We start from the raw sequence: 55,963 nt of genomic DNA, 5'->3' as shown, positions 1-55,963 counted from the left end.
GCCTCGGGTGCTATAATCGTCAGCGAGCGCACCCCTGTGCTCATCCCCCGCGCCCCGCGCCGTTCCCCCGGCCGGGGCGTTTCTTTTGGCGCCGCTCATTCCGAAGCTTCCGCTACGGGGGCCTGAACGTTGCGCGCGAGCCAGGCGTCCACGTCTGCGCGACGGTAGATCACCCGCCGGCCGGCTTTGACCCAGGGGGGACCCTTCCGCATGTTCCGCCAGCGGATCAGGGTTCTTGGGGATAGGTGCAGGTAGTCTGCTGCCTGTTCAGGCGTAAGGTTAGGGTTGTCCGTCATGGCTATGGCTCCAAGTGGCGACGGAGCCAGATTGCAGGCCGAACGCACCTGCATTAAGGGGACACAGTTCGGCCCTTCAGGTCGGGGTTGTGTCCCTCTGTCGTTGAGCCACCAAGTGGGAAATGACGGCCCGGCATCGCCGAATCGCCTTTTGTACCTGGGCATCGGACCGTATGAGGTTACCGTGGCCCGCGTCTTCTATCACCACGCGCAGCACCTGTGGAAACAAGGCGGTTTCGCTTGCGCTTGCAGGACGTCCAGTCGTGCACTCGAACGCGGCCCCGACCTCGGTAACCAGGCCAGTCAATGCGGCGCGCGGTCGCCGGGGGATCATTGCCGCCTGTGTTACCCGCTGCGCCGCGTCCGCGACCTGGTGGACCTGGTTTGCCATCCGAACAAGGTCCAGAACTTCGGCATCCATCAGATACCGTTCCTGCTGGACCAGGCTCGCGACCTCTACAGGAAGGTTATCCAGCAGGCGAGCGAATGCGCGGGCATCCTCTGCCAGCTTGCCGGCATCCTTGAGCACGGGAACCTCTGGGGCGGCGTCGGCAGCGCGCCAACTTTCGACGGCAGCTTCTGCGGCGTCTGCGAATCGGTTCACCACAGCTTCGGGTTCACGCATCATGATCGCGCGGAGTCGGTCACGCGTGCCTATCGGCAAACGACACGGCTCCACCCATACCCCGGCGGCGCTAGGCATACCGGGGGCCCCCGTGGATATGTACCACCTCGGCCGGGACCTCGGGCCCGACTATGCCCAGCATCCGACGCTCCCATGCCTCCATCGCCGCCCGCTTCTCATCGTCATAGCGGTGGAGGTCATAGACTGCGGCCATGCCTTTCCTGGTGTGGCCAATGGCGAGCTCGGCGATATGCTCCGGCACCCGTGCAGCGGCAAGGCCAGTCCGCATAGTCCGCCGCAAGTCGTGTGGCCGCCAACGGGTTTCGAGTTCCATGCCAAGTTCATCCGCACAGCGCAGCACGGCCTTTGCAATGGCGGCAGTCCCCGGAGCGCGGTCCCCTCGCGTAGCGAAGACGAACGCGCGGCTTTCGTTCGTCTGCGCTGCCTGGTCCAGTAGCGTTCGGGCGGTCCCGGTCAGCGGCACGGTGTGAGCGGTTTCGGTCTTTCCGCGCCGGTTCGCAGGGATGGTCCAGATATCACCATGGACTTCGGACCACTTCATGCCGGCCACCTCCCCCGGCCTTTGCCCCGTTATGAGGATCATGCGCAACACCAGTAGCGTCATTGGATGCATACCCTCTGGCGGCCCTTCCCGGGTCCAAAGCGCCCGCATTTCTCCGTCCGTGAGGATGCGATCCCTTCTCTTGGGAGCCAAGCTCGAGGCCACCTTGCGAGGTTTGATCCCAGCGGAAACGTCCACTTCCACCAGGCCCCGATCCTCCGCCCATCCGAACAGCTGCTTGGTGTACGTCAGGAGAAGTGCGGCGGTGCGGCCGTGCGTCGAGGCCACGTCCTCAACCACCTCGATCAGGTGATGCTTCCGAATGTCCCGGATCTTGCGGTCACCCAATGCGCTGGCGAGGTGGTTCTCCATAAGTCCCCGAACACTCGCCAGCGAGCGAATCCCGGCCTTAGATTTCAGGAAGCGTTCCAGGGCTTCGCGGACGGTGGCTTGCGCGCGTTCTTCGCGCCTTTGTTCAAGGATATCGGTCCCGCCGTCGATCTCCTGGCGGAACTCCCCTGCCCGTTTACGAGCAGCTGCCAAGGACCAGGTGCCGTAGTCGCCAATCGTCATCAGGCGATCCTTGCCTTGCTTCGACTGGTACCGCAGGACGAAGGCCTTCTTTCCTCCGCTGGTAACACGGATCCCGAAGCCCTTCGGGGCTTCTTTGTGGTCATCGAAGACCAGACGGCGCCCCTTCTCCGGTGGTTCCAGTTTCGCGAGTCGCGCCTCGGTCAACGTTGGCATGTGAACATTCCTCACTTGCTGTGACGGTCACAGTATGGTCACAGTATAGGAGGATATTTCTTGACACTCAATGTCACTTGGTGTCAGGATTAAAACGACTACCGAACAGGTAGTTGCGAACGGAACGCCCCTTGTGACAAGGGTTTCCGGAAAGGGCTTGGCGCTGACTGTTAATCACTAGGTCGGCGGTTCGAGCCCGTCCCGGGGAGCCAGATAAAGAAAAAGGGCCAGGTCATTGCGACCTGGCCCTTTTTCGTGGTGCGTACGGCGGTGCCGATTACTCGGGATCATGTTCGATGGGCTCCAGAGAACCGATATAAATCGCGATGGCGCGGCGATCGGCATCGGTCAGATGGGCAGTGCCGTGATCGATCACGTCGGCCATGCCGCCGCCGGCAAAATCACCGTCGCGGGTCAGGCCCATCTCCAGATAGCGCGCGATATGCCGCTCCCCCCAGCGTCCGATGCCGGTTTCGCGATCCGGGGTGATATTGGAGGCCACGTCCCCATCGGGCAGCCGGGCGCCGGCCCCAATGCGCTTGAGGTCCAGACCACCGGTCCGCGTGCGCGGAGTATGGCACTCCATGCAGTGCCCAAGGGCGTTGGCGAGGTAGGCCCCACGGTTCCATTCGTCCGACTGGTCGGGGTCGGCCTCGAAGGTGCCCGGTTCGAAATGCAGCCACTTCCAGCCCATCAGGGATGACCGGAACCGGGCATACCAGACCAGGTCATGCGGGGTGTTTTCCCGAGCGACGGGCTCCACCTCGGATTGCAGAAAGGCCCACAGGGCTTCCACGTCTCGCGGCTGCATCTTGGTGTACGACGTATACGGAAATGCCGGATAGTAGTGGCGTCCGTCCGGGCTGCGGCCTTCGAGCAGGGCGCGCTTGAAGTCCTCGTCCGACCAGCCCCCGATGCCGTGTTCCGCATCCGGGGTGATGTTGGGACCATAGAACGCACCAAACGGGCTCTCGATCGCACGCCCGCCGGCCAGGAATTCCCCGTCTTCGGCCGTGTGGCAGGTCACGCAGCCACCGGCTCGCAAGACGTACTCACCGTAGGCGATCTGCTCGTCGGTACCCGCGGACGGGTCGTGCTCGCCAATCTGCACCCCTGCCTGCACCGTGGCCGCCGATCCAACCAGAAAAAGGGCTGACAGACAGGCTGCCAGCCCCTTGTTACCTGCTAGCACTGCGAATTACTCGCGGCGGAAGTCGTCGTGGCAAGCCTGGCAGGACTGCCCGAGGTTGCGAAAACGAATGGCGTATTCGCCTTCGTCACCGGCTTCCACGGCTGCGTGCAGGGCTTCGGCAGCCTCCAGCGTGTCATTGGAGAGCTCCTCGAAGCGTTCCCAGTCATCCCAGATTTCTTCCTTGGCATCGGTATCCGGGAAATCGCTCCCCTCCGGAAAGAGGCCCGGGATGTCCTGGCTCAGCGCTACCAGCTGGCTGGTATGCATCTCGAGGTTGTCGCCGAACTCGGCGCCGTCCACCACCACGGCGGCAATGGCGCCCACGTTGCCACCAATGGCGCGCATCACACCCTGGCGGTAGTCGATCGTGGCCTCGTGCTCATCGAATGCGTGAACGGTACTTCCGGCACCCAACCCCAGGGTCAGTGCGGCGGCCACGGAGGTGGCGGTAATCAGGCGTGCGACGTTCTTCATGGTGCTTCCTCCCTGTAACAATCAAGACTTCGCGGATATCTGGCGAACCGGATATGCGAAGCCACTATAAACGGCGGGCCCGCCCCATTTCCATGAGCGAAATGGATTACCCATCACGATTGCGGGCTTTCCCGATTGACCACAACCCGTGCGCGGGGTTCCCGGACGAACCCGGTACAATCGCATTCCGCCCAAGCGCTTCCGAGAAGATGACCCTGAACTCCCCCAACACGACCGACGAGACCGCCCTTCGCCAAGCCATCATCAACACCGGCCTGGAGACCAATCGTCGGGGGCTCAACCAGGGCACCTCGGGCAACATCAGCGCGCGCTTCGGCGACGGCATGCTGATTACGCCTTCTGGCATCCCGTACGAGGCGTTACAGCCGGACGACCTGGTGTGTGTCGATGCAGATGGACAATGGGCGCCTGGCCGCAAGCCCTCGAGCGAATGGCACTTCCACCGCGCCATCCTGCAGGCGCGACCAGAGCTGGGAGCGGTCGTCCATGTCCATTCCGTCCATGCCAGTGTCGTGGCAATCCAGGGACGCGACATCCCCGCGCTGCACTACATGATCGCCGCCGCCGGCGGGAACTCCATCCGCTGCGCCCCGTACGCCACGTTTGGAACGGAGACCCTCTCGCGGCTCGCGGTGGCGGCCCTGCGGGACCGCACGGCCTGCCTGCTCGCGAATCACGGGATGATTGCCACCGGGAAGGACCTGGAGCGCGCCCTGTGGCTGACCGAGGAGGTTGAACTCCTGGCACGGCAATATGTGCTGAGCCTGCAGATCGGAGGGCCGCAATTGCTGGATGACGCGGAGATGGATCGCGTCCTGGAAAAGTTTCGCCACTACGGGCCGCAGCGCGACAGGAAATAGACACGCGTGGAGCGCGCCACCCTCAAAGACCGGGGGTGACACCTTCTCCATCGGCCAGCGGGGCCGAGCGCGGGGCGAAATCGACCCGGTCTCGGGTTTCCAGATAGTGCTGCAGGGCCCAGGTCACCGACGGGAAGGCGCGCTCCTCCGGCAGTTCATCGAATCGGAACAGGCCGACCTCTTCCGATTCGGGGCCCGGGGCAATCGCATCGCTCAGCAAGCGCGCCCGATAGATCATCTGCACATGCCCGATGTGCGGGACGCTATAGACGCCCAGCAACTGTTCGATTTCCAGATCGGCCCGCGCCTCCTCCCAGGCCTCGCGGCGTGCACCCTCGGCCGGGCTTTCCCCCTTTTCCATGAACCCCGCCGGCAGGGTCCAGAAACCACGACGCGGCTGAATGGCCCTTCGACAAAGCAATACGCGGTCTTCCCAGATGGCCACGCTGCCGACGATGATTCGCGGGTTTTCGTAGTCAACGAAGCCACAATGGTCGCAGACACGCCGTTCGCGATCATCGCCTTCGGGGATATGGTGATGGAAGCTGGCATCCAGCCTGTTTTGATTGCGACTCATGGCGGTACCGTTAGGGGCGTTATAGCTTTAAATACAAAGTCGTACAGTGCCATGCGGTGCACCCGAGAGCCGAGCTCGAAGACGCGCCGGTGGCCGCGGTCCACAATAGAGACTTGCGCACCGAGGCAGGACAGAGGCGAACATGACCACACGCACGCGCTTTACCGTTGGTGAGCTCATTCACCATACCAAGTTCGATTACCGGGGTGTGATCGTCGATGTGGATCCGGTGTACGCCGGGTCGGACGAATGGTACGAAACCGTGGCCAAGAGCCGCCCACCCAAGGACCAGCCGTGGTATCACGTGCTGGTGGACGGCTATTCGCACAGCACCTACGTGGCCGAACGCCACCTGGAGCCGGATACTCGCGGCGAACAGATCGAACACCCCGCCCTCGGGCAGTTCTTCGATCGTTTCATGAACGGCCGCTACTCGCGCCACGGCGAGCCCGGCGCCCACTAACCCACAACCGCAGGGAAGACCATGGCACAGGACAACCGCCGCAGCCGCGTCGTCACCGAAGGCCCCCGCCGCACGCCCAACCGCGCCATGCTGCGCGCAGTCGGCTTCGGCGACGACGACTTTCAGCGCCCGATCGTGGGCATTGCCAACGCCCACAGCACGATCACGCCCTGCAACATGGGCATTGGTGCCCTCGCCGCCCGCGCCGAACAGGCGGTGCGCCAGGCCGGGGGCATGCCACAGACCTTCGGTACCATCACCATCTCCGACGGCATCTCCATGGGGACGCCGGGGATGAAGTACTCGCTCGTCTCGCGTGAGGTCATCGCCGACGCCATCGAGACCGTAGTCAACGGCCAGAGCCTGGACGGCATTCTCGCCACCGGCGGCTGCGACAAGAACATGCCGGGGGCGATGATTGCCCTGGCCCGTCTCAACGTGCCGGGCATCTTCGTCTACGGCGGAACCATCAAGCCCGGGCACTACAAGGGTCAGGACCTGACGATCGTCAGCGCCTTCGAGGCCGTGGGCCAGCATGGTGCCGGCAATCTGTCCGACGAGGACCTTCAGGGCGTGGAACGCAACGCCTGCCCCGGCGCCGGCTCCTGCGGCGGCATGTTCACCGCCAATACTATGTCGAGTGCCTTCGAGGCCATGGGCATGAGCCTCCCCGGTTCGTCCACCCAGGCCGCCGAGGACCCGGAAAAGGGCGATTCGGCCGCCCGGTCGGCCGAGGTCCTGGTAGAGGCCATCCACGCGAACCGGCGCCCGCGCGACATCCTGACCCGCGAGGCCTTCGAGAACGCCCTCGCCGTGGTGATGGCCATCGGGGGCTCCACCAACGCAGTACTCCACCTGCTGGCGATTGCGCATGCCGCCGAGGTCCCCCTGGACATCGACGATGTCGAGCGCATCCGCCGCAAGGTCCCCGTGCTGTGCGACCTGAAGCCCTCCGGGCGCTACGTGACCACCCAGTTCCATGCGGTGGGCGGCACGCCCCAGGTGATGAAGATGCTCCTGAATGCCGGGCTGATGCACGGTGAGTGCCTGACGATTACCGGGGCCACCCTGGCCGAGACCCTGGCGGAGATCCCCGATGCGCCCTCCCCGGATCAGGAAATCATCCGCCCGCTGGAGCGGCCCCTGTACCCGCACGGGCACCTGGCCATCCTCAAGGGCAATCTCGCGACCGAGGGCGCGGTGGCCAAGATCACCGGACTCAAGCGGACCGCCATTGCCGGCCCCGCGCGCTGCTTCGACTCCGAGGAGGCCTGCCTGGATGCCATCCTCGACGGCCAGATCCAGGCCGGCGATATCCTCGTCATCCGCTACGAGGGGCCGCGTGGGGGTCCCGGCATGCGCGAGATGCTCGCGCCGACCGCCGCGATCATCGGTGCGGGCCTGGGCGATTCCGTTGGTCTGATTACCGACGGGCGCTTCTCCGGCGGGACGTACGGAATGGTGGTTGGACATGTTGCCCCCGAGGCCGCGACCGGCGGCACGATTGCGCTGGTCCGGGACGGGGATACGATCGAGATCGATGCTGGAGAAAACCGGCTCACGCTGCAGGTCGACGAAGCCGAGCTGGAACACCGCCGCGCGGCCTGGGAGCCGCCGGTGCCCCGCTTTGACCGCGGGGTCCTGGCGAAATACTCGCGTATCGTGGGCTCGGCCAGTCGCGGTGCCGTAACCGACGATTTCACCTGACGGCGGGGAGCAAAAGAGTCCGATGACGCACCCGGACCCCCGCCACCCCGACTTCAGCATGATGCCGCCGGTGATCGGCTTCCTGCTGATCGCCAACGTCGGCCTGTTCCTCACCATGCCGTGGCTGGGTGACTGGTTGATCACCCATTTCGGGCTCTGGCCCATCGGCACGCCGGCCACCGTCCATCAGGATGGCAGCTGGATGCGGGTGCCCGACTTCCAGCTCTGGCAGCTGGTCAGTTACGGCTTTCTGCACGGCGGTCCAGTCCATTTGTTCGTAAACCTGTTCGCCGTATGGATGCTGGGCGTGCAGATCGAGAACGCGTGGGGTTCACGCACCTTCGGCACCTACTTTCTGGTGTGCGTGATCGGCGCCGGGCTGGTGCAGCTGGTCATCACTGCCCACGGCAACGGTGACATGATCTACCCCACCATCGGCGCCTCGGGCGGGGTATTCGGCGTTCTGCTCGCGTTCGGGATGATGTTCCCCAACCAGCGCCTGTTCCTGATCTTCCTGCCCATCCCGATCAAGGCCAAGTATTTCGTGATCGGCTACGGTGCGCTGGAGCTGTACCTGGGGATCTCCGGCACGCTCGCCGGCATCGCCCATTTCGCTCATCTGGGCGGGATGGCCTTCGGCTTCCTGCTGATCCAGTACTGGCGCGGGCGCCTGCCGATCCGGCCGCGCCAGCGCCGTTTCTGGTGGTGACAGGACCCGCAGAGGCTCGGCGTCTCCCTAGCGGTTGCGAAGATACTCGGCGAAGTCGTCTTTCAGCTCCGGGTGGTTCAGAGCGAGCTCCACGGTCGCCTCCAGATAGCCCAGCTTGGAACCACAATCGAAGCGGCGCCCCTCGAAGTTGAAGGCCGTTACCCGCTCCAGCTCCAGCAACCGCGCGATGGCATCGGTCAGCTGGATCTCGCCGCCGGCCCCTGGCTTTTGTGTGGCCAGCATCTCGAATATTCTTGGGGTCAGGATGTAACGCCCCACCACCGCCACGTTCGACGGGGCCTGGTCCGGATCGGGCTTCTCGACGATCCCCTTCACATCCCAGCTGCGCGGGCCGGTCTTCACTGGATCGATGATCCCGTACTGATGTGTGCGGTCACCCGGCACTTCTTCCACCCCGAGCACGCTGCACCCGTGCTCGGCGTATTGCTCGACCATCTGCCGCGTCGCCCCGCCATTACTTGACTCGATCAGGTCGTCCGCCAGGATCACGGCAAAGGGTTCGTTACGCACAATCGGATGGGCGCAGGCCACCGCGTGGCCGAGACCCAGCGCATCGGACTGGCGCACATAGACGCAGGTCACGTTCGGCGGAACGATATTGCGCACCTGCTCCAGGAGCTCTGTCTTGCCGCGCTCCTCCAGCTCATGTTCCAGCTCGTAAGCCTTGTCGAAGTGGTCCGGAATGGAGCGCTTGTTGCGCCCGGTCACGAACACCAGGGTCTCGATCCCCGCTTCCACCGCCTCCTCCGCTGCGTACTGGATCAGCGGCTTGTCCACGATCGGCAGCATCTCCTTCGGATTCGCCTTGGTGGCCGGCAGAAAGCGCGTACCCATGCCGGCAACCGGGAACACGGCGGTACGGATCGGTGGGTGATTCTGGCTCATTCCATCTCCTGGGCGCTCAATAACGAACCCCTGGCCCACGCGTCCTGCCGGACCCATTGACCAGGGGCTGGAACCGGGTGGCAGCACGCGCTGCCACCCACTACGCTACAACGTTACTCGACGACGATGCGATCGAGATTCATCTCCACGGTGCGTTCACCAATTCCGGAGACCTCGGTCAGTGCCTGCACCGAAGCGAACTCACCGTGTGCCTCGCGGTGCTCCACGATCGCCTGGGCCTTCACCGGACCGACGTTGTCCAGCGCGGCCAGCTCTTCGGCGGATGCGCCATTCACGTTGAGCGGCTGGCCTCCCGAGGCCGTAACCATCACCAGCGGCAGGACGCAGAGGCCCGCCAGGGCCCAGCACTTCGCGCATTGAAAAAGCTTCTTCATGAAAACGCTCCTTATCTTCATTGAACGATCGGTGCATCCATGCACCAACGGCATCCTAGCGGGATTGATGCCCTGCGAAAACCCCTCCAATCCACGCCGTCATTCGCTCTTCTGCAATCGTGTGATGAAGGCCTCCATGGCCATGCTCGGGTCCGCGGCACGCGTGATCGGCCGGCCGACCACGATGGCGCTGGCCCCGGCCGAGATCGCCCGTTCGGGGGTCATCACCCGCTTCTGATCGTCCCCGCCCGCGTCCTCCAGCCGAATTCCGGGCGTTACCAGCAACGGTTCCTCGCCGAGCAGGCGGCGCAGCATGGCGGCCTCCTGCGCCGAACAGACCAGCCCTTCCAGGCCCGCCTTGCGCACCGCCAGTTCGCCCAGAAGACGCACCTGCTCGGCCGGTTCCCGATTCACGCCGATCTCACGCAAGGTACCGGCGTCACTGGAGGTCAGCACCGTTACGGCCAGAAGCGCCGTCGTGTCATTCGTCTCGCGCACCGCCGCGTGCGCGGCGCGCATCATCTCTTCACCGCCACTGGCATGCACGTTAATCAACCAGACACCGGTCCGCGCCGCGGCCCGACAAGCCGCCGCCACCGTATTCGGGATGTCGTGGAACTTCAGATCCAGAAAGACCCGAAAACCCAGGCCGTGCAGACGGTGCAACAGGTCGGGCCCGGCGACCACGAACAGCTCAAACCCGACCTTCAGCGCGCACCGGGCGGGATCGAGCTTTCGGGCGAACGCCAGTGCGGCTTCGGCTTCGGAAAAATCGAGCGCCACAATCAGGCGCGTTGCAGGTTCCGGAATCGGATTCATGAACGGGGACTCCCTTCGCGGATTAGCGCCTCCTCGGCGGCCTCCGTCGTCTGATCAATGTCGAAGTCGAGACCGCGCAGCGTATCCCAGCGACGACAGCTTGGGCACTGCCACACATGCGCGCGCCCTTGATAGCCACAGTTCACGCACTGGTACAGATGCTGGCTCCCGAGCTGGTCCGCCAGGGCCTTCTCGAATGCCGCAAACTCGGTGCTGTATTGCTGGACCGCCGGGAGAATCTTCATCCAGCGCACCGCCTCCAGCAATCCCGAGGTCGGCACCGGACGCTGTGCCAGGATCGAACCCAGCTCCATCAGCGCGGCATCCAGCCGGCCCGTACGTCGGTAAAGACGCATCAGGGCAATGCGCGCCATCGTGATCCCACGGTTGCGTGCGAGATCGTCGAGGAGCTCCTCCAGCTGACCCAGACGATTCTCCCCAGGCAGCTCCTGATGCAACCGCTCGATACGCGGTACCAGCAAGGGCGCCAGCTGCGGGGTACGCGCCACCGCATCGCGTCCGAATCCGATCGCCTCGCGGATCTCGCCCTTGCGTGCCGCGATTTCCGACTGGATCAGCAGTGCCCGCGACAGCCCCGGCACCAGGCCCTCGGCCTGTTCCGCGCGCGCTCTGGCGCTTTCCCAGTCACCCTTGTCCAGCGCGATCTGGGCCAGTTCGCAATGATAATGCGCGATCCTCTGATGCTCGTGCGCGACCCCATGTTCCTTCAACCGGTCGCCCACCTCGATCGCACGTTCCCATTCCCGCTGGGTCTCGTAGACCTGACGCAGGCCTTCCAGTGCGGCGACCGCCTGATGCGGCGAATCCGCCAATTCGCGAAACACCGCCTCCGCCCGATCCAATACGCCGGCCAGGAGAAAATCCTCACCCAGTTCGCACAGGGCCTGCGCCCGCTGCGCCGCGGGCAGCGTGGGCCGCGCGACCAGGTTCTGATGGATGCGGATGGCGCGATCGACCTCGCCCCGACGCCGGAACAGCCGGCCCAGGATTACATGGGTCTCGAAGGTTTCGTGATCGACTTCCACCATTTCGATGAAGGCCTGAAGGGCATCATCCGTGCGGTCGTCGAGGAGGTGGCGCACACCTTCCAGGTAGCGATCCAGTGACGGCTCCCGTTCCTCACGGTCTTCCGGCACGCCGTAACGCGCGAGCCACCAGCCACTCGCAGCCGCAATAGGGAGCAGCAACCAGAACCAGTCGTCGATCATGAGCGAGAATGGTTCCCGGATGAGAAGAGAAACGTGTGGGGCGTCAGTGGCCGCATGCGCGCCACGTGACTAGTAGAAATCCCGCATGGGTGCGGTACGCAACTGCTCGACCTCGACCTTGAGGGCATGGTTCTGTTCGCGCAGGTCTGCAATCTTTTGACGCAACCGGCGCAGCCGCAGCCAGAGTACGAGCGAAGCCAAAACGACCCCGAACAGGGCCGCAATCCCGAGGAACACCACGAGCGGCGCCTCGATCTGCACACCGGGTAACGCAAGGGTCACCAGGTCTTCGTTCAATACAACAAGAATGCCAACAGCGGACGAAATCACGATAAGCGCGGCAAAGGCCACGGCATTGCGAATCTGCTGTCGACGTCGGTCGTCCACGGACGGTCCCTAGTCGTTCCCGTCGATGGAGCCGTTTACCCGTTCGCGCAATTCCTTGCCGGGCTTGAAATGGGGGACATGCTTACCGGGCAAGGCAACGCTTTCACCGGTCTTGGGGTTACGTCCCAGCCTTGGGGGCCGGAAATGGAGGGAAAAACTGCCGAAGCCGCGAATCTCTACCCGCTGCCCATTGGCCAGCGCATGACTCATCCGTTCGAGTAATGCCTTGACCGACATCTCGACATCCCTGGCAGGCAAATGGGGCGATTTCCGGGCGAGGTTCTCGATCAATTCCGATTTGGTCATCAGGCACTCGTCACAGACAGGAAGGAAACCCGGTTTCCCGGAACAAAATGGCCCACGGCACCTTTCGGCACCGTGGGCCGCCGCAGAACGGACTTAGTCGTTCTTGTCCATCTGCTCCTTGAGCAGATCGCCCAGGGTGGTACCGCTACCGGCATTGCTGCCGTAATCGGACACCATCTCGGCTTCCTCGGCACGATCCTTGGCCTTGATCGACAGGCTGATGGCGCGGGTCTTCTTGTCCACGCCCATGAATCGGGCTTCGACGGTTTCGCCAACCTTCAGCACGGTGCTGGCATCCTCCACACGATCCTGGGAGATGTCGGCGGCACGCAGGATGCCGTCGATGCCGTCGGCCAGTTCGATCACCGCGGCCTTGGCGTCCACTTCCTTCACGGTACCGGACACGATGCTGCCCTTGCTGTGCTCGGCCACGAAGTTGGCGAACGGATCGCGGTCCAGCTGCTTCAGACCCAGGGAGATGCGCTCGCGCTCGGGATCCACGGACAGGACCACGGCCTCGACCTCGTCACCCTTCTTGAAGTTGCGGATCGCCTCTTCGCCGGCCTCGTGCCAGGACAGGTCGGACAGGTGAATCAGGCCGTCGATGCCGCCTTCCAGGCCAACAAACACACCGAAATCGGTGATCGACTTGATCTGGCCACTGACCTTCTCGCCCCGGTTGTGGTTGGCGGCGAAGTCGTCCCACGGGTTGGACTGGCACTGCTTCATACCCAGCGAGATGCGGCGGCGCTCTTCGTCCAGGTCCAGGATCATCACCTCGACCTCGTCACCGATGGCAACCATCTTGCCCGGGTTGACGTTCTTGTTGGTCCAGTCCATCTCGGACACGTGCACCAGGCCTTCCACGCCGTCTTCGATCTCCACGAAGCAGCCGTAGTCGGTGATGTTGGTGACCTTGCCGAAGATCCGGGTGCCGGTCGGGTAACGGCGGGTGATGTTTTCCCACGGATCCTCGCCCAGCTGCTTCAGGCCCAGCGATACGCGCATGCGTTCACGGTCGAACTTCAGGACCTTGACCTCGACTTCCTGGCCGATCTCGACCACGTCGGACGGATGCTTGACGCGCTTCCAGGCCATGTCGGTGATGTGCAGCAGGCCGTCGATGCCGCCCAGATCCAGGAACGCACCATAGTCGGTCAGATTCTTGACGATGCCCTTGACCTGCGCGCCTTCCTGCAGGTTCTTCAGCAGCTCTTCGCGCTCGGCGCTGTATTCCTGCTCGACCACGGCACGACGCGACACAACCACGTTGTTGCGACGGCGATCCAGCTTGATAAGCTTGAATTCCAGCTCTTTGCCTTCCAGATACGCGGTATCGCGCACCGGACGGACATCCACGAGTGAACCCGGCAGGAACGCCCGGATATCGCCCAGCTCGACGGTGTAGCCACCCTTGACCTTGCCGGAGATCTTGCCGGTGACGTACTGCTCTTCTTCCATCGCACCTTCGAGACGGTCCCAGGCCTTGGCTCGCTTGGCCTTCTCGCGCGACATGCGCGTCTCGCCGAAACCGTCTTCCGGGGTTTCGAGGGCCACTTCGACGACATCGCCGACCTTGACCTCGAGCTCACCCTCTTCGTTCATGAACTGCTCGGTGGGAATGACCCCCTCGGACTTCAGGCCGGCGTTCACCACGACGACTTCCGGGGTGACCTCAATGACGGTGGCACTGAGGATGGCACCCGGCTGCATCTGGGTGTAGGCCATGCTCTCTTCGAGCAGTTGCGCGAAACTTTCACTCATGGATTTGTGAACCTGTGGTTTAACAAATGCTTGCAGATACTTCCTGCAACCAGTTCTAGACGTTTATGATCCCGCTTCCGACGGCTTATTCCGCGGGGCGGGGGCTTTGTTCCGGGAGTACGTCCCGGAGGCGTTCCAGGATCATGTCGACCACGCCGACGATGTCCAGGTCCGTGGTATCCACTTCCCAGGCATCTTCGGCGGGCTTGAGGGGGGCCACGCTGCGTTCGCGATCACGCCGGTCGCGGGCCTCCATCTCGTCCTGAAGGGCGGAGAGATTAGCACTAAGTCCTTGTTCCTTCAACTGCATGTATCGCCGCCTGGCCCGCTCCTCGGCCGAGGCCGTCAGGAAGATCTTCAGGTCCGCTTCGGGGAACACGACCGTGCCCATGTCGCGCCCGTCGGCGACCAGCCCCGGGGCCTTCGCGAACCCGCGCTGACGCTCCAGCAGCGCCTCGCGCACCGCCGGAATCGCAGCCACCTGGGAGGCGTCACTGCCCGTCTGCTCCGTGCGCAGCAGTTGGTCCACGGGTGCGCCTTCCAGCAGCGTGGTCACGGCCGTGGCATCCCGATTGACCTCGAAATCCACATCCAGACCCGCGGCCAGCCGGGCCAGTGCCTCCTCGTCGGTTAGTTCCACGCCGTGCTGTCGCGCAGCCAGCCCCAACAGCCGATAGAGGGCTCCGCTATCCAGAAGATGCCAGCCCATCGCCGCCGCCACGCGCATGCAGACCGTGCCCTTCCCTGCACCGCCGGGGCCATCAATGGTCAGTACCGGAATGGCCGTACTCATGCCGCCTCCAGTTGCAGTCCGGCCTCACGCGCCAGCGCCACGAAGCCGGGGAAAGAGGTCCCCACGTTGGCGCAATCGCGGATGCGGATCGGCGCTCGGGCACGCAGCCCGGCCATCGCGAACGACATGGCGATGCGGTGATCGCCATGACTGTCGACCTCGCCCCCAGTGAAACCGTCACCGCCCTGGATGCGAATGCCATCCGGCTGCACTGCGCAGTCCACGCCCAGCGCGGCCAGACCATCGGCCATCACCTGGATACGATCACTTTCCTTGACCCGCAGCTCCTCCGCGCCGGTCAGGACCGTCTCGCCCTCGGCACAGGCCGCGGCAACGAAGATGGCCGGGAATTCATCGATTGCCAGTGGCACCAGGTGCTCGGGGATCTGGATCCCCTTCAGAGTGGCCGCCTCGACCTCGAGATCGGCCACGGGCTCGCCGCCGGCCTCGCGCTGATCGAGGACGCGGATCTCGGCGCCCATCAGACGCAGGATGTCGATCACGCCGGTGCGCGTCGGGTTGATCCCCACATGTTCCAGGCGCATGCGCGAGCCGGTGGCAATCGAGGCACCGACCAGAAAAAACGCCGCCGACGAGATGTCCGCGGGCACATCCACCGGGCTTGCGACCAGGCGCCCGCCGCCCTCGACACAGGTACGGGGGCCGTCGCGCTCCACGCGGTAACCGAATCCGGCCAGCATCCGCTCGGTGTGATCGCGGGTGGGCGCCGGCTCGGTCACGCAGGTCCTGCCGTCGGCCCAGAGACCGGCCAACAACAGGGCCGACTTCACCTGGGCACTGGCGACTTTCAATACATGGTCCGTACCCCGCAACGGGGCCCCGCCGTGTACCCGCAACGGTGGCGTCCCGGCCTCGCTGGTATCGATGTGCGCACCCATGTGCGCGAGCGGGTCGGTGACTCGGCGCATCGGCCGCCCGCTCAGGGAGCGATCACCGATCAGCTCGCTGTCGAACACCTGACCGGCCAGTACGCCGCACAGCAACCGCATCGCCGTCCCCGAGTTGCCCATGTCCAGCGCCGCCGCCGGGGCCTTGAGCCCGTGCACGCCGGCACCCTGAATGCGTACATCGCCTGGCCCAGTGCGTTCGATCGCCACGCCCATCGCACGAAACGCCTCCAGTGTCGCAATACAATCGGCCCCCTCGAGGAATCCGGTCACACGCGTCTCCCCCTCGGCCAGCGCACCCAGCATGATCGCCCGGTGGGAGATCGACTTGTCGCCCGGCACGCGGGCGCGGCCCGAAAGCTGCCCTCCGGGCTGTACGGTAAAGGTATTCATCGATTTTCAGGTATCCAGTTGTGCGTCCGCGGGGTCGCAAAGGCGATCGCGGGTTTCCTTGGCGTGTTCAAAGCTCTGTTCGATGGTCGCGGCATCGCCGTGTTCGATGGCGCTGCGCAAACCTTCCAGATCGGTCTGGTACTGCCCGATCACCTCGAGGATGGCGGTGCGATTGGCGAGGCAGATATCCCGCCAGACCACCGGATCGCTGGAGGCGATGCGCGTGAAATCGCGAAACCCCCCGGCGGCGTAATGAAAGATCTCGTCGCGCTCGCTCATGTTCGCAAGCGACGACACCAGCGTGAAGGCCAGCACATGGGGCAAATGACTGGTCGCGGCCAGCACCCGGTCGTGGTGCGCCGGGGTCATGTACTCGACCCGCGCCCCGACGGCCTGCCACATCGCGGCCACCCGGTCGGTCGCCAGCGCATTCGTGGCATCGACTGGTGTCAGGATTACCAGGCGCTCACGGAACAGGGTGGCAAAGGCCGCCCCCACCCCGCTCTTCTCGGTTCCCGCAATCGGATGGCCGGGGACAAACGCGCGCGGGACCTTGCCGAATCCGGCACCCACCGCATCGATTACGGCCTGTTTGCTGCTGCCCACATCGGTCAACGGGCTGTCTTCGGGCCACGCCGCTGCCAGGTCGCGCGCCAGTGGCTCCATCGCCCCCAACGGGACGGCGAGCACGCCCAGGTCCGCCCCCTCGGCGGCCTCGGCGACATCGGTGGTCCAGCGATCGATCACGCCCAGGCGTTGCGCCTCACGCAGGTTGTCTGCATTGCGCGAACAACCCACGATCTCGCGCACGGCCCCCGCCTCGCGCAGGGCCAGGGCCAGCGAACCGCCGATCAGCCCAACGCCGAAGATGACCAGCCGTTCGATCACGCCAGGGCCTTTTTCAGGGCCGCGAGAAAGCGGTCATTGTCCGCACGGGTCGAGACCGTGACGCGCAGATGCCCGGGGAGACCGTAATTCTCTACCGGGCGCGTAATCACGCCGTCGCGCAGCATGGCGTCATATACCGGGCCCGGATCCCGGCCGGTATCGAAGGTCACGAAATTACCCACCGACGGGATCACACGCAAGCCCAGCTCGCGCAGGGCGGCGCTCACCTGGCGAACCCCCTCCCGATTGATGGCCACCGACTTTTCCACATGCTCGTGGTCGTCCAGCGCGGCCAGGCCGGCCGCCTGGGCAATCGCATTCACATTGAACGGCTGGCGCACTCGATTCAGCAGGTCCGCGATGGCCGGCGAGCTGACCGCATAGCCGAGGCGCAGTCCGGCCAGGCCCTGGATCTTGGAGAAGGTCCGGGTGACGATCAGGTTCGGATAGCGATCCAGCCATTGCGTGGTGTCCGGATACTCGGCCTCCTCGACATATTCGAAATAGGCCTCGTCGATAACGACCACGGTCGTGACCGGCATCGCGGCCACGAAGGCTTCGAGCGCCGCCGCATCCAGCCAGGTGCCGGTCGGGTTGTTCGGGTTGGCCACGAACACGACCCGCACATCGCCATCCACCCGCGCCTGCATCGCGTCAAGATCGTGCCCGAAGGGCTGTTCCGGATGGTCGGCGGGCAGCGCCGCGGCCACTCGGGCCTCGGCATCCACCGCCTGAGTCACCAGCGGATAGACCGCAAACGCGTGGGCAGAAAACACGGCAGCACGCCCCGGCGCCAGCCAGGTCCGTGCAACCAACTCCAGCACCTCGTTGGAGCCATTGCCGAGGGTGATCTGCTCCGGGGTCACGCCATGGCGTTCGGCCAGACGTGCCTTCAGCTCGAAGCCATTGCCGTCGGGATAGACATGCGCATCGGCCAGCGCCGCGCGCCCGGCTTCCACCGCAAGGGGCGACGGGCCCAACGGATTCTCGTTGGAGGCCAGCTTGACTGCCTGGGTAATCCCCAGTTCGCGTTCCAGCGTGGCCACGGGCTTGCCCGGCTGGTAGGGGCTAAGCCCCTGGACGCCAGCAACCGCCAGAGTCACCGGATCAAACGCCGGGCCGGCCGTAGCGGATACGGAAGGATTGGATGCCATGCGGAAACCTCGGGGATTCAGGTGGCGGCCTGGGGATAGCTCCCCAGCACCTTGACGGTATCGGCGCTTGCGCGCAGCTGCTCCAGACATTCGCGGATCAGCGGATCCTGCTGGTGGCCGACCAGGTCGAGAAAGAAGACGTAGTTCCACGGCGTGCAGCGCGACGGGCGCGATTCGATACGGGTCAGGCTGATACCCGACTCGGCAATCGGCTTGAGCAGCGAATACAGCGATCCCGGACGATTGGCGGTCGTCAGCATCACCGAGGTGCGATCCGCGCCACTGGGTTCCGTGGTGCCGGAACCGATAATCAGGAAACGTGTGGTGTTGTCGGCGCGATCTTCCACGTGCGGCGCCCGCACCGGGATCTGGTAATGGTCGGCCGCGGCCTGGCTGGCGAGTGCCGCCACGGTCGGGTCCTGCGCCGCAATCTCGGCTGCGCGGGCGTTGCTGGAGACCGCCTCGCGTTCGGCGTTCGGCAGCTCCGCGTCCAGCCACTGGCGGCATTGCGCCAGCGCCTGGGCGTGGGCCAGCACGCGCCGCACCTGACCGAGATCCTCGGCGTGCGTCAGCAGATGGTGATGAATCGGAGTCACGACCTCACCGCAGATCTGCAGCGAAGAATCCATGAAACAGTCGACCGTGTGGGTTACCACCCCCTCGGAGCTGTTCTCGATGGGCACCACGCCGAACTGCGCGCGACCGGTCTCCACGGCGTCGAACACGGCATCTATGGAGGCCAGCGGCTGGGTCTCGACTGCATGCCCGAAATGCTTGCGCGCCGCCAGATGGGTGAACGTGCCCACCGGTCCCAGATAGGCCACATGGAGCGGATGCTCCAGCGCCAGGCATTCGGACATGATTTCGCGGAACAGCCGGGTAATCGCTTCGCCGGATAGCGGGCCGGGGTTCTGCTCACGCACCCGGCGCAGGATCTCGGCTTCGCGCTCCGGACGATAGAACACCGGATTGCTCTCCTGGCTGCGCTTCACCCGGGCCACGGCCTCGGCACAGCGGGCGCGCTCGCTCAGCCGCTCGAGCAGCTCGGCATCCAGCGCGTCGATGCGCGCCCGCAGGGCAGCCAGATCTTCCTGGCCGTCGGCGGGCTGCGACGAATGCGGGTCCCCGGCCACGATCTACAGCACCCGCGCCCGCAGCACGCCATCGATCTCATGCAGTGCGTCGAGGGTCGCCTGGTCCGGCTTACCGTCCACGTCCAGCAGGGTGTACGCAATGTCACCGCGGGAGTCGTTCATCAAGTGCAGGATGTTGATGTTGGACTCACCCAGGGTATGCGAGATGCGCCCGACCCGGTCCGGCAGGTTGCGATTGACGACGGCGATCCGGGTATCTCCCTTGCGATCCAGCACCAGGGTCGGGAGATTCACCGAATTGACCACGTTGCCGTTTTCCAGATAATCACGCAGCTGATCCGCGATCATCACCGCACAATTCTCCTCGGATTCGGTCGTCGAGGCCCCCAGATGCGGCAGGGTGATTACCCGCGGGTGCCCCATCATGCCCTGCACCGGGAAATCGGTGATGTAGGCGTGCAGGCGTTCGGCGTCCAGTCCCTCGCGCACCGCGGCGTCGTCCACGATGCCCTCGCGCGCCAGGTTCAGCACCATCGCCCCGGCATTCATCCCGCCCAGGTTCTTCGCATTGACCAGGTTCGCGGTGTTCTCGGTCAGTGGCACATGCACGGTGACCGCATCGGCCCCCTCCATCGCGGCCTCCACCGAGCGCGCGCGCTCGATGCCGGAGTCCAGACGCCATGCGTTCTCCACCGTGACCTTGGGGTCGAAGCCCACCACCTCCATACCGAGCGCCCGCGCGGCATTGGCCACACCCACACCGATCGCACCCAGGCCGAGCACGGCCAGGCGCCGGCCGGGCAGTTCGAAGCCGGTGAACTTCTTCTTGCCGTGCTCCACCGAGGACATGAAGTCCTCCTTGGTGGGGTCCAGCCCCTGCACGTAGCCTGCCGCCGGCAATAGATTGCGCGCTGCCAACAGCAGACCGGCAATCACCAATTCCTTCACGGCGTTGGCATTGGCGCCCGGGGCATTGAACACCGCCACCCCGCGCTCGGACAGCGCCTCCACCGGGATGTTGTTCACCCCGCTGCCGGCGCGCCCGACAGCCAGGACGGAATCCGGGATATCGACCGAATGCAGGTCGAACGACCGCAGCATCAATGCGTCTGGCTGGTTGATGTCCGACGCGACCTCGTAGTGGTCGCGCGGGAAGCGGTCCAGCCCACGCACGGCGATGTTGTTGTAGGTCTGAATTCGGTACATCACGACCTCCTGGCCCGGTAGTTACGCCCGGCGACCACGATTCGACAGGATCAGGCGTGGCGGTTCTCGAAGTCCGCCATGAAATCGATCAGGGCATCCACGGAGCTTTCCGGCACAGCGTTATAGATACTTGCGCGCATCCCGCCCACCGAGCGATGTCCCTTCAACGAGGACAGGCCGGCCGCATCCGCCTCGTTGAGGAACGTCCCGTCGAGGGAATCGTCCGCCAGGATAAACGGCACATTCATCCACGACCGGGCCGTGGGCTCGACCGGGTTGCGATAGAAGGCGGAGTTGTCGATGTACTGGTACAGCTTGGCGGCCTTGCGCTGGTTGGTCTTGCCCATGCTCTCCAGGCCGCCCTGCTCCAGCAACCATTCGAACACCAGGCCGGCCAGGTACCAGCCAAAGGTCGGCGGGGTGTTGTACATCGAATCGTTCTTGGCCTGCAGCGCCCAGTCCAGCACCGCCGGCACGTTGCCCTTGTCGCGCTCCAGCAGGTCATTGCGCACGATCACCACGGTCAGGCCGGCCGGACCGATGTTCTTCTGCGCCCCGGCATAGATCACGCCGAACTTCGAGACGTCGATCGGACGCGACAGGATGGTGGAGGACATGTCCGCCACCAGCGGTACGTCCCCCACATCCGGAATTTCCGGAAACTCGACCCCGCCGATGGTCTCGTTCGGGGTGTAGTGCACGTAGGCGGCGTTCGGATCCAGGTTCCACGAGGCGCGATCCGGGATCGAGTCGTACCCGCTCGCTTGCGAGCTGGCCACGATATTCACCGGCCCGTACTTCTGAGCCTCCTTGATTGCCTTGCCGGACCAGGCCCCGGTATCGATGTAGTCCATACCCCGGCCATTCGCCAGGTTCATCGGGATGGCGGCAAACTGCCCGGTCGCCCCGCCCTGCAGGAACAACACCGTGTAGTTGTCGGGGATGTCCATCAGCGTGCGCAGGTCCTGCTCGGCCTTCTCGGCCACGGCCATGAAGGGCTTTCCGCGGTGGCTCATCTCCATCACGGACATCCCGGACCCGCGGAAGTCCAGCAGCTCGTCACGCGCCCGTTCGAGCACCGCCTGAGGCAGGGCCGCCGGCCCCGCGCTGAAGTTCATCACTCGCGTCATGCCTGTTCTCCATCGTCACTGGATTCGGGACCCGTCTCCGGGTCCGTCCCGATTTCCGATTGACCGGGCTCTTCATCGTCTTCGACGCCGTCCTCGCCTTGCAACTGGGCGACCCGGGCGAGCTCGACCAGGTTTTCGTCTTCATCGAGACGGATCAGACGCACGCCCTGCGTGTTGCGACCGATCAATGGAATCTGGTCGATCGGTGTCCGCACCAGCGTCCCGCCATTGGTGATCAGCATGACCTCGTCGTCGTCCAGCACCCGTGCTGCCCCGACCAGCAGGCCATTGCGGCCCTCGGTCTGGATCGCGATCACGCCCTGGCCACCACGGCGATGCACCGGGAATTCGTCGAAACGGGTGCGCTTGCCGTAACCGTGTTCGGTCGCCAGCAGCGCCGATCCCTCGTCGACATTCAGCAGGGCGATCACCCGTTGATCATCCTCCATGCGCACGCCGCGCACGCCGCAGGCCGTCCGCCCCATGGCGCGCACGTCGCTCTCGTGGAAACGCACGGCCTTGCCGGCCGTGGTCACCAGCATCACGTCGAGGGTGCCGTCGGTCAGGGAGACATCGACCAGATGATCCCCCTCGCGCAGATCCACCGCGATGATGCCGGAGGCGCGACGGCGCGAGAAATCCGTCAGCGGGGTCTTCTTCACCGTTCCCTGCGCGGTCACCATGAATACATAGTGATCCGGGTCGTACTCGCGCACCGGAAGGATCGTGCTGATGCGTTCATCCGCTTCCAGCGGAAGCAGATTGACGATCGGCTTGCCGCGCGCGGCCCGCGACCCCTGCGGCAACTCGTAGACCTTCAGCCAGTACACCCGGCCGCGGCTGGAGAAGCACAGGATCGTGTCGTGCGTATTGGCCACCACCAGCCGGTCGATGAAATCCTCTTCCTTGAAGCTGGTCGCCGCCTTGCCGCGACCGCCCCGGCGCTGGGCGCGGTAGTCGGCCACGGGCTGGTACTTCACGTAGCCGGCGTGCGAAAGCGTGACGACCACGTCTTCCTCGCCAATCAGGTCCTCCAGCGTCAGGTTGGCCTGGCGCTCGCGGATCTCGCTACGGCGTTCGTCGCCGAACTGCTCGGCCACCCCCAGCAGTTCGTTGCGGATTTCCTGTTGCAGGCGGTCGCCCGACCCGAGGATATCCAGGAGGTCTTCGATCAGCTCCAGAAGGTCACGATATTCGTCGAGGATCTTGTCCTGTTCCAGCCCGGTGAGGCGGTGCAGACGCAGATCCAGGATCGCCTGGGCCTGGGCCTCCGACAGCCGATAACCATCCTCGCTCACGCCATATTCCGGCGCCATGTCCTCGGGACGCGAGGCACTGGCCCCGGCGCGATCGAGCATGTCGCTGACCACCCCCAGCGGCCAGGCGCGCGCCAGCAGCCCGGCCTTGGCCTCGGCCGGGTTCGGCGCGGCACGGATCAGTTCGATCACCGGATCGATATTGGCCAGCGCAATCGCCAGGCCTTCCAGGATGTGGGCGCGTTCACGGGCCTTGCGCAGATCAAAGATCGTGCGCCGGGTCACCACCTCGCGGCGATGACGCAGGAAGGCCCGCAGCACCTGGCGCAGATCCAGCACCTTCGGCTGGCCATCTACCAGCGCGACCATATTGATGCCGAAGACATTCTGCATCTGGGTGTGCATGTAGAGGTGATTCAGGACCACCTCGGCCATCTCGCCACGCTTGAGCTCGATGACCAGGCGCATGCCGTCCTTGTCCGACTCGTCGCGCAGCTCGGAGATGCCCTCCATGCGCTTTTCCTTCACCAGCTCGGCGATCTTCTCGGTCAGACGCGCCTTGTTCACCTGGTAGGGCAGCTCGGTGACGACAATCGCCTCGCGCTGGCCGCCTTCCAGCGGCTCCACGTGCGAGCGCGCCCGGATCAGGACCCGGCCGCGACCGGTCCGATAGGCCTCGCGCACGCCATCGATGCCGTTGATGATGCCGGCGGTGGGGAAATCCGGCGCCGGCACGTGTTCCATCAGGCCGTCGATGGAGATGTCGGGGTCATCGATCAGCGCCACGCAGGCGTTGACGACCTCGCGCAGGTTGTGCGGCGGGATATTGGTCGCCATCCCCACCGCGATGCCGGCGGAACCATTGACCAGCAGGTTGGGAAACTTGCTCGGCAACACGGCCGGCTCGCTCTCGGAGCCGTCGTAGTTGTCGGTAAAGTCGACCGTTTCCTTTTCGATATCGGCCAGCAGCTCGGCCGCGATGCGCGCCATGCGCACCTCGGTGTAGCGCATGGCCGCCGGCGAGTCGCCGTCGATGGAACCGAAGTTACCCTGCCCGTCTGCGAGCATGTAGCGCATCGAGAACGGCTGCGCCATGCGCACGATGGCGTCGTAGACGGCGGAGTCGCCATGCGGGTGGTATTTACCGATCACGTCACCGACCACACGCGCCGACTTCTTGTACGGCTTGTTGTAGTCATTGCCCAGCTCGCGCATTGCGTAGAGCACGCGGCGATGGACCGGCTTGAGGCCGTCACGGACATCGGGGAGGGCCCGGCCCACGATTACGCTCATCGCATAATCGAGGTAAGACTGCTGCATCTCGTCTTCGAGATTGACCGGAAAAACTTCCTTGGCAAATTCAGCCATCGAGGGTTACGCCGTCCGTCTGAACAAGCTCGCGATGATACCACAGGGGTAACCACTGGGGGCGCCCTTTTCTCCCCTCAAAACGGTTCTCCGAGGCTCTCAGGCCCGACACCGGCCTGTGCCGGGCCCATTTTCCCGGGTGTCAGGCCCCGGTCGTGGCGGATTCCGCGGCCGCGGGCTCGCGCAGTGTGGCCAGGCGCTCCCGCGTCGGGGCCTCGACCACACCGCGTTCGGTGACGATGGCATCGATCAGGTCCGCCGGGGTCACGTCAAAGGCCGGGTTGTATCCGCGCGCACCGTCGGCGGCCACGCGCTGGCCGGCCAGCGCCAGCACCTCGTCCTCGCCGCGCTGCTCGATGGGGATGCCCGATCCGTCTGCCATCTCGAAGTCGATGGTCGCCACGGGCGCCGCAACCATGAAACGCACCCCGTGGGCCCGCGCCAGCAACGCCAGGCCATAGGTGCCGATCTTGTTGGCGGTATCGCCGTTGGCGGCAATCCGGTCCGCCCCGACGATCACCCAGCCCACCCGGCCGGAGCGCAACAGGCTGGCCGCCGCACCCTCGCACAGCACCTGCACCGGAATACCGTCGTGCACCAGTTCCCAGGCGGTCAGTCGGCTGCCTTGCAGCCAGGGGCGGGTCTCGTCGGCAAACACCTCTTTGATACGCCCGGCATCCCAGGCGGCCCGGATCACACCGAGCGCGGTGCCATATCCCCCGGTTGCCAGCGAACCCGTATTGCAGTGGGTCAGCACGCCGCGACCCGGATCGATCAATTGCGCACCCAGGGCGCCCAATTGCCGATTGCCGGCAATGTCCGCCTCCAGCATCCGCTCGGCTACTGCCCGGGTCTCGCTCACGGCAGCATCCACCGACTCGCTGGCGGCCACGACCGCCTGCATACGATCCAGCGCCCAGAACAGATTCACCGCTGTGGGGCGCGAACCGCGCAGGGTCTCGATATCGACGGCCACCCGCGCACGCCAGTCGTGCTGACCTGCCGCGCGCTGGCAAGCCAGCACCACACCGAATGCCGCCGTGATGCCGATCGCCGGCGCCCCGCGCACGACCATGTCGCGGATCGCCACGGCGACGGCGGGCGCGTCCTGATAGGTTTGCCAGACGCTCTCCTGCGGGAGGCGGCGCTGGTCCAGCAACTGGAGCGCGCCCTCGCGGAAGCGGATGGGACGGATGTTGTCGGAATGTTCGCGATTCATCTGGTCATTCTACCAGCGTGTCTCGTCCGTCGGCGTGGGGGTGCAACCCTCCTGCCCGCGCAAGGGTGGCAAGGGCGCAGGCTGCCAGAGCCTCCGGTGGCGGGCCCGATGACCGGGCCCCACCTCCAGCTCCGAGTTCGCTTCCAGGCGCAAGGCGCCATGCAGCCCGGTCTCCTGCAGTGGCACACAGGCCGCCTTCAGACGTTCGCGGACAGCGGCCTCCAGACCGCGCCCGCGCCCATCGGTACTCGCCCAGGCGATGCGCGGCGGCGCATCCACCAGCCAGCCCCGGCTCAAGCTGCCCGTGCCAGCCCCGCGCGGCAGCACCAGAAGATCACTGGCACGCCCGTCCGGCACATCACGCATCAGCACTGCCTCGCCCAGTCCTCCGAGCCCGCCCGTCAGCAGCAGACGGACGCCACCGGCCGTCTCCACCGCCAGCACGCAGGAGGCCGAGGCGCTGCCATCCCATCCGGGCGGCGGGTGCAGCACTTCGAATCGCACCGCGTCCCATTCCCAGCGCTCTCCGACCTCGCACGCCCGCTCATCGGCCTCTGCCGGCACCCGTCGCAGGGTCTCGACCACGGGTATGGAATCCCGGACCCCGGCGCTGCCTCCGGCGTGCGCGGCGTGTTCGTGGCTGAGGATCATGCGATCCAGCCGGCGCACCCCCTCGGCCCGAAGGGTCGGGACCACAATCTGCTCACCCGCGCTGTAGCCACCCGCACGCCCGGGACCCGCATCGAACAACAGGTTGTGGTTACGCGTCTGCAGCAAGGCCGACTGCCCGTTCCCGACATCCATCAGGAGGACGTGCACGGCACCCGGCTCGATATCCGGTCGCATGGGCAAGGCCAGCGGCATGCCTGCGAGCACGACCCACAGGGCACCCAGACGCAGCCGCGGCTGCAAGGCCACGAGCACCGCGAGCCCGCCCAGCAGGCTCGCAGCCAGCGGGACCCGCCGCTCGTCCACCAGCACGGGCAATCCGGACAGGAGATCCAGCAACCCGACGAGCAGAGCCAGTACGCCGTCGCCCGCGTGCAGGAACGGCTGCCCCAAGGGGGCCCACAAGGCGACCAGCCCTGCCCCGACCAGCAACACCGGCAGCACCAGCAGGCTGATCACGGGCACTGCCACCAGGTTGGCCACCGGCGCGACCCACGAACCCAACTGGAACCAGGCGAGACTGAGCGGGAGCATCGCCAGTGCCAGCATCACCTGGATACTCCCCGCCTCGCGCCAGCCCGGACGCCCCGAGCGCCCCTGCAACAACAGAAGAATGACCGCGACCGCGCCAAACGAAAACCAGAAACCGGGGGCCAGTACACTCGTCGGCTGCCACAGCACGACCGCGATCGCGGCCAGCATCAGACCTCGCCAGGCGAACGCCTCGCGGCGCCACAACAGGGCCGCCATGAAGGCCGCGAGCATGATCAACGCCCGCTGGGTCGGGATGCTGAAGCCGGCCAACGCGGCATACACCGCAGCCCCCGCCAGACCGGCCAGCGCCATGAAGGCCGCCTTCCGCAGACCCCGTTGCAGCGGCAACAAACCGCTCCAGACCAACCCCGACAGCAACCCGACAAAACCGGCAACCAGCCCCACATGCAAGCCGGAGATCGCCATCAGGTGGTTGGTTCCGGTGCGCAGAAAGGCCTGCCATTCCGGCGCGGTCATCCCCTGACGGTCGCCAATCACCAGGGCCTGCACCAGCCCCGGATGGCGCAACTCCGGGGCCGCGACTTCCAGCCGCCCGCGCAGCCAGCCGCGGACGCGGTGCAAGTCGGCCCGCCAGGGCCGTGCCGGTGCGGCCGGCACTCCGTTCCCGGTTGACTCCAGATCAAGCAACGTCGCGGAGCCATGCAGGCCCTCGCGGTAAAACCACCCCGCGCGATCGAATCCGCCAGGATTCGCGGGCCCTTCGGCCGGGCGCAGGCGCAGGGTCATCTGGCCGCGTGTGCCTGCCTCGACCTCAGGCCGCGCCGGATACGCCGTCACCAGGAGCTCACGGGCAGCGAATGCCTCCGGCCCCGCGATGACCGCCTCCACCGTGACCCGGAACCGGCTGCGATGCCCGGCGTGTTCCGGCAAACTGGTGACCGTGGCAAGAACGGTGACCTCTTCTCCCGCAAGCGAAGGCGCCAAGGCCTCCTCCAGCCAGATGTTCGCGGTCATGGAGACGCTCCCCCAGGCGACCACCACACCCAGCGCCATCGCCCATGGCACAGTGGCCCGGTAGCCGTATCGTCGCAGGCCGGCGCTGACGCCTGCGGTGACCACGAGCAGCGCGAGCAGCAGACCCGGGGCCATCGGAAGCGGCTCCGGTACCCGGTGCAGCCACCACGCCGTGACCAGAAGTCCGAGGGTGAAAGCGGTCACGTTGAGGCCCTGAACGCCCGGCCCACTGCGTGGCCCAAGACGCAAGTGCCGGGCGACACGGGCATTCGCCGGCCCAAATCAGCGAGAATGGAACCCACATGCGCGGTCGCGAGCCCGCGCCAGGCGCACCATCGGCAACCCGGAACATGGCAAGACACATCATCAAGAAGATGTTTCCCGGCATGGAGCGAATGCGTGGGCACAAGGCGCTCGCCCCGCTGGGGCCGCGTCTGGGGTCGCCGGATCTGTGGCATCTGAACCGCCGCTCCGTGGCTGGTGCGTTTGCCGTGGGGCTCTTCGTGACCTTCCTGCCACTGCCCATGCAGATGCTGATCGCGGCGGCCGTGGCCATTATCGTCCGCGTCAATCTGCCGATTTCGGTGATCCTGGTCTGGATCTCCAACCCGATCACCATGCCGCCCATGTTGTATACGGCCTACACGATCGGGCGCAAGCTTCTGGACGAACCCCGTCGCGATATCCGCCTGGACTGGAGCTGGGAGTGGTTCAGCACAGAGTTACTGACCATCTGGCAGCCCCTGCTCCTGGGGAGCGTCCTGCTGGGCTCGGTCGCGAGCCTGTCGGGTTATTTGCTCGTGCGCTTCCTGTGGCGGCTGAACGTGGTCCAGCGCGTGCGCAGCCGCCGTTATCTGCGGCGGTTGCGCAAGGAACTGGCGGAACGCGAAGCCGCGGAACGCAGCGAAGAGGAAAAATCAAACAAGAAGCACCCGCCGTTGGGCTGATCAACCGAGCCCGCTCAGGGTCCGATGCTGCCAGGCGCGCGGATGCGCGCTGCACGGGGGCCTATTCGTGGACCGCCGCCAATTGGCCGTCGAAGACCTCCGGCTCGAGGTGTCCCTTGACCAGCTGCACCGAGCGGTCCAGCTCGCGCGCCAGGGTGATGTCGTGGGTAACCAGGGCCAGCGCGGTGCCGGTGGAGCGATTCATCGCGCGCAGCAGCTCGAACACCTGTGCTGCCCGCTCCTGGTCCAGGTTCCCGGTCGGCTCATCCGCCAGGATCGCCGAGGGTCGGGTGACCAACGCACGGGCGATCGCGACCCGCTGACGCTCGCCACCGGAGAGCTCCGAAGGCTTGTGCTCCAGGCGGTGGCCCAGATCCACCTGCTGCAGCCAGTGGCGGGCCTCCTCCCGCGCCTTGCGGTTGGACATCCGCCGGATCAGCAGTGGCAGGGCCACATTCTCGGCGGCCGTCAGTTCCGGCAACAGGTGGTGGAACTGATAAACGAACCCCAGATGCTGGTTGCGCAGATGCCCGCGCCGCGCCTCGCTCATGCGGGTCCAGTCCGTGCCCAGCAAGCGCACCTCGCCGGCCGTCGGGCGGTCCAGACCACCGAGCAGGTGCAGCAGGGTGCTCTTGCCACTGCCCGAGGCACCGATGATCGCGGTCTGGTCCCCCGGCTGCAGGGCGAAATCGACCCCGGTCAGCACGGCCACATCCAGCTTGCCGTCGCGGAAACGGCGTTCCACGCCCAAGGCCTCGAGGACCGGGGTCTCGCGGTCAGTCATAGCGCAGCGCCTCCGCCGGCTGGGTACGGGCCGCGCGCCAAGCCGGGAACAGGGTGGCCACGACCGTCAGCAGGAAGCCCAGAATGCCGACCCGGAGAACATCCGACAGTTTAAGTTCAGATGGCAAGTCACTGATGTAATAAACTTCGGCGGACAGGAATTCGACGCCCACCAGCCGCTCGATAAAGGGCACGACGACATCGATATTGGACGCCAGCGCGACCCCGGCCGCGGTACCCAGGAGGATGCCGATCGCCCCGATCACGACCCCCTGGACCATGAAGATCACCATGATGCCTGCGGGCGACAACCCGAGCGTTCGCAGGATCGCGATATCCCCCTGCTTGTCGGTCACCAGCATGATCAGGGTCGAGACGATATTGAAGGCGGCCACCGCCACAATCAGCGAGAGGATGATGAACATCACCATCTTCTCCATCTGGATGGCGCGGAACAGATTCGCATGCTGACGGGTCCAGTCGGACACCCGGAAAAGCCCGTCCAGCTGCGCCGCCACGTCGCGTGCAATCACCCCGGCCTGCATCATGTCGGTCAGCCGCAGCCGCAGCCCGGTCACCTGATCGCCCATCTGGAACACCGCCTGGGCATCCTCCAGATGGATGAAGGCAGTCCCCCGGTCGTATTCATACATGCCGACCTCGAACAGGCCGGACACCTCGAAGCGCCGCATGCGCGGCATCACCCCGGCCGGCGAGACCGAGGCCTGGGGAGCCATCAGGATGATCGAATCCCCGACCTGCACACGCAGTTCCGCCGCCAGTTCGCGCCCGAGCACGACGCGGTAGCGACCGCCCTCCAGGCTCCCCAGCTCGCCGCGGATCATGTGTTCACCGATGCGCGCCACCCGTTCTTCCGCCTCCGGCTCGACACCGCGGATCAGCGCCCCGGAGATGTTCCCGCGCGCACTCAGCATCGCTTCGCCCTGAACATAAGGGGCCGCGGCCACCACCCGGTCATCGATGTCCGGCGCCTCGCGCTGCAGGCGCTCCCAGTCACGCAGCCCTCCGTTGGCCTCACCGATGGTCGCATGCGAGGCCATCCCCAGGATGCGCTCGCGCAATTCGCGCTCGAACCCGTTCATCACCGACAACACGGTGATCAGCGCCATCACGCCGAGCACCAGCCCGATGATCGACACCACCGAGATGAACGAGATGAAGTGGTTACGCCGCTTGGCACGCGTATAGCGCAGGCCGATGGCAAGGGTCAGGGGGCGAAACATCGCGAAAGCATGCCAGAGATACCGGGTCGCGCCTATAGGGGAAGCGTCGGGGGAGGCATGGCGTCGCGGTTGACGCTACCATGGAGCCATCCAGCAAACGGAGAGTTGGCCATGCCAGGGAAATGCAACGCAGCGAACCCCACCTTGAAGTCCGGCGCACGCCGGGGCAGCACCGTGCGCACCGCGGCCAGCGCCCTTGTGCTGGCGCTTTTCGCCGGGGCCATGGCCACCGCCTCGGCCGACATCCTGCGCAGCCCCGAAGGGGGTTTCACGGTAAAGGAACGTGAAGGGGCCCCAACCCGTGGTCAGAGCCAGTCAGCGGTCATCCGCCAGCACGGCGAACCGGAACAACGCCACGCCACCGTGGGCGATCCGCCGATCACGCGCTGGGACTATGCCGACTTCTCCGTGTTCTTCGAGGGCGAGTACGTCCTGCACAGCGCAGTGCGCAACGGATCCCGCTCCGACCGTCCATGAGTACCGGGGACGCCACCCCGGTGCCGCCCAAACGCCGCCTCCCCGCCGAGTGGGAGCCCCAGGGTGCGATCCAGCTGACCTGGCCGCATGACGCCACGGACTGGGCACCCGTCCTGGATCAGGTGCACCCGGTATTTGCCACCATTGCCGCGAGCATCAGCCAGTACGAGCCGGTCATCATCGTCGCGCGCGATCCCGAGCACATCGAGGAGATCTCCGGCTTCCTGACCGAGACCGCCATCCGGCCCGACCGGCTGTGGTTTGCCCTGGCCTCGAGTAACGACACCTGGGCGCGCGACCATGGCGCCATCACGGTATTCGACGGCAATCAGCCACGCCTGCTGGACTTTACCTTCAACGGCTGGGGCGGCAAATACCCCGCCGATCTGGACGATGCGATCACTCGGGCCCTGGCCAGCCAGGGCGTATTCGGCAGCTGTGTACCGGAACCCACCGGGCTGATCCTCGAAGGCGGGTCGATCGAATCCGACGGCGCCGGCACACTGCTCACTACAACGCGCTGCCTGCTCTCCAGCACCCGCAACCCCGATCTGGATCGCACCGGGCTGGAACAGCGCCTCGGCGAATGGCTGGGTGCGGAGCGGATCCTCTGGCTGGAACACGGGCAGCTGGAGGGCGACGACACGGATGCCCATATCGACACGCTGGCCCGCTTCTGCGCCCGCGATACGATCGCCTACGTCCAGTGCGACGATCCGCAGGACCCCCATCACCCCGAACTGAAGGCGATGGAACAGGAACTCCGGGCCCTGCGCCAGGCCTCCGGAGAGCCCTACCGCCTGATTCCGCTCCCTTGGCCGGCCCCCATCGTCGAGGACGACCGACGGCTGGCCGCCACCTATGCGAACTTCCTGATTCTGAACGGTGCGGTGCTCCTGCCAGTCTACGATGACCCCGCCGATGCCGTCGCCCGCGACCGGCTCGCCGGGGCCTTCCCGGGACGCGAGATCGTGGAGATCGACTGCCGGGCGATCATTCGCCAGGGGGGCAGCCTGCACTGCCTGACCATGCAATACCCTGCGGCCGCCCTCGGCATCCCGCAGGAATAACCTTCTGCACCGAGCACCCGCCATGCCCAACGCCCCATTGTCCGTCGCCCTGATCCAGCACCGCGATGCCGGGAGCGTCGAGGCCAATCTCGACGCCACCGCGGCCGCGGTCGCCAAGGCCGCCGCGAATGGTGCCCGCCTGGTCGTATTGGCCGAGTTGCACACCGGCCCCTACTTCTGCCAGACCGAGGACCTCGCCACCTTCGATCGCGCCGAGGCGATCCCCGGCCCGAGCTGCGAGCGCCTGGGCGCAATGGCACGGGACAACGGCGTGGTCCTGGTCGGCTCCCTGTTCGAGCGTCGCGCCGCTGGGCTCTACCACAACACCGCGGTGGTCTTCGAGACCGACGGCCGCCCGGTCGGCACCTACCGCAAGATGCACATCCCGGACGATCCCGGCTATTACGAGAAGTACTATTTCACCCCGGGGGACACCGGCTTCGTCCCCATCGACACTTCGGTCGGTCGCCTCGGGGTCCTGGTCTGCTGGGACCAGTGGTACCCGGAGGCCGCCCGCATCATGGCGTTGTCCGGCGCCGAGCTACTGATCTATCCCACTGCCATTGGCTGGGACCCGCAGGACACGCCCGAGGAACAGGCCCGGCAGCAGGACGCATGGATGACCGTCCAGCGCGGCCACGCCGTTGCCAACAACCTGCCGGTGATCGCCTGCAACCGCACGGGGCACGAACCGGACCCCTCCGGACACGCGCCCGGGGCGAACTTCTGGGGCACAAGCTTCGTCGCGGGGCCCCAGGGCGAGATCCTGGCCCGCGCCGGCGAGGCGCAGCCGGAGATCCTCACCATCGAGCTGGATCGCGGCCGGACCGAGGCCGTACGCCGCCAGTGGCCTTTTCTCCGCGATCGCCGCATCGATGCCTACGGCCCGATCCTGCAACGCTACATCGATCCCACCTGAGGTGATCAACACCCACTAGCGCGATCCGCCCCAGGTAATCCCCGGCCTTCTCCTTGATCTCCACGCCCTCCGCCGCAAAAACGCCCTTCAGCCTCACACAGCACAAAATGATTCGTCAGGGCGTCTTCTGGCTCACGCGCACCCGTCAGGCGGAATCCGTATAATCGCGGCCCTTTCCGCCCCTCCCGACCGAACAACAGGCCCATGTCCGAACAACGGCGCAACCCGCTCCATCCCGGCCGCCTCCCCGGCTCCGGCTTCGAGGTGTGGTCGGGGCTCAATGCCTCGGCGGCGACGCTCGCACTTTCGCGGAACGCCGGCGAGTTCGCCCGGCCACTTCTGGTGATCACGGAATCCAACGAGGCGGCCGACCGCTGGCAGGAAGAGTGGGAGTTCTTCGCCGGCGACCACGACCTGCCGCTGCTGCGCCTGCCGGACTGGGAGACCCTGCCGTTCGATGTCTTCTCCCCGCACGAGGACATCATCTCCGAACGCCTGCGCACGCTGTACCACCTGCCGGGGCTGGAACGCGGCATCGTCTTGATGCCGGTCTCGACCCTGATGCAGCGCCTGCCGCCGCGCGACTGGCTGACCACCCAGGGCCTTTCGCTGCAAACCGGCCAGCGCCTGGACCGCATGACCCTGCGCGAGAACCTCACCGAGGCCGGGTACAGCGCCGTTCAGCAGGTCATCAGCCATGGCGAATTCGCCGCCCGCGGGGAGATTCTCGACCTGTTTCCGATGGGCGCGGACGAACCCGTGCGCATTGAGTTCCTGGATGACGAGATCGACTCCCTGCGCCGCTTCGACCCCGAGTCGCAGCGCTCCACCGAAAAGGTCGAGCGACTGGAGATCCTGCCCAGCCACGAATTCCCGCTGAACGATACCTCCATCAGCGAATTCCGCACCCGCTACCGGGCGCATTTCTCAGGCGATCCCGCCAAGCACCCGATCTACCGCGACATCAGCGAGGGCCTGGTCCCGCCGGGTATCGAGGCCTACCTGCCGCTGTTCTTCGAGGGCATGGACACGGTGTTCGACTACTGCCCCGAGGTCCAGATGGTGCAGGTCGGCAACATCGCCGGGGCGGCCGAGGAGTTCGCCCAGGAGATCCATGACCGCTTCGAACAGCTCAGCCATCAGTATGATCGACCGCTGCTGCCGCCCGAACGGCTCTACCTGGACGTCGACGGCCTGGCCGGCGCACTGCGCGAGCACTCCGGCATTGCCTTGGGCGACCCGGCCGCCCCGCTCCCCGCGGGACGCGGCGCGGACATCGCATTTGCCTGCGACGCGCTCCCGGAACTCGGCATGCAGCAGGGCCGCGACGATCCAGCCCAGCCCCTGAAGGCCTTTGTCGAGGGGCAACAGCGCGTGCTCCTGACCGCGGAATCCGCCGGTCGCCGCGAGGCCCTGCTGACGCTGTTGCGGGACCAGGCCGTACCCCATCATGCCGTGGACGACTGGGACGCCTTCCTCACCGCCGAACCCGGCCTGTACGTCACCGTGGCCGCGCTCGGCGAGGGCTTCGTGCTGCCCGAGGGTGTGGCCGTCGCCCCCGAGGCCGCCCTGCTCGGAGAACGCGCGCGCCAGACCCGCGGACGCAACCGCACCACGCGGGACGCAGACGCGGTCATCCAGAACCTCAGCGACCTGACCATCGGTGCACCGGTAGTCCACGAGGAACAGGGCGTCGGCCGTTATCTCGGGCTGCAGACCTTGGACTTCAACGGCCAGCCTTCGGAGTTCCTGACGCTCGAGTACGCCGACGAGGCCAAGCTCTATGTCCCCGTGTCCTCGCTGCACCTCATCAGCCGGTATACCGGCGCGGATGCCGAGCACGCCCCCCTGCACCGGCTCGGCAGCGAGCAATGGGGCAAGGCACGCAAGAAGGCGGCGGAAAAGGCGCGGGACGTGGCCGTCGAACTGCTCGATATTCATGCCCGGCGCGCGGCGAAACAGGGCACGGTCTTCGCTACCGACACCGCCGAGTATCACGCCTTCGCCGCCGGGTTCCCGTTCGAGGAGACCCTGGATCAGCAACAGGCCATCGACGCCGTGCTCGCGGACATGGCCGACACCCGACCCATGGATCGCGTGATCTGTGGCGACGTGGGCTTCGGCAAGACCGAGGTCGCGATGCGCGCCGCCTTCGTCGCGGTGCAGAATAACAAGCAAGTGGTGGTCCTGGTCCCGACCACCCTGCTCGCGCAGCAGCACCACCAGAACTTCACCGACCGCTTCGCCGACTGGCCGGTCCACATCGAGTCGCTGTCACGCTTTCGCAGCGCCAAGCAGCAGGCCGCCGTACTGGAGGGCCTGAAAGACGGCAAGGTCGACATCGTGATCGGCACCCACAAGCTGCTGCAGGCCAACCTGGACTTCTCCAACCTCGGGCTGGTGATCGTCGACGAGGAACAGCGCTTTGGCGTGCGCCACAAGGAGGCGCTGAAGAAGATGCGCGCCGAGGTCGACATGCTCACGCTGACCGCCACGCCGATCCCGCGCACCCTGAACATGGCCCTGGCCGGCCTGCGCGACCTGTCGGTGATTACGACCCCACCGCGCGACCGCCTGGCGATCAAGACCTTCGTCAACGAATGGAACGACGCCATCATCCAGGAGGCCTGCCTGCGCGAGATCCGGCGCGGGGGCCAGGTGTACTTCGTGCACAACGAGGTCAACACCATCGAACGCACTGCCCAGGGCCTGCAGGAGCTGTTGCCCGGGGCACGGGTCGGCATTGCCCACGGGCAGATGCGCGAGCGCGAACTGGAACAGGTGATGCTCGACTTCTATCACCGGCGCTACAACATCCTCGTGTGCACCACCATCATCGAGACCGGCATCGACGTCCCCACCGCGAACACCATCATAATGAACCGTGCGGACAAGCTGGGCCTGGCACAGATGCACCAGTTGCGTGGCCGCGTCGGGCGTTCCCACCACCGCGCCTACGCCTACCTCATCACGCCGCCTGAGAAGGCCATGTCCGCCGATGCCAAGAAACGGCTGGAGGCCATCGCATCGCTGGAGGACCTGGGCGTCGGCTTCACCCTGGCCAGCCACGACCTGGAGATTCGGGGTGCCGGCGAGCTGCTCGGCGACGAGCAGAGCGGGCAGATCCACGAGGTCGGATTCTCGATGTACAACGACCTGCTCAACCGCGCCGTGAATGCCCTGCGCTCCGGCAATATGCCGGAACTCGAAGGGCCCGCGGCCACCGGGACCGAGGTGGAACTGGGCCTGCCCGCCCTGCTCCCGGGCGACTACGTACCCGACGTGCACACCCGGCTGATCCTCTACAAGCGCATCAGCAGCGCACCGACCTCCGATGCCCTTCGCGAGCTTGAAGTCGAACTGGTGGACCGTTTCGGCCTGCTTCCGGACCCGGCCAAGGCCCTGTTCGAGGCCGCCCGTCTGCGGCTGAAGCTGACCCCGCTCGGGATTCGCAAGCTGGAACTGGGCCCTGCTGGCGGACGCCTGGTTTTTGGCCCGAGTCCCAATCTGGACATCGCGGCCCTGATCCAGCTGGTGCAATCCGATCCGCAAATGTACAAACTGGATGGCCAGAAGGCCTTCCGCTTCTTTGCGCCAATGGAGACACTGGAGGCTCGGGCGCAGGCCGTCCTGCGCCTCTTGAACACCATCAGCCCCGAACAACAGGCCGCCTGAATGCTCAACGACCCATCCGAATCCCACAACCCCCTTCGACGCCGCCTGCTGGGCGGGCTGGCCGCCCTGCCCCTGGCTGGCGCCACAGGACCGGCCCTGGCACAGGCCGGGCGCCAGTATCGCATCGAACTGGTGATCTTCGAGCATCGCACGGACGAGAGCCGTCGGCTGCAGATGGAGCTCGCCGCGCCGCGCGAGGCCATGCTCGGCGAATCCGAACTGGGCGGGCGGATCTATCGCGACTCACGCAAGGGCTTTGAACTGCAACGCGTGGTACGCCGGGTGGAGGACTCCGGCGCCGGGCGCATCCTGGCGAGCCTGGCCTGGGATCAGACCGGACGCGACCACGCCTCAGCCCCCTGGCTGCGAGTGCAGCAGGGACGGCGAATCGGTACGCGTGATCTTCTGCGCGACGAGGCCGACCGGATGCCGCGTCCGCTCATGGAGGAACAGGACGAACGCTTCGAGCTGGAGGGCCGACTGCGTATCTGGGTGGGGCGATTCCTGCACCTGGAGACCGACCTGATCTACCACGTCGAGGAACCGCAGGGGGACCAGCCGCCGCGCGCGATAACGGTACGCGGCAGCCAGCGCATGAACTCCGGCGACGAACTGTTCTACCTGGACCATCCGGTGATCGGCATGATCGCCCGCGTCACCCGCATCGATCGCAGCTGAACCGCAGACTGGGAGGCCGGGCAGCGCGCCTCAGCGCCACTGCGGCGTGGTCTCCCAGCTCATCCATTGCTGGAAGGCCGCCATGCCGAGGTCTTCGAACAGCAACTGCAGCGCACTGCGCCGCGGCTTGAACTCCACCATCTTCACCACACCGATCACGTCGCGCGCCACGCTGCGGTCCGTGCCGATGCCATCGATCAGGCCGAGCTCCACCGATCGATCGCCCGTCCAGATCAGGCCGTTGAACAGATCGTCGCGTTCGACCAGGCGATCGCCACGACCGGCACGCACCACCTCCACGAACTGCTCGTGCACGCCCTGCAGCACCCCGTCGAGGTGATTCACATGGTCATCGTCCAAGGGCAGGAAAGGGTCCAGGAACCCCTTGTTCTCGCCGGTGGTAAACAGCCGTCGTTCCACACCGATATTGTCGATCAGATCCACGAGCCCGAAGCTGTCCATGCGCACGCCGATCGAACCCACCATGCTGGCCTGGCTGGCATAGATCTCGTCCGCCGCTACCGCGATGTAATAGGCCGCCGAGGCGCCCACATCCCCAATGACCGCATACACGGGGATATCCGCGTGCTTCTCCTTTAGCCGCAGGATCTCGTCGTGCACGTTGGCGGCCTGCACCGGGCTTCCGCCCCCGCTGTTGATACGCAGCATTACCGCCTGGGTGCCATCCGCCTCGAAGGCCTCTTTCAGCACCTTGGAGATGTCCTCGGCATTGGCCGCCGCGCTGGAGGCAATCAACCCCTCGACTTCGACCACGGCCACGTGTTCGGCGGGCTCGCGTTCGCTCTCGAACATCCCCGAAAGCCCCAGATCGCCGCCGCGCACCAGGATCAGCAGCGCGACCAGGTAGAAGAAGAACAACAGCTTGAAGAAGATGCCCCAGCGTCGGGCCCGGCGTTGCTCGATCACCTGTGCCTGGACCAGGTTCTCCAGGGCCTCGCGTTCCCAGCCCGGTTTGTTCTCGTTCGCCCAGCCCATCGTCATTCCTTTTCTAAGTTGTACCTTCAGCCCGCCGGAACGCCTCAAGCAGCGATTCCAGATCCGGCTGCAAGGCCAGGGGGGATTCGTCACTCAGGCGTTCCGGCGAATGCACCCCGTGGGTGACAGCTACGGCCGGTACTCCTGCATGCCGCGCCATTTCGAGATCATAAACGCTATCACCGACCATGCGCGTGCGGGCCGGTTCCACCCCCGCGCGCCCCATCACGGACTGGAGCATGGACGGATTCGGCTTCGACGGGTATTCGTCGCCCGTGGCGGTTGCCACGAAGTACCTGCCCAGACCGGTCGCCTCCAGGGCCTGGTCCAGTCCCCGTCGCGATTTGCTGGTCGCCACGGCCAGCAGGATCTCGCGCGCATTCAGCCAGTCGAGCAGGTCGCTCACGCCGGCGAACAGCGGGGTCTCCGGGGCATCGTCAGCCGCCAGATAACACTCGCGATAGGTGTCGGAAAAGTGCTGCACGAAGGCATCATCGGCGTCCGGGTAGAGCTCGCGGACCGCTGCCTGAACCCCGAGCCCGATAATATTGCGCAGCGTCGCCTCGTCCCGCACCGGGGCACCGGTATCCTTCGCCGCACGCTGCAGGCAGTGCACGATCCGGCGAGGCGAGTCCATCAGCGTTCCATCCCAGTCAAACACAACCAGGCGCAGGTCGCCCTCCTCCGGTGGCAGCAACGGGGTCATCATGCGTCGTCCTCGCCTCCGGCATCCAGGCTCGCGAGCACCGCGGTCAGCTCGTCCGGCAACGGGGCGGAGAAGATATGTCGCTCGCCGTCCGCCGACTGGTATGCCAGTGCCTGTGCGTGCAGGAACAGCCGTTTCAGCCCATGGCGCCGCAGGCTGCGATTGGCATCCGGCAAGCCGTAGTCGTGATCGCCCCCCACCGGATGGCCGATCGACTGACCGTGGACGCGAATCTGGTGCGTGCGGCCGGTCCCGATCTTCACCTCCGCCAACTGGAAGGCACCGTGCGCCTCCAGCGGCACAAAGACGCTCCGGGCTTCCCGTGCCCGCGGTCCGTCGCTGTCGGTCTCGCCCGCACGCATCCGGCGGCGGCCGTCTTCCTGTCGGCCACTGGCGACCGGGGCATCGCATTCGATGGTCTGTCCGCCCGCGAACTGCCCCACCAGCAGCGCCAGGTAGCGCTTCTCGACCCGCCCTTCACGCAACGCGGCATGGAATTCTTGCAGCGCCGAGCGGCGCTTGGCCAGCAGCAGGCAGCCACTGGTCTCGCGATCCAGGCGGTGCCCCAGTTCCAGCTCGATATCCGGCCGTAACTGGCGCATCGCCTCGATAATGCCAAACGCCAGCCCGCTCCCGCCGTGCACCGCCAGGCCGGATGGCTTGTCCAGCACCAGCACATCGTCATCCTCGTGGATAATCGCCCGCCGCAACCGGTCCAGTACCTTCGGCGGGATCTCGCTGCTGGCTGCCTCCGGTCGATCCAGATCCGGCACCCGGACCTCGTTGCCGACCGCCAGGCGCTTGTGTGCCTTGGCCCGGCGCCCATCCACCCGCACGGCACCCTGACGGACCAGGCGGTAGATCAGGCCCTTGGGCACGCCCTTCAGTTCGCGGAGCAGGAAGTTGTCGAGCCGCTGACCGTCACCACGCTCGGTGACCTGGAAGGTACGTGGGCCGGAGGGTTCGCGCGTTGCTTTCATGGCGCGGGATGCTACCGGAGCCGCGCTCACCGGGCTACTGCACCCATCCCCCTTGCGGGCGGAAAAACTTGCCCGGACGGGGGGTTATGCCCTACATTGGCCCACGGTACGTTGCTGTGCTACGCCTGCAACGCGCCTCGAATCACCCGCCGCTTCGATCCACAGGCTGAAAGCAGCCTCCGGTCGAAGGGCCATCGCCACAAAGCGACACTGTGACGCTATTTCTTCTAACCCAGTCCTGTCTCCCCGGCTACGCCTCCCGCAGGCGACTGATCCCGTGGTTGCTGGTGAACACCTGGCTGGCGCGTTGGCTTGTGCTACGCGCCGCCGCTGCGAGCACGCGTGCGCAAGCGTTGCCGTGCCGCCGCTCGATCGCCGCACCCCGGACCCCGATCTTCCCCGCCGGACGCCAGGACGCCCTACCGAGTCCAATGCATGAAACGCATCCTGATCAATGCCACGCAGCCGGAAGAGTTGCGGGTCGCCATGGTCGACGGCCAGCGGCTGTACGACCTGGATATCGAACTGCCTTCGCGCGAACGCAAAAAAGCGAACATCTACAAGGCCAAGATCACCCGCGTCGAACCGAGCCTGGAGGCCGCGTTCGTCAACTTTGGTGCTGATCGCCACGGCTTCCTCCCGTTCAAGGAGATCGCTCATTCCGCGGTTGGCGCCCCTGCCGACAGCGACAAGCCAATCCGCGACTTCCTGAAGGAAGGCACGGAACTCCTCGTCCAGGTAGAAAAGGAAGAACGCGGCAACAAGGGTGCCGCGCTGACTACCTACATCAGCCTGGCCGGCCGCTATCTGGTCCTGATGCCCAACAACCCTAAAGCCGGCGGAGTCTCGCGCCGCATCGAGGGCGAAGACCGCGCCTCCCTGCGTGACGCACTCTCCGGACTGACGATGCCGGACGGCATGGGCGTAATCGCCCGGACCGCGGGCGTCGGGCGTACCACCGAAGAGCTCCAGTGGGATCTGGATTACATGACTGCCCTGTGGGCGGCGGTCACCGAAGCGGCGGAAAAGGCCAAGACCCCGGCGCTGATCCACCAGGAAAGCAACGTCATCATCCGCGCCCTGCGCGACCACATGCGCAACGACGTCGGCGAGGTCATCATCGATGACAACGACGTGTACCAGCAGGCCGAGGAATTCGTTCGTCTGGTCATGCCCAACAGCCTGCGCAAGCTCAAGCGCTACGATGACCCGGTCCCGCTGTTCAATCGTTACCAGATCGAGAGCCAGATCGAGAGCGCATTCGATCGCGACGTCACCCTGCCCTCCGGCGGTGCGCTGGTCATCGACCACACCGAAGCCCTGATCTCCATCGACGTCAACTCTGCGCGCTCGACCAAGGGTGGCGACATCGAGGAGACCGCCTTCCACACCAACCTGGAGGCGGCGGAAGAAGTCGCGCGCCAGTTGCGCATCCGCGACCTGGGCGGCCTGATCGTGATCGATTTCATCGACATGAACGCCAACAAGCACCAGCGGGAGGTCGAAAACCGCCTGCGCGAAGCGCTGGAGATGGATCGTGCCCGGGTCCAGGTCGGGCGCATCAGCCGCTTCGGCCTGCTGGAGATGTCGCGCCAGCGCCTGCGTTCGTCGCTGGGGGAATCCAGCCAGAACACCTGCCCGCGCTGCCAGGGTCACGGCCAGATCCGCAGCGTGGAATCCCTCGCCCTGTCGATCCTGCGATTGATCGAGGAAGAGGCGATGAAGGACCGCACGGGCCTGGTGATGGGTCAGGTCCCGGTCGACGTGGGCACCTTCCTGCTGAACGAGAAGCGCGAATCGATCAACGACATCGAGGATCGCCACAAGGTCGACATCAGCATCATCCCCAATCCGCAGTACCTCACCCCACGCTTCGAGGTCCGCCGCGTGCGCGGCGACGAACGCGAAGAGACGATCAGCGACCGCGGCTCGCACGAACTGGTGGAGACCACCGAGGACGAGAGCGATCCGCATCAGGAGCGCCGCAGCAAGGTCGAGAAGCCGCTGGTCCAGGGCGTCAAGATGACCGGGCCGGCCCCGGTCAGCGACAGCGCACCCTCCGCACCGGAGACGTCACAGCCGGTAGCGAAGCCAGGATTCTTCACGCGCATCTGGTCCTCCCTGTTCCCCAACGCGCGTCCGGCAGACGGGCCGGAAGATGAGCAAGAAGACAGCCGCAAGGGCGGAGGTCGCGGGCGCGCCGGCGAAAGCAACCGCGGCGGCAAGGGCAGCGGCCGCGGGGGCAGTCGGAAAAAGGCCGACAACGGCGGCCGCAATACCGGCGACAAGCGTGACGACACCGACAAGGGCAAGAAGGGCGCACCCGACAAGACGGATAACGCCAAGGGCAATGGCACCAAGCCCGATGGTGCCAAGGGCCGTTCCCGTCGTGGCGGCAAGAAAGATGCCGATGCCGCGAAGGGCACGAGCAACGAATCGCCGAAACAAGCCGCCGAAGGCCGGACGCCTGACAACAGGGGAGCCGAGAAGTCCGCAGACTCGAAACCGGCCGAAAAGCCGGCCGAGAAGCCAGCACGGGACAAGGACGAGGCCGCCACGAGCGTAGCCGCGGACACTCCTGCGGGTAACGGACCGGAAAAGTCGGACGAGGATGACGGCAGCAAGGGTCGCAGCACCCGTTCCCGCCGTTCCCGTCGCGGCGGCCGGCGTCGTGGCGGTCGTGGACGTTCTGGCGAGAACGCCGGCGAAAACGCCGGCGAAGCCGGCACCGACGGTGCGCAGAACACTGCAAACGAGGGTTCCGCTCCGGAATCCGGCAGTGATACGACCGCCCCGGATTCGGCCGCCGCGGCCGACACCGGAAAGGCGCACGCTGAGACGCCCAAAGAAGTTCAGAACGCCGAGTCCTCGGCCCCAACCAGGGACGGTGGCGAGAGCACCCCGCCACCGGAAAAGGCCAGCCCCGACGATGGCGCCCCCAAGGACGCCGGACCCGCCAAGGGGCGAAGCCGTGGTGGTCGCGGCCGCAAGCCGGCCCCGGCCTCCACAGATACCTCCACCGGCGAAGGGACTTCGGGCTCCAGCGAGCCGAACACCCCGACGGAAGGCCAGCCGGCCGTTTCCGATTCCCGGGAACCGGCCCCAAAAGCCGAGCCGGCTGCGAAGCAGGACGCGGCGGACACCACAGGCCAAAGCGACAAGGCCCCGGCCAAGCGCCCGGCCCGGGCCAAGAAGGCCGCAGCCGATGCCGGGGATGCCGCGAGCAAGACCGATGCGGCCTCGACGGACCAGCCGGACACCGCTCCCAAGCCAAGAACCCGGCGGCCAAAAGCGACCAAGGCGGAGACCACCCCCACCGATGAAGGGGCTGCTGCTTCAAGGCCGGACGAAGTGAAAGCAGAAAAGCCTGCGGAGACGAAAGACGACAAACCTGCCGCGCCCAAGCCCACTGCCGAGCCAGCGGAACCGGCCGCCGAAAGTCCGAACCGAAAAGGCGACGACTGACAGGACGAGGTCCCTCGTCCAACCAAAAAGGGCCCGCCTATTGGCGGGCCCTTTGTCGTTCTGGCCTCGGGATCCCGAATGGATGATCTTCCAGAAGGGTCAGACCGATGCCTTTGGCTCGGCTTGCACGCGACCCTGCGCCAGTCGACTCCGGCAGCGACTCCTGCGCCCGGTCCGCAACGCGTCCGGCAGTGCTGTCAGGAGGCCTTCAACGTGTGGCGATCGCGGATATGTTCCAGCAACCCATCCGCTGCCGCTTCCACCAGGTCCATGACGTGCACGAACCCTTCGTCCCCGCCGTAGTACGGATCCGGGACTTCGTGTTCGCCGAACTGTGGCGCAAAATCCAGAAACCGCAGCAACTCCGCCCGCGCATCTGCCGGACGGATGCGCTCGGCATTGCGGTAGTTCGCGTCGTCCATCGTCAGGATGTAATCGAACTCCAGGAAATCCTCGGGCTCCAGCCGGCGCGCGCGCAGATGTTCCAGATCGTAGCCGCGCGAGCGCGCCTCCTGGCGGGCCCGGCTATCCGCCTTCGCCCCCACGTGATACCCGGCGGTTCCGGCCGAATCGACCTCGATGGCCTCGCTCAGTCCGTGTTCGCGCACCCGCGCCTCGAACACCCCATGGGCCATCGGCGAGCGACAAATATTACCCAGGCAAACCATCAGTACACGTATCTTCGACATCGCTCCACAGTCCGAATCGCGAAAGGCATCAGGATAACAAACCGGGCATCCTGGGCGGGCCGTTTCATGCCGCGCCCTCCGGTATGCCATGCTGAGGCTTTGCATCACGAGATCCATTGATGGTCGACCTTGGCGGTCCGCGCATTCCCGGCTGGACACCCCCCGGCAATGTGGCCAGTGGGGCGGGCACCGGAACGCGACAATCCCTCCAGACCGGAACGCGCATCGAGGTTCGTGTCCTGGACGTACTTGCCGATCGCGGGGTGCGGCTGCGTCTCGAACCCTCCCCGGGGCGCAGCGGCGCATCGACCGCGACACGCCCCTCCCCCCCTGCCACGGTGGTCACCGCCCAGCTGACCGGCGCATTGCCCACGGCCTTGTTGAACCGACCCGGCTCGGGCGCTTCCGGCACCGCCATGCTGGCCGAGGTCACCCGCACCGAGCCACGCCTGGAGGTCCGCCTGCTCCCCCTGACCATGGATCGCGCCGCACCCCGCCCCGCCAGTAGCGGCTCAGCGCCCAACCCGGCCCAGCAGTGGCTGGGACAAGAACTGCGTCTGCAGCTCCCCGGGGCTCGCCCGCTGGGGCCGGCTCTGCATGGCCTGCTGAACCAGTCCTCCGGGACCGGGGCGCCAGCCACGAGCGCCATGCCCGGGGCCCAGGCCGCACCCGCACTGCACCGTATCCTGGAGCTCCTGCCCACGCCCGGCCAACTGGCACAGCCCGAGACCCTGCGCCAGCACATCCAGCAATCGGGACTCTGGATGGAGGCCATGCTGGGGCATGCCGGACGCGGTCAAGGCCCGATGCATCCATTCGCGGCAGATCTCAAGGCCCAGCTTCTGCGTGCCGCAGACCAGGTTCGCCAAGCGGCGGACGCACGCCCTGCAGCGCAAGCGCCCCCCGCCACCGCCTCGGCGGCTCCCCCAGCCCCGGCCGCGGCCCTGTCCGGCCTTCTGGAGGGGCTCCTGAAACGTGTCACGTCGCTCCAGCTCCAGTCGCTGCAGTCCTTCGCAAGTGACGAACCCGGCAACAGTCGCTGGTTATTCGAACTTCCGCTGCGCAGCGAGCAGGGTATCCACGGTGTTTACGGCGAGATCCAGCGCGAAGGCGGAAGCGACGACGAAGCCGGAGCGCCCTGGTCGATTGTGTTGACGCTGGATATCGGTGACCTCGGCCCGACGCGGATCGCCCTGGCATCGCGCAATGGGGGCGTCAGCGTGCACTTCACCGCACCCGAGGCCGATACTGTCACTCGACTGCGCAGCGAAATGGCTTATCTCCGCGATCGGCTGGGTGAGCGCGACCTGACGGTGACGGGGCTTTCGGTACGTCAGGGCGAGGTCGATACGGACCCGCGCCCCACGAATTCGCATCGCATGCTGGACGAACAGGCCTGAGCCGATGGCACGAAAGGATCATGGGGACCGAACGGCCGACCGCGGCCGATCACCGGCCAAGGCGGTCGCACTGGAATGGGATCGTCGGCAGGCGCCGCGGATCACAGCCAGCGGCTCGGGCCTGACGGCCGAGGCCATCCTGCGCATTGCCGAGGAACATGGCATCCCGCTGCATCAGGACCCGGCCCTGAGCGAGGCGCTGGCGCAGGTCCCCGTCGGCAGCGAGATCCCGGAAGAGCTTTACGTCGCAGTCGCGGAGATTCTGGCCTTTGTGTTCCTGCTGGCAGGCATCACACCCGACGACCGGGGCCGTGGGTATCAGGCCCCCTCGCGCCAGTCCAGACCGGACCGCGAAGGGCCGGACCGGGACTCATGAACGCCCGGCGAACCCGGAACCGCCGGCATTCCCGGAGCCGTGCAGGCTGAACAACAAGTCGAGTTCAGTAGAAGTAAGGCCGCAACGCCGACGGACCTCTTCACGACCCAGGCCCTGCTGAATCAGAAGAATCGCCTGCTCGTAGGCACCGCTGTCGCCTTCGCGGGCGCGTAGCTCGCTGTGCTGGTCATGCAGGCGTTCCAGGGCACGCTGTACCGAGGCCTGTGCCTGCCCGTGGGTCGCAACCCCTTCGGACAGGGCCTTCATGGCCCCTTGAAGGGCCATCACCGAGGTGGCCTGGCGCTGATAATCCTGGCGCAGGGCCGCCAACTGCCGACGCAACAGAATCACGAGCCCCACGGCAAACCCGGCGACAATGGTCGCCAGCAACGCAATCAACGCGGCGAGCCAGATCAGCATTCCCTCTCCCATTGCCTGCACACTCCTGAAACCCGAGGCCTGCCGATTGTCGCGTGATTCATGAGGGCGTGACCAGCCATGGCGAAAAAACCGGGCACGGAACCGCGCCCGGACCGAGTGGGTGCCGGTCGCCGGGGCGTTCAGGCGTAGTCGTCGATCAGGCCGCGCCGCTGGCGGCGTTCTTCCTTGCGCGGCGGACGCTGCTGGGTTGGACGCACTGCGGGACGAAACACCGGATCGCGGTCGTGGTCGTCGCTCAAACTGCGCCCGGGAACGGTGGTATGGACCGGTCGAACAGTCCGGTCCGGCTGGAGTTCGTCGACCATGGCTCACCTCCCGGCTTGCGCCTCATGGTCCTCGTCTGTTGACTGTAGACCCGATGTGCGCGGCTACAGTTCGCGCAACTGCGCCCACTCATCGTCCGATAGCAGCCTGTTGAGGTCCACCAGGATGGTGAGGCCCTCCTCGGTGCTGGTCACGCCCTGGATAAAGCGGCTGCTGTCATCGTTACCGACCTCGGGCGCCGGCTCGACCGAATCCGGGGAGATCCGCACGACCTCCGAGACGGAATCCACCAGAATCCCCACGTTCTGATTGTCCACATCGATGATCACGATGCGCGAGGCCTCATCCGATTCGCGATCATCCAGCCCCATACGCCGCCGGGCGTCAATCACCGTAACGACATTGCCGCGCAGGTTGATGATCCCGAGGATGTAGTCCGGCACGCCCGGTACCGGGGCGATCTCGGTAACCTTGAGCACCTCCTGAACCTGCAGAACGTCGATTGCATAGGTTTCCTCCGCGAGACTGAAAGTCACATACGGAGCGGTGTCGGCCTTGGTCATGGCTTCTACGTCTTGTGCGCTGCTCATGTCATCCTCGATATTCCGTGCCGGCGGGGGCCGCCCTGTAGTGTCATCTTGACCGGGTTATCGGCCGATTACCGCCATGCTTGAATGGCACCGGCCAGGATCAGTCCCAGCCACCCTCGTCGAGGGTGCGGTCCAGCGCCTCCAGGTCCAGCAACGTCGCCATCTTCTCGCGTTCCACGCCGGCCAGCCAGGGCAGGCGCCGGCGCTGGTTGCGCCAGCGCAACGACTCCGGATGGATCACCCGGGTGCCGTGAATCGCGCGGCAGGCCAGCGCGAACCGCGAACCCGCGAGGAACACCACCTGCCGGGCCGTATCCGGCTCGTAATCGCGATCTTCCGGTGTCACCACGGCGGCCAGGTCAATCAACTGCACCCGCCCCTGCTTGGTATCCGCCAATCCAAGGTACCAGACCGAATGATTCGGGGTGGGCCGCACTTCCAGGCTGTCCAGCGGCGCCACCCCGCCCAGCGCATGTAACGGCGCCAGCAGAGTCAGGTTGCCAGCCTCGATCACAAGGGCCGAAAACGGCTGCTCGGGCCGCGCATACTCGCGCTCCGCCGGATCGGCCGGTGGGGCTGGTGGGGTCGAGGCCACTACCGGCGCCGGGAGGTCCACCGCGTCTGCTTCACGGACCGGGGCTTCCAGCTCCACTATGGGCGCCGCTTCTTCTACCGGTGGCCGTGGCTCCAGGATATCCGGTCGCAGAAGCGGGCGAACGGGCTCCGGCTCGTCCAGCAGGCTGCCGAAGTAGTCATCCAGCGCCTCCGGCTCGGCCTTCAGGGCCAGGTTGTCGACTATGGAACGTTTCATCCGCGTCGCCTCCGTTCATGGGGTTCGGACAGCCGGCCACCAATGGCCTCCAGCAGATCCGAGTAGGCAAGCACACCCCGGGCGTCCGGGATCATGAAACACAGCGGCTGCCCGGCACTGGAGGCATCACGGAATTTCGTGTCCACCGGGATTACGCCCGGCCAGACGTCGTCGCCGTACAAACGGCGCAGTTCCGACAAGGCCTCGTGCGCCGCGCGCGTTCGACGGTCGAACAGGGTCGGAATAATTCGATACGCCAACTCGGACTTGCGCGATTTCTGTACCATTTTCAGCGTATTGATCATTCGTTCCAGCCCCTTCAGGGCGAGGAACTCGGTCTGCACCGGCACCAGCAGTTCGTCACAGGCGGCCAGGGCATTGACCATCAACACACCGAGCATCGGCGGGCAATCCAGCAGCACGTAGTCGTACTGCTCCGAGATCTTCTCCAGGGCGTGACGCAGCACCAGCCCCATGCCACTGCGGGTGCCCAGCTGGCGATCCAGCGTCGCCAGCGCGGTACTCGCGGTCAGTAGGTCCAGCCCCGGGAACCGGGTCTCGCGGATCAGACCATTCGGGTCTGGATCCGCACCCTCGGCACACTGGCTGAAAAGCTCGTACACCCCGCGCGTGGCGGTCTCCGGATCATGGCCGAAATACGCGGTCAGCGATCCGTGCGGGTCCACATCCACCAGCAGCACGCGTTGCTCCGGGCCCGACAGCAGGCCGCCCAGCGTCACCGTGGTGGTGGTCTTGCCCACACCGCCCTTTTGGTTCGCAACCGCCCAGACCTTCATGGTGTGTCTCCATCCGTCGGGAGCGGTGCGGGCGGAAGATCCTCGCGCAGGCGCTCCGGTTCCTGCGCGCCCTCGGCGCGCGGACGCGCCCCCGGCAGTACCACGATGGACACGCGCCGGTTCTCGGCCCGTCCCTCCGCGGTATCGTTGCTGGCCGTCGGCCGGTGCTCGCCATAGCCAAGGGCAACCAGATTCTCTGGATCGACCCCGACCTCCTCGAACACGCTGACCACCGCGGCCGCCCGTCCGGACGAAAGCTCCCAGTTCGACGGATAGATCGCGGTCTGGATGGGCACATTGTCTGTGTGTCCCTCCACATGAACGCGGGAGACACGTGGCGCCAGAATCCCGCCAACCTCTTGCAGAAGCCCCTCCGCCTGTGGGTTCAGGGTCGCCGCCCCGGACGCAAACAGCAGACGGCTGGTGATCTCGATCTCCAGCCAATAGGCCTCGCGCGTCACGCGCAGATCGCCATCCTCGATCCATTGCGCCATCGCCTGTTCGATCTCGCGCGCGGTATCCGCCAGTTCGTCCAGGAACGCCTGCATCCCAGCGTCGTCCGGGCCCTCGTCAAGCATCCCGCTCAAGGCCATGTCGATGGGCTGCGGCCCCTCTTCCACCAGACCCGGCTGGACCTCGATAGGCACCAGGGCCCGCAGATCCTGCGGTGTACGTTCCCGGGCCACGGTGGAGTCCCCGACCTGAATCGGGTCGGCCTGCATCGGTGCGCGGAAGGCGTCCACCAGCGACTCGGACAGCACCCGGTACTTGCCGTCGTCCACCGAGGATATGGCGTACATCACCACGAAGAACGCCAGCAGCAGTGTGACCAGATCCCCATAGGGGATGGCCCATGCCTCGTGATTCTGATGTTCTTCCGCCCGTTTGCGCCGCGCCATGGTGACCTCACTCGTGGATGAAGCCACTCAGCTTGCTTTCGATGTTCCGCGGGTTTTCCCCTTCCGCAATGGCGATCAAGCCTTCCATCAGCATTTGCTGGTGTTGCGAACGGTTCTGAATAATCGACTTCAACTTGTTGGCCACCGGCAGGAACAGCAGGTTGGCCGAGGCAATGCCGTAGATCGTGGCGACAAAGGCCGCCGCGATGCCCGCCCCCAGCTTGCTCGGGTCCGCGAGGTTCTGCATCACCGCCATCAGGCCCATCACCGCGCCGACGATCCCCAGGGTCGGGGCATAGATCCCCATGCTCTCGAAGATCTTCGCGCCCTGCAGGTCGAAGTGCTCGCGGTTGTCGAGGTCGGCCTCCATGATCTGGCGAATGGTCTGCGGTTCACTACCGTCCACCAGCAGTTGCAGCCCCTTGCGGGCAAAGCCATCGGTCTCCTCGTCGGCCAGCGTCTCCAGGCCTAGCAGGCCTTCCTTGCGCGCGACATGCGACCACTCGACGATCTGCTCGACCGTCGCGCGATTGTCGACCTTCGGCGGCTTGAAGGCCCACGGCAGGATGCGCATACCGTGCATGAACACCGACAGCCGTGCCTGCACCAGGGTCGCCCCCAGGGTTCCCAGCACCACGATCAGGAAGGCCGCGGCATTCCACAGCGCGCCCAGGCCACTGCCCTTGGCAATGCTGCCGCCGAGAACCGCCACCAGCCCCAGGGTAATCCCGATGAGGCTCAGGATATCCATGTCAGCAGAACCCCTTCACCAGTGCGGGCCCGATTTCGGGCAGCGGGTACACATGATCGGACAGGCCGGCCTCGGCTACTGCCGCCGGCATCCCGTACACCACGCAGGTCGCCGCATCCTGCGACCACACCTGCGCGCCGGCGCCCTTCAGTGCCCGCGTGCCTTCGCGGCCATCGGCACCCATGCCGGTGAGGATCACGGCAAGCACCTGCCCGCGCAGCGCCTCCACGGCGGAACCGAAGGCCGCATCCACGCTCGGCTTGTAGATGGTGCCCAGAGGGCTCTCCGCGATTCGCACATGCGTCTGGCTGCCGCGTTCCAGCGTCATCTGCATCCCGCCCGGCGCCAGCAGCGCCACGCCCGGTTTCAGCACGTCGCCGTCCTTCGCCTGACGGACTTCGATATTGCACATGGCGTTCAGGCGTTCGGCGAAGGCCGGGGTAAAACTGGCGGGCATGTGTTGCACCAGCAGGATCGGCAGCGGGAAATTCGCCGGGAGCGGCTTCAGCACCTCCTGCAGCGCCACCGGACCGCCGGTGGAGGTACCAATCAGCACCGCGCGCAACTGCCGTAACGGCGTCGGCGGCCGGGAACTGGCAACCGCGGGAGCCGGCTTGCGCGCATCGGCCGCTGCCTGACGGTCGGTCTCTTCGCGGCGCGCGGACGGACGGGCTTCCCGCGCAGGCGTGGTCGTGCCCGGGGCACTAACGGAGCGCGCCCGGCTGCGTGACAACGAGCGCACACGGCGCCGAAGCAGCATGCGTGCGCTGTCCTCGTCCCCGGCCATGTCGCTGAAGCGCTTGGGAAGGAAGTCCACCGCACCGGCCTCCAGCGCATCCAGGGTCGCTTGGGCTCCCTCGGTGGTGAGACTGGAGAACATCAGGATCGGAAGCGGGCGCTCGGCCATGATCTTGCGCACCGCGGTGATGCCGTCCATCACCGGCATCTCGATATCCATGGTCACGACATCGGGATCGAGCTCCCGGACCTTGGCGATCGCCTGCTCGCCATTCTCGGCCGAACCCACGACCTCGATGCCGGAATCGGAATCCAGGATCTCGGCGATACGCCGACGAAAGAACCCCGAGTCGTCAACCACCAGAACCCTGATCGGCATCCTCAGCCCTCGCTCGAGCGCGACGCGCGGCGCGGTCGACCGGACATTTGCAGTTGCCGCATCAGGATGGTCACCAGATCAGAGACGTCGAGGATCAGGGCGATGCCGCCATCTCCGGTGATCGTCGCTCCCGCCAGGCCCTTCACACCTTGCAGATTCTGGCCGAGCGGCTTGATGACCACCTCTTCCTGCCCCACGAGATCATCCACTACCAGCCCTACCTTGCGGTCGGCCGTATGGACCACCACTACGTGGGCATCCTTGCGCGGCTCGGGCTCGTGCCCCGGCTTCAACCAGCGCTTGAGGTAATGAACAGGCAGGGCGTGCTTGCGCACCATGATGACTTCCTGATCATCCACGTAATTCGTCTTGGTCAAATCCAGATCCAGGATCTCGGAGACCGAAGCCAGCGGGATCGCAAAACGCCGGCCGTCCAGAATCACCATCAGCGCGGGCAGGATCGCCAGGGTCAGGGGCAGCTTCACCCGCAGCGTGGTCCCTACGCCGATCTCGGAATCAATCTCGATGGTGCCGTTGAGCTGCGAGATCTTGGTCTTGACGACGTCCATGCCAACCCCGCGGCCGGAGACGTCCGAGATCTCGGTCTTGGTGGAGAATCCGGCCATAAAGATGACGTTGAAGGCCTCGCGATCGGTCATCCGTTCGGCCATCGCGGGCTCCATCAGCCCCTTCTCCACCACCTTGCGCCGCAGGGCCTGTGGGTCCATGCCACCGCCGTCGTCCTTGATCAGCAGTGCGATGTGATCGCCCTCCTGGGCCGCGCCGAGCACGACCGTACCCTTGCGCGGCTTGCCCGCCGCCTCGCGCACATCTGGCGTCTCGATGCCATGGTCCACAGCATTCCGCACCAGATGCACCAGCGGATCGGACAGGGCCTCGACCAGATTCTTGTCGAGGTCGGTTTCCTCGCCGAAGATCTCCAGTTCGATCTCCTTGCCCAGATTCCGCGACAGATCGCGGATCACTCGAGGGAAGCGATTGAAGACCTTCTTCACCGGCTGCATGCGGGTCTTCATCACCGAGGTCTGCAGGTCGGAGGTCACCAGTGCCAGCGAACTGATCGCCTTGCCCAGTTCGTCGTCGACATGCTGCGAACGCAGCATGCTCAGCCGGTTTCGCACCAGAACCAGCTCGCCCACCAGGTTCATGATCTCGTCCAGCCGCTCGGTATCCACACGCACGGAGGTCTCGCCCTGTGGAGCCGGGCGCCCCCCGGCCTCGGCCCCGCCGGCGCGGGCACCACCACCGCCCTGCCCACCGGCGGCAGCCGGCTCCGGCGCTACTGCTTTTTCCGGCTCGGGCGCCGCGGCCGCGGGCTCGGTCGGCAGTGGATCCGCAGCCGGTTCGGGCGATGCCTGACCCCCGCCCTTGGCCTGCAACTCGTCCAACAAATTCTCGAACTCGTCGTCGCTGATCAGATCACCGCCCGAGTCGTCGCTGGCCCCGGCGCCGCCCGACACGGCCGCGTCCACGGGTGCCGGGGCGCCGTCACCATGCAACGTATCCAGCAGGGCCTCGAACTCGTCGTCCGTGATCTCCTCCCCGCCGCCCACCATGGCGTCGCCGGGGGCCGAGGCCTGTGGCTCGGGGACGGGCTCGGGGACGGGCTCCGGTTCAGGCGCGGGCGGCGCCGTGGCGGTATCTCCGGCCACGTCTTCGTTTTTTGCCATGCGCCGCAGGTCCTCGACCACCGCGGCATCGGCGGGGGTCGGGTCCACGCCGGAGCGCAGATCCCCGAACATGACGTTCAGGGAGTCCAGCACGCGGAGCATGGTGTCCATCAGATGGCTATCGGCCCGGCGTTCGCCGTTGCGCAGCAGATTGAAGACGTCCTCGGCGTGATGACACACCGTCACCAGCGGATCCAGGCTCAAGAACCCGGCGCCCCCCTTGATGGTGTGGAAGCTTCGAAAGACCGCATTCAACAGATCCCGGTCGTCCGGATTCTGTTCCAGGTCGATGAGTTGCTCGTTGAGCCCCTCCAGCAGTTCCCCGGCCTCGATCAGGAAGTCCTGAAGGATTTCGTCATTGGGGTCGATGGCCATTCAGTCTCTCCGGTCCCGTGGCGCCAGTCGTATGGGGGGCACTGCTAGAAGCCCAGGCTTGATAGCAGATCGTCCACCTCGTCCTGTCCTTGAACGACATCTGCGCTGGAATCTTGAGTCTTGGGCACACTGGGGCCGTGGCCCTTGCGGTCCGCCTCGCGGTCTTCTTCGCCACGCTCCAGGGACGCTTCGGCCGCTTCGACCTGCTCCATGCGCCCGCTGGAGAGCCGAATCAGGGTAACGAGGTTCTCTTCGAGGTCGGTCACCAGCTGGATCACGCGGCGAATCACCTGGCCGGTAATGTCCTGATAACTTTGTGCCATCAACACCTCGGAGAGCAGCCGCCGCAATTCCTCGGCGTCCTCGCCCGCCTGCCCGAAGAAGCTGTCCAGCTCACGCGCGAAATCGCGGAATTCGTCCACCGAGAGCTGCCGGTTGCGAAAGCGCGTCCATTTGGCGGTCAAGTCGGCCGCCTGCTGGCTGAACGACTCGGCGATCGGCAGGCTCGATTCGATGGCGCCCATCGTGGCGTGCGCGGCCTGCTCGGTCATGGTGACCACGTAGTTCAGGCGTTCCTTCGCATCCGGGATCTCCGCCTGGGTCAGCTCTACCAGGCGCGAGTCGCCACGGAAGCTTTGCAAGGCCTCGTGAAGGTCGCGCGTCAGCTTGCCCAGTTCGTCGAAGAGCTCGCGGTCGTAAGGACGCGCTAGATCCTGCACCAGCGCGCGTGCCGCCGCGTCGTCGCCCGCCTCGAGCGTCTGCACCAGTTGCCGGGCCAGCTCGAGCTGGCCGTCGCGTGGGGGGTGTTCCTGTTCAGTCATGAGGAGCCTCTTGCTGGTACGGCGCCGAAGGAGCCGGGTCACGTCTACCCGCGCAAGCGAGACGGACGTCGTCCGTATTCATCACTGGGCGATGCTTAGCCCTGTGCTTCAATACGTTCGAAGATCTTGTCGATCTTTTCCTTCAGCGTTTCGGCGGTAAACGGCTTGACCACGTAACCGTTCACACCTGCCTCCGCAGCCTCCACGATCTGGTCGCGCTTGGCCTCGGCCGTCACCATCAGCACCGGCATCGACTTCAGGTTGGCATCCGCCCGGACGGCCTTCAGCAGGTCGATGCCCGGCATATTGGGCATGTTCCAGTCGGTAATCAGGAAGTCGAAATCACCATTTTGCAGCATCGGCAGCGCGGTGCTGCCGTCGTCGGCTTCCTGCGTATTATTGAAGCCAAGATCGCGCAAGAGGTTCTTGATAATGCGCCGCATCGTGGAAAAATCGTCCACGATGAGAATTTTCATTCCCTTGTCCACACGTCACTCCGGGATTCGTAAGGTGAGTTTTAGAATAACTGCAAAGCCGTGCCGTCTTCGAGCCACGACCCCATGCGCGCGCGCAGCCGGATGACCGCCTGGCTGCGAATCTGGCTCACGCGCGACTCGGTCACGCCCAGAACAGCCCCGATCTCGCGCAGATTCAGTTCTTCGGTGTAATACAGCGACAGCACCAGGCGTTCGCGTTCAGGCAGATCCCCAAGGGCCTCGGCCAACTCCTCGCGAAACTCGCCAGCCTCAAGGCTACGCGACGGAGAGACTTCCTGCCCCTCGATCACACGATCGGCCCCGTCATCCCCGCCACCCAGATCGTCCAGCGCAAACAGATGGGCCCCGGCATGGTCCTTGAGCATGTCGTAATAGTCATCGATCGCCACGTCCAGCTCGGCCGCCACTTCGCTCCCACGCGCCGCACGCCCCTCACGGGCCTCGACACTCTGGATCGCGGCGGCAATACGCCGGCTGTTGCGGTGCACCGAACGCGGCGTCCAGTCACTGCGACGCAATTCGTCGATCATCGCACCGCGGATGCGGATTCCGGCGTAGGTGGCAAAGGTCGCCCCCTGCCCGCCCTCGAACTGCCGCGCCGCCTCCAGAAGGCCGATCATGCCGGCCTGGATCAGATCATCGACCTGGACCGAGGCCGGCAGACGGGCCATCAGGTGGTGCGCGATGCGATGCACCAGTTCAACGTGATCGGCAATCAACTTCTCGTGTCCACCGGTCGCGGTGGACGTCGCCTGGTAGCCGGAAAGTCGATTACGCGTCGTCATCATGCACTCTGCAGCATTCGTTCCACGAAGAACCCGACGCCCCCGTGGTCACCCCCACCAACCGGCCAGCGGTCCACCGTGCGTGCCAGTTCG

General features: G+C 65.7%; 55 protein-coding genes (1 of these 55 running past the window's edge). 13 read left to right on the top strand and 42 right to left on the bottom strand.

The features are described from left to right. Positions 1-95 precede the first annotated feature (95 nt). The 5 genes from TVD_RS14120 to TVD_RS06580 all read right to left on the bottom strand — a co-directional run bounded on the left by TVD_RS14120 (position 96) and on the right by TVD_RS06580 (position 3,896). Positions 96-296, bottom strand: a complete 201-nt coding sequence (locus TVD_RS14120; RefSeq protein ID WP_082119094.1) for a helix-turn-helix domain-containing protein — start codon at positions 294-296, stop codon at positions 96-98. Between the two features lie 76 nt (positions 297-372). Continuing rightward, positions 373-924: a hypothetical protein gene (locus tag TVD_RS06595; RefSeq protein ID WP_047251929.1), complete on the bottom strand. Its 552-nt coding sequence runs from the start codon at positions 922-924 to the stop codon at positions 373-375. Between the two features lie 67 nt (positions 925-991). Further along, positions 992-2,230 (bottom strand): tyrosine-type recombinase/integrase, encoded by a 1,239-nt coding sequence (locus tag TVD_RS06590; protein WP_047251142.1) that lies wholly within the window; start codon positions 2,228-2,230, stop codon positions 992-994. A gap of 277 nt (positions 2,231-2,507) precedes the next feature. Continuing rightward, positions 2,508-3,389 carry a c-type cytochrome gene (locus TVD_RS06585; protein WP_420804901.1) on the bottom strand — a complete coding sequence of 294 codons (882 nt, stop codon included), beginning with the start codon at positions 3,387-3,389 and terminating at the stop codon, positions 2,508-2,510. A gap of 39 nt (positions 3,390-3,428) precedes the next feature. Further along, positions 3,429-3,896, bottom strand: a complete 468-nt coding sequence (locus TVD_RS06580) for a c-type cytochrome (RefSeq protein ID WP_018937592.1) — start codon at positions 3,894-3,896, stop codon at positions 3,429-3,431. 209 nt (positions 3,897-4,105) lie between these two features. Between TVD_RS06580 and TVD_RS06575 the strand changes: the two genes are divergently transcribed. Then, positions 4,106-4,777 (top strand): L-fuculose-phosphate aldolase, encoded by a 672-nt coding sequence (locus TVD_RS06575; protein ID WP_047251141.1) that lies wholly within the window; start codon positions 4,106-4,108, stop codon positions 4,775-4,777. Positions 4,778-4,799: 22 nt separating this feature from the next. Here the strand turns inward: TVD_RS06575 and TVD_RS06570 are convergent, their stop codons facing one another. Further along, the gene (locus TVD_RS06570; RefSeq protein ID WP_018937594.1) at positions 4,800-5,354 is read right to left on the bottom strand and encodes an NUDIX hydrolase; all 555 of its coding nucleotides are present in this window, start codon (positions 5,352-5,354) and stop codon (positions 4,800-4,802) included. Positions 5,355-5,496: 142 nt separating this feature from the next. Between TVD_RS06570 and hspQ the strand changes: the two genes are divergently transcribed. Genes hspQ through TVD_RS06555 form a run of 3 tightly spaced genes read left to right on the top strand, consistent with a single transcriptional unit; the run spans position 5,497 to position 8,233 of the window. Beyond that, on the top strand, positions 5,497-5,817 hold the full coding sequence (gene hspQ, locus TVD_RS06565; protein WP_018169763.1) for a heat shock protein HspQ: 321 nt from the start codon (positions 5,497-5,499) through the stop codon (positions 5,815-5,817). Positions 5,818-5,838: 21 nt separating this feature from the next. Continuing rightward, positions 5,839-7,524, top strand: a complete 1,686-nt coding sequence (ilvD, locus tag TVD_RS06560; protein ID WP_019562489.1) for a dihydroxy-acid dehydratase — start codon at positions 5,839-5,841, stop codon at positions 7,522-7,524. 22 nt (positions 7,525-7,546) lie between these two features. Continuing rightward, positions 7,547-8,233: a rhomboid family intramembrane serine protease gene (locus TVD_RS06555; protein WP_018145698.1), complete on the top strand. Its 687-nt coding sequence runs from the start codon at positions 7,547-7,549 to the stop codon at positions 8,231-8,233. A gap of 27 nt (positions 8,234-8,260) precedes the next feature. Here the strand turns inward: TVD_RS06555 and galU are convergent, their stop codons facing one another. The 17 genes from galU to TVD_RS06470 all read right to left on the bottom strand — a co-directional run bounded on the left by galU (position 8,261) and on the right by TVD_RS06470 (position 27,761). Beyond that, positions 8,261-9,139 carry a UTP--glucose-1-phosphate uridylyltransferase GalU gene (gene galU / locus TVD_RS06550; protein WP_018169761.1) on the bottom strand — a complete coding sequence of 293 codons (879 nt, stop codon included), beginning with the start codon at positions 9,137-9,139 and terminating at the stop codon, positions 8,261-8,263. Between the two features lie 113 nt (positions 9,140-9,252). After that, positions 9,253-9,534, bottom strand: a complete 282-nt coding sequence (locus tag TVD_RS06545) for a ComEA family DNA-binding protein (RefSeq protein ID WP_018145700.1) — start codon at positions 9,532-9,534, stop codon at positions 9,253-9,255. A 99-nt stretch (positions 9,535-9,633) separates the two neighbouring features. Then, positions 9,634-10,353, bottom strand: a complete 720-nt coding sequence (gene pyrF, locus TVD_RS06540; protein ID WP_047251140.1) for an orotidine-5'-phosphate decarboxylase — start codon at positions 10,351-10,353, stop codon at positions 9,634-9,636. Continuing rightward, on the bottom strand, positions 10,350-11,582 hold the full coding sequence (locus TVD_RS06535; protein ID WP_018169759.1) for a tetratricopeptide repeat protein: 1,233 nt from the start codon (positions 11,580-11,582) through the stop codon (positions 10,350-10,352). Before TVD_RS06535 ends, pyrF begins: the two co-directional genes overlap by 4 nt. A 69-nt stretch (positions 11,583-11,651) precedes the next feature. Next, the gene (locus tag TVD_RS06530; protein ID WP_018145703.1) at positions 11,652-11,969 is read right to left on the bottom strand and encodes a lipopolysaccharide assembly protein LapA domain-containing protein; all 318 of its coding nucleotides are present in this window, start codon (positions 11,967-11,969) and stop codon (positions 11,652-11,654) included. A gap of 9 nt (positions 11,970-11,978) precedes the next feature. Next, entirely contained in the window at positions 11,979-12,275 is a 297-nt protein-coding gene (locus TVD_RS06525; RefSeq protein WP_018937599.1) for an integration host factor subunit beta, read from the bottom strand. A gap of 93 nt (positions 12,276-12,368) precedes the next feature. Further along, on the bottom strand, positions 12,369-14,039 hold the full coding sequence (gene rpsA / locus TVD_RS06520; protein ID WP_026333072.1) for a 30S ribosomal protein S1: 1,671 nt from the start codon (positions 14,037-14,039) through the stop codon (positions 12,369-12,371). A gap of 85 nt (positions 14,040-14,124) precedes the next feature. After that, positions 14,125-14,832 (bottom strand): (d)CMP kinase, encoded by a 708-nt coding sequence (gene cmk, locus TVD_RS06515; RefSeq protein WP_018937600.1) that lies wholly within the window; start codon positions 14,830-14,832, stop codon positions 14,125-14,127. Then, positions 14,829-16,133: a 3-phosphoshikimate 1-carboxyvinyltransferase gene (gene aroA / locus TVD_RS06510; RefSeq protein ID WP_047251139.1), complete on the bottom strand. Its 1,305-nt coding sequence runs from the start codon at positions 16,131-16,133 to the stop codon at positions 14,829-14,831. Before aroA ends, cmk begins: the two co-directional genes overlap by 4 nt. Before the next feature lie 6 nt (positions 16,134-16,139). Beyond that, positions 16,140-17,021, bottom strand: a complete 882-nt coding sequence (locus TVD_RS06505; RefSeq protein ID WP_047251138.1) for a prephenate dehydrogenase — start codon at positions 17,019-17,021, stop codon at positions 16,140-16,142. Further along, positions 17,018-18,175, bottom strand: coding sequence for a histidinol-phosphate transaminase (gene hisC / locus TVD_RS06500; protein ID WP_018145709.1), 1,158 nt, complete (start codon positions 18,173-18,175; stop codon positions 17,018-17,020). The genes TVD_RS06505 and hisC overlap by 4 nt, the downstream gene beginning before the upstream one ends. 17 nt (positions 18,176-18,192) lie before the next feature. Then, complete coding sequence (gene pheA / locus TVD_RS06495; protein WP_018176813.1) at positions 18,193-19,308, bottom strand: prephenate dehydratase; 1,116 nt, start codon at positions 19,306-19,308, stop codon at positions 18,193-18,195. A 3-nt stretch (positions 19,309-19,311) separates the two neighbouring features. Then, positions 19,312-20,475, bottom strand: a complete 1,164-nt coding sequence (locus tag TVD_RS06490; protein WP_047251137.1) for a phosphoglycerate dehydrogenase — start codon at positions 20,473-20,475, stop codon at positions 19,312-19,314. A gap of 50 nt (positions 20,476-20,525) precedes the next feature. Then, entirely contained in the window at positions 20,526-21,605 is a 1,080-nt protein-coding gene (gene serC, locus TVD_RS06485) for a 3-phosphoserine/phosphohydroxythreonine transaminase (RefSeq protein ID WP_018937605.1), read from the bottom strand. Continuing rightward, the gene (gyrA, locus tag TVD_RS06480; RefSeq protein WP_018937606.1) at positions 21,602-24,229 is read right to left on the bottom strand and encodes a DNA gyrase subunit A; all 2,628 of its coding nucleotides are present in this window, start codon (positions 24,227-24,229) and stop codon (positions 21,602-21,604) included. The genes serC and gyrA overlap by 4 nt, the downstream gene beginning before the upstream one ends. Before the next feature lie 142 nt (positions 24,230-24,371). After that, positions 24,372-25,448, bottom strand: a complete 1,077-nt coding sequence (mtnA, locus tag TVD_RS06475) for an S-methyl-5-thioribose-1-phosphate isomerase (protein ID WP_047251136.1) — start codon at positions 25,446-25,448, stop codon at positions 24,372-24,374. Positions 25,449-25,457: 9 nt separating this feature from the next. Then, the gene (locus TVD_RS06470) at positions 25,458-27,761 is read right to left on the bottom strand and encodes a DNA internalization-related competence protein ComEC/Rec2 (protein WP_018169750.1); all 2,304 of its coding nucleotides are present in this window, start codon (positions 27,759-27,761) and stop codon (positions 25,458-25,460) included. Between the two features lie 215 nt (positions 27,762-27,976). On the opposite strand from TVD_RS06470, the gene TVD_RS06465 reads away from it, so the two are divergent. Next, positions 27,977-28,573, top strand: coding sequence for a DUF2062 domain-containing protein (locus TVD_RS06465; protein ID WP_047251135.1), 597 nt, complete (start codon positions 27,977-27,979; stop codon positions 28,571-28,573). 61 nt (positions 28,574-28,634) lie between these two features. Here the strand turns inward: TVD_RS06465 and TVD_RS06460 are convergent, their stop codons facing one another. Next, positions 28,635-29,357, bottom strand: a complete 723-nt coding sequence (locus tag TVD_RS06460; RefSeq protein ID WP_018145717.1) for an ABC transporter ATP-binding protein — start codon at positions 29,355-29,357, stop codon at positions 28,635-28,637. After that, positions 29,350-30,600 (bottom strand): lipoprotein-releasing ABC transporter permease subunit, encoded by a 1,251-nt coding sequence (locus TVD_RS06455; protein WP_018937609.1) that lies wholly within the window; start codon positions 30,598-30,600, stop codon positions 29,350-29,352. The genes TVD_RS06460 and TVD_RS06455 overlap by 8 nt, the downstream gene beginning before the upstream one ends. Positions 30,601-30,744: 144 nt before the next feature. Between TVD_RS06455 and TVD_RS06450 the strand changes: the two genes are divergently transcribed. The 5 genes from TVD_RS06450 (at position 30,745) to TVD_RS06430 (ending at position 37,419) form a co-directional block, all read left to right on the top strand. Next, positions 30,745-31,077 (top strand): hypothetical protein, encoded by a 333-nt coding sequence (locus TVD_RS06450; protein WP_018951428.1) that lies wholly within the window; start codon positions 30,745-30,747, stop codon positions 31,075-31,077. Continuing rightward, positions 31,074-32,147 carry an agmatine deiminase family protein gene (locus tag TVD_RS06445; RefSeq protein WP_047251134.1) on the top strand — a complete coding sequence of 358 codons (1,074 nt, stop codon included), beginning with the start codon at positions 31,074-31,076 and terminating at the stop codon, positions 32,145-32,147. The genes TVD_RS06450 and TVD_RS06445 overlap by 4 nt, the downstream gene beginning before the upstream one ends. Before the next feature lie 22 nt (positions 32,148-32,169). After that, entirely contained in the window at positions 32,170-33,066 is an 897-nt protein-coding gene (locus tag TVD_RS06440) for a carbon-nitrogen hydrolase (protein WP_047251133.1), read from the top strand. A 204-nt stretch (positions 33,067-33,270) separates the two neighbouring features. Continuing rightward, on the top strand, positions 33,271-36,741 hold the full coding sequence (mfd, locus tag TVD_RS06435; protein WP_047251132.1) for a transcription-repair coupling factor: 3,471 nt from the start codon (positions 33,271-33,273) through the stop codon (positions 36,739-36,741). Continuing rightward, positions 36,742-37,419 carry a CsiV family protein gene (locus TVD_RS06430; RefSeq protein WP_047251131.1) on the top strand — a complete coding sequence of 226 codons (678 nt, stop codon included), beginning with the start codon at positions 36,742-36,744 and terminating at the stop codon, positions 37,417-37,419. Between the two features lie 30 nt (positions 37,420-37,449). Here the strand turns inward: TVD_RS06430 and TVD_RS06425 are convergent, their stop codons facing one another. Genes TVD_RS06425 through TVD_RS06415 form a run of 3 tightly spaced genes read right to left on the bottom strand, consistent with a single transcriptional unit; the run spans position 37,450 to position 40,101 of the window. Continuing rightward, on the bottom strand, positions 37,450-38,415 hold the full coding sequence (locus TVD_RS06425; protein ID WP_047251130.1) for a S49 family peptidase: 966 nt from the start codon (positions 38,413-38,415) through the stop codon (positions 37,450-37,452). Between the two features lie 13 nt (positions 38,416-38,428). After that, entirely contained in the window at positions 38,429-39,124 is a 696-nt protein-coding gene (locus tag TVD_RS06420; RefSeq protein ID WP_047251129.1) for an HAD family hydrolase, read from the bottom strand. Beyond that, positions 39,121-40,101 carry an RluA family pseudouridine synthase gene (locus TVD_RS06415; RefSeq protein WP_019562469.1) on the bottom strand — a complete coding sequence of 327 codons (981 nt, stop codon included), beginning with the start codon at positions 40,099-40,101 and terminating at the stop codon, positions 39,121-39,123. Before TVD_RS06415 ends, TVD_RS06420 begins: the two co-directional genes overlap by 4 nt. A 435-nt stretch (positions 40,102-40,536) precedes the next feature. On the opposite strand from TVD_RS06415, the gene TVD_RS06410 reads away from it, so the two are divergent. Next, positions 40,537-43,566: an Rne/Rng family ribonuclease gene (locus tag TVD_RS06410; RefSeq protein WP_047251128.1), complete on the top strand. Its 3,030-nt coding sequence runs from the start codon at positions 40,537-40,539 to the stop codon at positions 43,564-43,566. A 197-nt stretch (positions 43,567-43,763) separates the two neighbouring features. Here the strand turns inward: TVD_RS06410 and TVD_RS06405 are convergent, their stop codons facing one another. After that, positions 43,764-44,255, bottom strand: coding sequence for a low molecular weight protein-tyrosine-phosphatase (locus TVD_RS06405; RefSeq protein WP_026313054.1), 492 nt, complete (start codon positions 44,253-44,255; stop codon positions 43,764-43,766). A 119-nt stretch (positions 44,256-44,374) separates the two neighbouring features. Between TVD_RS06405 and fliK the strand changes: the two genes are divergently transcribed. Both fliK and TVD_RS06395 read left to right on the top strand, forming a co-directional pair. Continuing rightward, a complete protein-coding gene (gene fliK, locus TVD_RS06400) occupies positions 44,375-45,655 on the top strand; it encodes a flagellar hook-length control protein FliK (protein WP_047251127.1) in 1,281 nt (426 codons plus the stop codon). A gap of 4 nt (positions 45,656-45,659) precedes the next feature. Next, positions 45,660-46,031, top strand: a complete 372-nt coding sequence (locus TVD_RS06395; protein WP_047251126.1) for an EscU/YscU/HrcU family type III secretion system export apparatus switch protein — start codon at positions 45,660-45,662, stop codon at positions 46,029-46,031. On the opposite strand, the gene TVD_RS06390 is transcribed toward TVD_RS06395, so the two are convergent. From TVD_RS06390 to TVD_RS06330, 13 genes are all read right to left on the bottom strand, one after another. Continuing rightward, entirely contained in the window at positions 46,026-46,451 is a 426-nt protein-coding gene (locus TVD_RS06390; protein ID WP_018937622.1) for a DUF2802 domain-containing protein, read from the bottom strand. The two genes, TVD_RS06395 and TVD_RS06390, sit on opposite strands and share 6 nt — an antisense overlap. Positions 46,452-46,591: 140 nt before the next feature. Then, entirely contained in the window at positions 46,592-46,777 is a 186-nt protein-coding gene (locus TVD_RS06385; RefSeq protein WP_018169737.1) for a hypothetical protein, read from the bottom strand. Positions 46,778-46,840: 63 nt separating this feature from the next. Next, positions 46,841-47,299 carry a chemotaxis protein CheW gene (locus TVD_RS06380; protein ID WP_018145733.1) on the bottom strand — a complete coding sequence of 153 codons (459 nt, stop codon included), beginning with the start codon at positions 47,297-47,299 and terminating at the stop codon, positions 46,841-46,843. A 127-nt stretch (positions 47,300-47,426) separates the two neighbouring features. Then, positions 47,427-48,137, bottom strand: coding sequence for a chemotaxis protein CheW (locus TVD_RS06375; RefSeq protein WP_047251125.1), 711 nt, complete (start codon positions 48,135-48,137; stop codon positions 47,427-47,429). Beyond that, the gene (locus TVD_RS06370) at positions 48,134-48,934 is read right to left on the bottom strand and encodes a ParA family protein (RefSeq protein ID WP_018145735.1); all 801 of its coding nucleotides are present in this window, start codon (positions 48,932-48,934) and stop codon (positions 48,134-48,136) included. Before TVD_RS06370 ends, TVD_RS06375 begins: the two co-directional genes overlap by 4 nt. Then, positions 48,931-49,833, bottom strand: a complete 903-nt coding sequence (gene motD, locus TVD_RS06365; protein WP_047251124.1) for a flagellar motor protein MotD — start codon at positions 49,831-49,833, stop codon at positions 48,931-48,933. Before motD ends, TVD_RS06370 begins: the two co-directional genes overlap by 4 nt. Before the next feature lie 7 nt (positions 49,834-49,840). Beyond that, positions 49,841-50,584, bottom strand: coding sequence for a flagellar motor protein (locus tag TVD_RS06360; protein WP_018145737.1), 744 nt, complete (start codon positions 50,582-50,584; stop codon positions 49,841-49,843). A 1-nt stretch (position 50,585) separates the two neighbouring features. Further along, entirely contained in the window at positions 50,586-51,701 is a 1,116-nt protein-coding gene (locus tag TVD_RS06355) for a protein-glutamate methylesterase/protein-glutamine glutaminase (protein WP_018951419.1), read from the bottom strand. A gap of 2 nt (positions 51,702-51,703) precedes the next feature. Further along, positions 51,704-53,767 (bottom strand): chemotaxis protein CheA, encoded by a 2,064-nt coding sequence (locus TVD_RS06350; RefSeq protein WP_047251123.1) that lies wholly within the window; start codon positions 53,765-53,767, stop codon positions 51,704-51,706. 44 nt (positions 53,768-53,811) lie between these two features. After that, positions 53,812-54,588, bottom strand: a complete 777-nt coding sequence (locus tag TVD_RS06345) for a protein phosphatase CheZ (protein WP_018145740.1) — start codon at positions 54,586-54,588, stop codon at positions 53,812-53,814. 95 nt (positions 54,589-54,683) lie between these two features. Further along, positions 54,684-55,064 (bottom strand): chemotaxis response regulator CheY, encoded by a 381-nt coding sequence (cheY, locus tag TVD_RS06340; RefSeq protein ID WP_018145741.1) that lies wholly within the window; start codon positions 55,062-55,064, stop codon positions 54,684-54,686. Between the two features lie 41 nt (positions 55,065-55,105). Then, the gene (locus TVD_RS06335; RefSeq protein WP_018951417.1) at positions 55,106-55,873 is read right to left on the bottom strand and encodes an RNA polymerase sigma factor FliA; all 768 of its coding nucleotides are present in this window, start codon (positions 55,871-55,873) and stop codon (positions 55,106-55,108) included. Continuing rightward, positions 55,870-55,963, bottom strand: partial view of a MinD/ParA family protein gene (locus TVD_RS06330; protein WP_018937629.1) — the end only. The gene runs 731 nt beyond the window's last position; the window shows 94 of its 825 coding nt (coding positions 732-825); the start codon falls outside the window, past its right edge — the gene reads right to left on this strand; it ends in the stop codon at positions 55,870-55,872. The genes TVD_RS06335 and TVD_RS06330 overlap by 4 nt, the downstream gene beginning before the upstream one ends.

Source organism: Thioalkalivibrio versutus (assembly GCF_001020955.1).
Classification (GTDB): Bacteria; Pseudomonadota; Gammaproteobacteria; order Ectothiorhodospirales; family Ectothiorhodospiraceae; genus Thioalkalivibrio; species Thioalkalivibrio versutus.
Note: the sequence above shows the minus strand (reverse complement) of the source record. Positions and strands in the feature narration are given on the sequence as shown.

Bases quoted from the DNA above. Each gene is read 5' to 3' on its own strand.
- TVD_RS14120 (WP_082119094.1), bottom strand. From the start codon at position 296: ATGACGGACAACCCTAACCTTACGCCTGAACAGGCAGCAGACTACCTG.
- TVD_RS06595 (WP_047251929.1), bottom strand. From the start codon at position 924: ATGATGCGTGAACCCGAAGCTGTGGTGAACCGATTCGCAGACGCCGCA.
- TVD_RS06590 (WP_047251142.1), bottom strand. From the start codon at position 2,230: ATGCCAACGTTGACCGAGGCGCGACTCGCGAAACTGGAACCACCGGAG.
- TVD_RS06580 (WP_018937592.1), bottom strand. From the start codon at position 3,896: ATGAAGAACGTCGCACGCCTGATTACCGCCACCTCCGTGGCCGCCGCA.
- TVD_RS06575 (WP_047251141.1), top strand. From the start codon at position 4,106: ATGACCCTGAACTCCCCCAACACGACCGACGAGACCGCCCTTCGCCAA.
- TVD_RS06570 (WP_018937594.1), bottom strand. From the start codon at position 5,354: ATGAGTCGCAATCAAAACAGGCTGGATGCCAGCTTCCATCACCATATC.
- hspQ (WP_018169763.1), top strand. From the start codon at position 5,497: ATGACCACACGCACGCGCTTTACCGTTGGTGAGCTCATTCACCATACC.
- ilvD (WP_019562489.1), top strand. From the start codon at position 5,839: ATGGCACAGGACAACCGCCGCAGCCGCGTCGTCACCGAAGGCCCCCGC.
- TVD_RS06555 (WP_018145698.1), top strand. From the start codon at position 7,547: ATGACGCACCCGGACCCCCGCCACCCCGACTTCAGCATGATGCCGCCG.
- galU (WP_018169761.1), bottom strand. From the start codon at position 9,139: ATGAGCCAGAATCACCCACCGATCCGTACCGCCGTGTTCCCGGTTGCC.
- TVD_RS06545 (WP_018145700.1), bottom strand. From the start codon at position 9,534: ATGAAGAAGCTTTTTCAATGCGCGAAGTGCTGGGCCCTGGCGGGCCTC.
- pyrF (WP_047251140.1), bottom strand. From the start codon at position 10,353: ATGAATCCGATTCCGGAACCTGCAACGCGCCTGATTGTGGCGCTCGAT.
- TVD_RS06535 (WP_018169759.1), bottom strand. From the start codon at position 11,582: ATGATCGACGACTGGTTCTGGTTGCTGCTCCCTATTGCGGCTGCGAGT.
- TVD_RS06525 (WP_018937599.1), bottom strand. From the start codon at position 12,275: ATGACCAAATCGGAATTGATCGAGAACCTCGCCCGGAAATCGCCCCAT.
- rpsA (WP_026333072.1), bottom strand. From the start codon at position 14,039: ATGAGTGAAAGTTTCGCGCAACTGCTCGAAGAGAGCATGGCCTACACC.
- cmk (WP_018937600.1), bottom strand. From the start codon at position 14,832: ATGAGTACGGCCATTCCGGTACTGACCATTGATGGCCCCGGCGGTGCA.
- aroA (WP_047251139.1), bottom strand. From the start codon at position 16,133: ATGAATACCTTTACCGTACAGCCCGGAGGGCAGCTTTCGGGCCGCGCC.
- hisC (WP_018145709.1), bottom strand. From the start codon at position 18,175: ATGGCATCCAATCCTTCCGTATCCGCTACGGCCGGCCCGGCGTTTGAT.
- TVD_RS06490 (WP_047251137.1), bottom strand. From the start codon at position 20,475: ATGTACCGAATTCAGACCTACAACAACATCGCCGTGCGTGGGCTGGAC.
- serC (WP_018937605.1), bottom strand. From the start codon at position 21,605: ATGACGCGAGTGATGAACTTCAGCGCGGGGCCGGCGGCCCTGCCTCAG.
- gyrA (WP_018937606.1), bottom strand. From the start codon at position 24,229: ATGGCTGAATTTGCCAAGGAAGTTTTTCCGGTCAATCTCGAAGACGAG.
- mtnA (WP_047251136.1), bottom strand. From the start codon at position 25,448: ATGAATCGCGAACATTCCGACAACATCCGTCCCATCCGCTTCCGCGAG.
- TVD_RS06470 (WP_018169750.1), bottom strand. From the start codon at position 27,761: ATGGCCCCGGGTCTGCTGCTCGCGCTGCTCGTGGTCACCGCAGGCGTC.
- TVD_RS06465 (WP_047251135.1), top strand. From the start codon at position 27,977: ATGGCAAGACACATCATCAAGAAGATGTTTCCCGGCATGGAGCGAATG.
- TVD_RS06460 (WP_018145717.1), bottom strand. From the start codon at position 29,357: ATGACTGACCGCGAGACCCCGGTCCTCGAGGCCTTGGGCGTGGAACGC.
- TVD_RS06455 (WP_018937609.1), bottom strand. From the start codon at position 30,600: ATGTTTCGCCCCCTGACCCTTGCCATCGGCCTGCGCTATACGCGTGCC.
- TVD_RS06445 (WP_047251134.1), top strand. From the start codon at position 31,074: ATGAGTACCGGGGACGCCACCCCGGTGCCGCCCAAACGCCGCCTCCCC.
- TVD_RS06440 (WP_047251133.1), top strand. From the start codon at position 32,170: ATGCCCAACGCCCCATTGTCCGTCGCCCTGATCCAGCACCGCGATGCC.
- mfd (WP_047251132.1), top strand. From the start codon at position 33,271: ATGTCCGAACAACGGCGCAACCCGCTCCATCCCGGCCGCCTCCCCGGC.
- TVD_RS06430 (WP_047251131.1), top strand. From the start codon at position 36,742: ATGCTCAACGACCCATCCGAATCCCACAACCCCCTTCGACGCCGCCTG.
- TVD_RS06425 (WP_047251130.1), bottom strand. From the start codon at position 38,415: ATGGGCTGGGCGAACGAGAACAAACCGGGCTGGGAACGCGAGGCCCTG.
- TVD_RS06420 (WP_047251129.1), bottom strand. From the start codon at position 39,124: ATGATGACCCCGTTGCTGCCACCGGAGGAGGGCGACCTGCGCCTGGTT.
- TVD_RS06415 (WP_019562469.1), bottom strand. From the start codon at position 40,101: ATGAAAGCAACGCGCGAACCCTCCGGCCCACGTACCTTCCAGGTCACC.
- TVD_RS06410 (WP_047251128.1), top strand. From the start codon at position 40,537: ATGAAACGCATCCTGATCAATGCCACGCAGCCGGAAGAGTTGCGGGTC.
- TVD_RS06405 (WP_026313054.1), bottom strand. From the start codon at position 44,255: ATGTCGAAGATACGTGTACTGATGGTTTGCCTGGGTAATATTTGTCGC.
- fliK (WP_047251127.1), top strand. From the start codon at position 44,375: ATGGTCGACCTTGGCGGTCCGCGCATTCCCGGCTGGACACCCCCCGGC.
- TVD_RS06395 (WP_047251126.1), top strand. From the start codon at position 45,660: ATGGCACGAAAGGATCATGGGGACCGAACGGCCGACCGCGGCCGATCA.
- TVD_RS06390 (WP_018937622.1), bottom strand. From the start codon at position 46,451: ATGCTGATCTGGCTCGCCGCGTTGATTGCGTTGCTGGCGACCATTGTC.
- TVD_RS06385 (WP_018169737.1), bottom strand. From the start codon at position 46,777: ATGGTCGACGAACTCCAGCCGGACCGGACTGTTCGACCGGTCCATACC.
- TVD_RS06380 (WP_018145733.1), bottom strand. From the start codon at position 47,299: ATGACCAAGGCCGACACCGCTCCGTATGTGACTTTCAGTCTCGCGGAG.
- TVD_RS06375 (WP_047251125.1), bottom strand. From the start codon at position 48,137: ATGAAACGTTCCATAGTCGACAACCTGGCCCTGAAGGCCGAGCCGGAG.
- TVD_RS06370 (WP_018145735.1), bottom strand. From the start codon at position 48,934: ATGAAGGTCTGGGCGGTTGCGAACCAAAAGGGCGGTGTGGGCAAGACC.
- motD (WP_047251124.1), bottom strand. From the start codon at position 49,833: ATGGCGCGGCGCAAACGGGCGGAAGAACATCAGAATCACGAGGCATGG.
- TVD_RS06360 (WP_018145737.1), bottom strand. From the start codon at position 50,584: ATGGATATCCTGAGCCTCATCGGGATTACCCTGGGGCTGGTGGCGGTT.
- TVD_RS06355 (WP_018951419.1), bottom strand. From the start codon at position 51,701: ATGCCGATCAGGGTTCTGGTGGTTGACGACTCGGGGTTCTTTCGTCGG.
- TVD_RS06350 (WP_047251123.1), bottom strand. From the start codon at position 53,767: ATGGCCATCGACCCCAATGACGAAATCCTTCAGGACTTCCTGATCGAG.
- TVD_RS06345 (WP_018145740.1), bottom strand. From the start codon at position 54,588: ATGACTGAACAGGAACACCCCCCACGCGACGGCCAGCTCGAGCTGGCC.
- cheY (WP_018145741.1), bottom strand. From the start codon at position 55,064: ATGAAAATTCTCATCGTGGACGATTTTTCCACGATGCGGCGCATTATC.
- TVD_RS06335 (WP_018951417.1), bottom strand. From the start codon at position 55,873: ATGATGACGACGCGTAATCGACTTTCCGGCTACCAGGCGACGTCCACC.